The sequence below is a fragment of the Brevibacillus sp. 7WMA2 genome, from assembly GCF_010748895.1.
Classification (GTDB): domain Bacteria; phylum Bacillota; class Bacilli; order Brevibacillales; family Brevibacillaceae; genus Brevibacillus_B; species Brevibacillus_B halotolerans.
Map to the genome: position 1 here is coordinate 4,372,844 of NZ_CP048799.1, position 57,671 is coordinate 4,430,514.

The following is a 57,671-nucleotide window of genomic DNA, read 5'->3' on the forward strand; positions in this document are numbered from 1 at the left end:
TGACAAAGTTTAAAATCTAGGGGAACGATCTAGGAAAATACAAAATGGAGAAAGCCAGTCATTTGTAGCTATCACCCTATGAGGGTGGAGAAGTAGTAATAGATCGTTTCTAATATTTTCCCCTCTTAGTAGACAGGAAGAAGCAACACACCTTGCTGTATTGACTAGGAGGGGATTTTTTGAAGAAATAGGGAGGAAAAGAAGAAGCGAAAGTGATGTATCAATAAGAATGAACTATATATATCTGTGTCTTTATATTCATTTCTCCCTTACAAAAGTGTAAGGTTTTTTTTGTTGACTTAAAAAACAATGTGTAACTATAATTATTACAACCTTAAGGGAATTAGATGAAAATTTGACTAGATCTAGCAAAAAAATAATGAATGGAGAAGATGCAACTATGAAAAAGCTAGTTTTAACAGGCGTATTAAGTGTCGGAACTTTATTGGGGGCGAACCTTCCAGGGTTAGAGGTTATAACAGCGAGTGCAGCTATCCCTTCGAGTCTTTCTATTGCAGAAGGTAATTCACAACAAACTCTTTTCGAACAGCAAAGGCAGAAATATACAGGAATTGTTACTGAAAAAACAAATCAGGGGCTTACAATCTTTACTGAAAATGTGCCTGCTAATGTGCTTACAAATATAAATATAGGCGATTCAGTTGATATATATTCTTCATATAGTTCTAAAGGTGCTGAGAAAGAAGCGGAAGACTTTATAATCGGAACGGTCATAGATTCAGATAGTGATTATGGTTATGCTACAGTGGAATACAAAAGCAACGAAGGAAAAACGGAGACAGTAGATGTTCTCTTTACGGAAGCTCACTCCTATAAAGCCGGGGATAAAGTGAAAGTAACGAATAAGTCAAAATGGGAGCATAAAAAAATTGGACCAAATAATGCAATGTTTGCTTCGGGAGATTCTATTTCTAAAGTTGCTGAGAAGGAAGGAGAAGACTTTATAATTGGTTCGATCACAGAATCAGACAGTGATTATGTTATTGTTGAGTACAAAAGCAACGAAGGAAAAACAGAAAATGTAGATGTTCTTCTTCCAAAAGGTCATTTCTTTAAAGTAGGAGATAAAGTAAAAGTAACAAATAAGGAAAAATGGGAGCATAAAAAAATCGGGTTGCATCATGTGAAATTTGCTTCCGAAAACTCTATTTTCAAAGTTACGGAGAATGACTCCGAAGACCCTATTTCTAAAGGTGCTGAGAAAGAAGCGGAAGACTTTATAATCGGAACGGTCATAGATTCAGATAGTGATTATGGTTATGCTACAGTGGAATACAAAAGCAACGAAGGAAAAACGGAGACAGTAGATGTTCTCTTTACGGAAGCTCACTCCTATAAAGCCGGGGATAAAGTGAAAGTAACGAATAAGTCAAAATGGGAGCATAAAAAAATTGGACCAAATAATGCAATGTTTGCTTCAGGAGACTCTATTTCTAAAGTTGCTGAGAAGGAAGGAGAAGACTTTATAATTGGTTCGATCACAGAATCAGACAGTGATTATGTTATTGTTGAGTACAAAAGCAACGAAGGAAAAACAGAAAATGTAGATGTTCTTCTTCCAAAAGGTCATTTCTTTAAAGTAGGAGATAAAGTAAAAGTAACAAATAAGGAAAAATGGGAGCATAAAAAAATCGGGTTGCATCATGTGAAATTTGCTTCCGAAAACTCTATTTTCAAAGTTACGGAGAATGAATAATAAAAAGAATTAAACTACCTACATAAATTAAGAGCCACAAAACACTATTAGGTTGTTTGTGACAGTATGGTAGTAGTTGCTGTGGCAGGGCTGTAGGTATGCATATACGATGAAAAGCATCTCATTGAGGTGCTTTTCTTTTTTAAGTTACTTATTTTTACAATTATTATATAATAATCAAGGATTAAAATGGGGGTTATTGGTAGATGCAAACTAGTCCTCAAAGCAGATCATAGCTACTTTTTTATATGTAGCTATGAAAATTAATTGATAGGAGAATACAAGATGGAATGGATGTTTTTCTTGCTTTTGATTCTGATTATAGGTGTTGCAATATTTCTGAAATTCGGGGGTTTTCTCAAAAAATCCCCAAATACGAGACAAATAACGAATGATATTGATCCATTGTCTATCGATATCCATGATATAGATAACATGCTGGATGGCTCAGAATTTGAGATCTATTTGTATAGACTGTTTCATGCATTAGGCTATAAAGAGGTGTATAAAACAGTCGGGAGCAGAGACTTTGGGGCTGACTTAGTATTTACAGATCGCTCTGGGGTTCGCAATGTTGTGCAAGCGAAACGTTATAAGATTGATAATGTAGTAGGAATTAGTGGTGTGCAAGAGGTATATTCCTCGATGAGATTTTATAAAGCGAAGAAGTCCATTTTGATTGCAACATCTACCTATACGGATTCATGTGAGACTCTGGCAGGGATTAACCATGTAAAATTGTTAGATCGTACGGATTTAATCTCCATTATCGCAGCTTTCAAACAAGGGGATCTAGAAAAGGCAAAAAATATAATTGAAGCAGAGCCTAGAGTAATTTTGGACTCATGGACTGATTATACAGATTCAAGTCGAGAAATGAAAAAGGATAAAAGGGCGGAAAAGCTAATACGAGGAATATGATTTTGGGTTTTGTGATTCAGTAGTATCTGCATATTGACACTAGATATCGTTGTCTGATACATTTACTACGAAAATGAGAATCATTATCAAAAAACCTTGTTAGTACATATTGGGGAGAGATTCCATGTTAAGGAAAAAGTCATTCTTCTTCATTACAGCGATGCTTATCATGCTGTTGGTTCTGATGACTGCTTGTGGCAACACGAGTAGTACGACAAGCAGTAGTGCTTCTACAGCAAAGGAAAAGGAAACAACTGCTGAGGGAATGCGCAGCTTTGAAACGAAAAAGGGAGTTGTAAACATTCCTGTAAAGCCAAAACGAATCGTTACTGATTTTTACGGTGGGGAATTGCTTTCTGTAGGGGCAAATGTTGTCGGTGTTGAGCCAACTGCTTTCAAAAATCCGTTCTTAACCGATCTTCTCAAAGGGGCTACTGATATCGGAGAGCCTATTAGTACAGAGAAAACATTGCAGCTAAAGCCTGATTTGATTGTAGTTATGAAGGATGAAAACTATGAAGCATTATCCAAAATTGCTCCTACCCTGCACATCCCATATGGGACGGCCACTAGCATCTATGAAACAGTCAGATTGTTTGGTGACATTGCTGGGGAAAAGGAAAAGGCAGAGGAATTTATCGCTGCATTTGATAAAAAGGCGGCGGAGGGTCGCGAGAAGCTAAAGGGTGTTATTGACGAGAATGCTACCTTTGGACTTTATGAGCTGACCGATAAGGGAGAGCTGTGGATTTTCGGAGATAACGCTGGTCGAGGTGGACAGGCAATCTATAACGCACTGAAGCTTAAAATGCCGCATGCCAAGAATAAAGCGGAGGAACAGACGCTACAGCTATCTATGGAAATGCTACCGCAGTATGCTGCCGATTACATGTTCTTGACAACCTATGATCCTGAGAAAAAGGGAGAAGCATTAAAGCAATTAAAATCCTCAGCCGTTTGGAAAAATCTAAAAGCGTCTAAAAACAATACGTTATTCTATAACGATTTTGATACGTTTTATCGCTATGATCCAATCGCTATTACTGGACAGATAGATCTAATCGTTGACATGCTGCTGGAAAGAAGCAAGGAAACGAAAAAGTAGCGAGCGTATTATCACCCCACTTGTAGAGCTATACTCTGGTGGGGTGTTTTCTATTTTGGGAGAGTACCCTATCAAAGAAGATCAGTCATTACCGTATAAAGTTTCGAACTCTTGTCTTGTCATTCCGAAGCAAATGCCATCATAATAGGCTCCTTTTGTAAAAATGATATTTCGTAGCTGCCCTTCTTTAACGAATCCTAGTTTTTCATGCATGCAGATAGAAGGCTTATTAAACGAATAAACGGTAGTGTTCACTTTTTGATAGGACAGTTCTAGAAAGAAAAAACGCATAACCATCACGATCATTTCTGTAGCATAGCCCTTGCCTCGATGGGGATCAAAGACAGCTAAATAGTAATCGAACGTACCATTTCTCCTATCACAATCAAAGGTTTCGATTATGCCTACGACCGCGTTGGTTTGATCTATAGCAATAAACCGAAAAGCGTCTTCTTCCTCAGCTTGTTCCTCTATCCATTCCTTTCTTTTTGCTTGGGAACGAGGAAAGTGGAGTGAATTCATATTTCGTAGGATTTCATCATCTAATAAATCAAAAATACTCTCATCCTCAGGCCCCAATGCTCGTAAAGAAATCTTTTGTCCTGTCCAATAGGTGATTGCCATATTACTCCTCCAGATATGTATTTAAATCAAAGGGCAAGCTAGTGCCACGCAATGTCAGTTTATTTACTTGAATGTTCAGACATATGTTCGGGATGATTATTAAGAATGCTTCCGGGCTGGTTGTAATGACAGGCTGTTCTTGTATCCTATTTGCTATGGTGTTGCAATCTTGTGTCTTAAAGCAAATCGTGGGTGGTGCTATTGCTTGCTTAAAAATAACTTCTACCTGTGCCTGATAGATTCCTTCTGTCAGGTTGAATGGTTACGCCCGACAGCTTGAACACCAATGAATTTTAGTTTTTTTCATCGGATGTCCCGTTGAAAAGGAGACGATCAATTAATCTCTCATGAATGAGAAATTCTTTTTTGGTAAATTTTTTTTCGACAAAAAAATCAATATCTTGCTTGACAGTCGTACATATACCTTAGTATAATTCGTAGTAATTTCAAACGGAAATATATTCGGAATATTGAATGCTATGAATAGGAATAGTAAAGACATGTATTTGTGCAGAGAGCTATGGGTTGGTGCGACATAGTCAAATAACATCTTGAACTCGCCTAGGAGCAGTAAGGTGGAACGGAAGTATACTTCTTAGTAAATCTTAACGACTAACCTTCGATATCAGGTTTGTAATCAAACGATTACTACTAAGTGGATTCATTATGGAATCAATAAGAGTGGTACCGCGTTAAGTAAATGGCTTGGCGTCTCTTTATACAAAGAGATGCTGGGCCTTTTTTATTTTTATACAGGAAGAAATGGAGGTTTTTTGCTTGATCAATAATATGTTTATTCATATAAAGTAATTTAATTAGGGGGAAATGTAATGAAACAGACGGAGCAATGGACGTCGAAATTAGGATTTATCATGGCAGCAGCAGGCTCTGCGATTGGCCTTGGCGCAATATGGAAGTTCCCATATATTGCTGGAAAGAGCGGGGGAGGAGCATTCTTTTTAATCTTTATCTTGTTTACTGTATTAATAGGTCTTCCGCTATTGATAGCTGAATTTATGATAGGGCGTAGTACACAAAAACAAGCAATTCAAGCTTTTAAAAATATTGCACCAAATACAGGGTGGCACTGGATTGGACGTCTTGGGGTAGGTACTTGCTTTATTTTGCTATCATTCTACAGTGTTGTTGGCGGTTGGATATTAATCTATTTATTCAGAGGAATTACAGGACAGATTATTGCACCACAGCAAAATTATGCGGCGCTATTTACAGAAACAATTGGGAACCCAGTTTGGGCCATTGTCGGGCATTTTGCTTTTATGTTTATTACGATATTTGTTGTATCAAAAGGTGTACAAAATGGAATTGAAAAAGCAAGTAAATACATGCTACCAGCATTGTTCATTCTATTTTTGGCTCTTATTATTCGTTCATTAACACTTGATGGTGCAATGAAGGGTGTTACGTTTTTCTTACAACCTGATTTCTCAAAAATTACTTCAGAAAGTATTTTATTCGCAATGGGTCAATCATTTTTTGCGATTAGTATTGGGATTTCCATTATGATTACGTATAGCTCTTATTTAAATAAAAAAGAAAGCTTGCCACGATCAGCCATAACGATTGTTGGATTGAATTTATTTGTTTCTCTTTTTGCCGGCCTTGCTATTTTTCCAGCAGTATTTTCATTGGGAATGGAACCAACAGAGGGACCGGGATTGCTATTTATCATTTTACCATCCGTGTTTAGCCAGATTCCATTTGGAAGCTTCTTCTTAACCGTATTTCTTGCACTATTCACCTTTGCAACTTTAACATCTGCATTTTCTTTACTTGAAACAGTTGTTTCAGCGCTAGCGAATGGACAGCAAGAAAGAAGAAAAAAAATAGCATGGGTAATGGGGATTTGCATTTTCTTAGTAGGTATTCCGTCAGCACTTTCATTTGGTATATGGAGTGATATTACCATCTTTGGTAAAAACATTTTTGATGCAGTAGACTTTTTCTCACTTAATATTTTAATGCCACTTGGAGCTTTGCTAATTAGTATTTTCGTTTCGTTTAAAATGGAGAAAAAGATACTAGAAGCTGAATTCTTCGTAGGTGGAAACTACGGAAAGACCCTGTTTACTTGCTGGGCATTCTTGCTTCGATTTGTTGCTCCAATTGCGATTATTATTGTTTTTTTGAATGCGGTTGGTATTATTCAGTTTTAAGAGTTTAAATATTCAGTAAAATTCTGGCGTTATATATTTTTCTAAATCTTTCCTTAAAATAGGAGAGGGGTACAGCCAGCATTTTAAAAACACGTTAAGTAAATCATAAAACAGCAAAAAGTCGATTTCCTGTATGCTAAGGATAATCGACTTTTTGCTGTTCCTACCTTTGTAGCGGTGAACGAGATTTTTATTTGTGTCGTTATCTGCTATAAAAATAGTGTTTCCGGCATTAGGAGAAACAAAGGTTCCACTGCCTGTGATCGCATAAATTAAGTTTTTCATCTCGTAAATTTTAAAGGCCCTTGTGATGCTACTAAGGTTTATATCGAGATAATCGGCCAGTTCCCTTTGCGGGGGAAGCTTTGTATGTGGCTTAAGGTAACCATTTAAGATATTGTATTCCAATAAGCTTGCGATTGAGAGATATAATGGGGAGCTCAAATTCCTTTTATCTGGGTTCCATGACATAGGATAATTATCAAACCATGCGGTAGGCGGTGTATGCCCATTTGCAGTCAATAAAGGCGTTGAGGTTTATTTAGATCAATCACTGAAACGCTTTACAACGGTTTTTCCTGCCTGCGGTAGTGCAAATAGTGCCATTGAATTAACGATAGAAGAGTTGGAAGAGTACTCGCAATATATAGAGTGGATTGATGTATGTAAAGGGTGGGCGGATTCAAACTAGATTCGGTTTCTATGTAACATTCATAGGTCTTTTCGTGATTCTCATTACGTTTGGTCTCGTTGTGCGCAGAATCATTTATAAGAAAGATAGCGACCAAATCTGGGAAAGCGGAGATATCTGTACCGAGCTCTGCACAAGAGTACCTGAAGAACCATCCAGTTACGTTTGTTGGCATTTGGCCGAACGGTCATCAAGCTCCTGAACTTGTCTATTTGCCATTACATCCCCAGATTTTTTTATCTCAAAAAGATAATTCGTAGGACGTAAAAAAGCCCTGAAGCAGATCAGGGCTTTTTACATGCTAGATTCATTTGTTTTGTGATAATGAGCTATCTATTACTGGTTTTCATAGATTTGATACATCGACATGTTTTCATCATCCATCGCCTTGCTTACTTGGAAGGCCTCTTGAATGCTTTTCTTGTTTTGGATGATCTCGTAGAAAAATCGCGAAACAAATAGTAGCGCGGCATTTCCATCTGGATAGTTGTTTGGACCAATATACGTTTGGCATCCACAATGTAGGAATGCTTTTGCCAGTTCAGGATCACCTAAAGAACATCCGTTAGCAACAACGATTTTCCCTTCCAATCTGGCAAAACGAGAAATTTCCTCTGGTCCAAAGTTGCCCGGCACCTCATCTGCATCATACACGTCTTCTCCTAGCTCCGGCATGATGAAATTCCCTTCATCTCCATGGAAATTGAGAATAATCATGTCAGTATTGGGATATAAGTCCTCACCCGATAAGATGGCAGTGAAATCATTTGGTCTACCTATCCAATACGTAAAGACTCTTGCGCCAAAATACTCCAAAGTAGCTCGGATTGCTTGTGTATCCATATCAGAATCAGGCCCGCAGACTAAAGCAACATGCATTTCTGGTTTACTCATCATTGATTCCTCCATAATTTCATTTTCATAACGCTAAAATGAGTGGATATGGAGGTGGTGCTCGTGCTTTTTTTAAGAAATTGACAACACGTTACTTCTTATTCGGCTTCATATGAAACTCCTTTTAAAATGAATTTATTATTTTATCAAATATAGCATAATAAAGATGAATAGTGCAAATATTTGGTGTATTATTTAGTAGGTACTTAAAAAGAAATGAGGATTCTAGCTATGGATGAAAAGATACCAAAAAAGATTAGACCTTTATTACAAGAGTATAGAGACTTATTACTGTCTGAATTAACTGATGTGATAGAAGGAATTTATTTATATGGTTCGATCGCTTTGTCAGCATTTGATGAGCATAAAAGTGATATAGATTTCATGACAATTGTAAAAAGAAGATTAACGCACGAAGAGCTTGAAAGAGTAAGCAAGCTACATCATAAGCTAAAGAAGGATAATCCACTTGCCCAAAAATTGGACGGTATGTATATCAGCCTTGATGACATTGGACGAGATAATAAATCCTTACAGCCTTACCCATGCTGCGCTAGTGGAGTTTTTAAAAAAGAGGGGCACTGGGATAGCAATCATGTGACGTGGTGGACATTAAAGCATTATGGAATAACGATTGCGGGTAAAAGGATAAATGAATTAGGAATTGCTACAGAGTGGCAGGATGTTCATACGACAATGCATTATAACCTAAATGAATATTGGGCCAAAAAGGGGAAAAGCCGGATTTTTTTCTTGTTTGATGAGTGGATTGAAGACGCTGTAGTAACCTTGTGCCGCATTTATTACACCTTAAAGGATCAAGAAATTATTCCAAAGAATAAAGCAGTAGAGCATGCACTTCAAGCGCTGCCCTCTGACTGGCACCTACTTCTTAGAGAAACCTTGAGAATTCGTAACAGAAAAAATCAACCATCGTATTTTTCTTCCAGAATAAAGAGAGCGCGAGAAGCAAGGAATTTTATAGCATACATGATTACTTTTTGTAATCTGCATTTTTTTACTAATGATAGTCATTTGGAATGATAGGACGGAATAGAATATTGACAAGGATAATGATTATCACTATCATTTAATTATGGAAATATTTCCAAAAGATTAGTCGCTTCCCAGATTATGCATCATTCGCTCCGTTGGGTTTCTACCATACTTTTAAGTAATAAGTTGTCGGCTTGCTACTATGTGTTTTTCGCAACTTGCTTGTAAGCATTGGAATGGAAATTTCAGGTTGAAGGGGAAGAGAATAGATGAAAAGCACAGGAAATCAAGACTATATTCCGGCTTTAAAATTTCATTGGTTGACCCGATTGTATGACCCTTCGTTGTGGGGAATGAAGGAAATAGCCTTCAAAGGGCATCTTGTGAGTCAAGCGAATTTGATGCCAGAGCAACGCATCTTGGATTTGGCTTGCGGAACAGGTACCTTGACTCTTATGCTCAAGCAGGCACAGCCACATGCAGAAGTAATTGGACTAGATGCCGATCCTAACATACTATCCATAGCTAGAAATAAGGCAGAAGAACAACAGGTAGCTCTTACCTTTCGACAAGGAATGTCGTATGAGCTTCCCTTTGAGGATAATCACCTCGATCATGTTTTTTCTAGTCTGTTCTTCCATCATCTGTCTCGGGAGATGAAGCGTAGTACGCTGCAAGAATTATGGCGAACCCTGCATCCGGGTGGAGAAGTGCACATCATTGACTTTGGTAAGCCTCATAATGTAGTAATGAGGGCAGCGTTTTTTACCGTGCAGCTATTAGATGGCTTTGAAACTACAGCAGATCATGTTACAGACGTTCTTCCTGAACTTCTTAAAGACACCGGGTTTGAGAATGTTCGACCAATAGGTGATTTTAAGACAAGAGCAGGCTCACTTCGTGCCTACTCAGCAAGAAAACCCGCCTAAATAGGGGCGGGTTTTTTGTTTTGTTTCCAGACTTATTTTTTACAATGGAAAAAAATCCGTGAAGTGGTTGCCTTTCACCGGCAAGTGGCAGAGAAAATGTAATCAAACAGCTATCATTGTCATGTAACGGTAAACGATCTATTTCATTTTGGCAAAAAAAGAAGGGAGGGAATCGGATGAAGCAAAAAACAGGAGTTCCTCGACTGCTTGAAATCGCGGGCGAAAAGCGTGGATTATTAATCGTCTCGGCTTTGTTCTCTACAGTGAGTGCAATCAGTATGCTGGTGCCGTATGCGTCGGTTTACTTTATTTTAAAGGAATTATTGGAGTATGCTTCCAATCCTGTCTTGGCCAATGGGGATTTAATGATTCGTTGGGGTGTTATCGCCTTGCTTGGCCTTCTCGTGAGTCTAGTAACAATGTATGCAGGGGGAATGGCTTCGCATCTTGCGGCATTTCGTATTTTGTACGGTTTGCGTGTTCGTCTCGCTTCCCATATTGGAAAATTACCACTGGGCTGGTTGAGCGGAACCTCTACAGGTGCTGTCAAAAAAACGCTGGAGCAAAATGTTGAAAAGGTAGAGACATTTATCGCTCATCAGCTACCTGACTTAGTCCACGTGCTGGTTACCACGATTCTGATGATTATTGTCATGTTTTACCTCAATATTTGGCTTGCGGTTGCTTGCATGGTACCTATTTTAATTGGATTTGGTGCTCAGTTATTTCTCATGACTGGCCCCAAAATGAAAGATAGTATCAAGCTTTATTATGACTCACTGGAGAGGATGAATGGCTCCGCCGTCCAATATGTGAGAGGGATGCCAGCTATCAAGGTTTTTGGACAGACTGTGCATTCGTTCCGCAAGTTTCATGTCGATATGATTCTTTATCGTGATTATTGTGTGAATGTTACGAATCAGGTGGAAAAGGGATTTTTGATTTTCAAGGTGACACTGGGCTCTTTTGCGGCATTTTTTTTGCCAGTCGGAGTTTTTCTGCTGAGTAGTCAGCCAGAAAGCATCGCATTTGCTTCCACACTGTTGTTTTTTTTAGTGATGGCCCCTGGGATTTCTTCTTCCATGTTTAAAATAATGTATTTGACGTCAACCTTGCGGGAAATAAGTGAGGGGGTAGAGCGAATTGATCAGATAGTAGCAGAAAAGCCAATCCCAGAGCCTGAAAATCCGCAGAAACCGAGTGGGTTTGATATTCAATTTGATCATGTTTGCTTTTCGTATCCATCCAGTGAAAAATCTACTACCAGCTCTTCTGACATCTCTACTGGTGACGAAATACTCTCACAGATTTCCTTTACAGCGAAGCAGAATCAAGTGACGGCTTTAGTGGGACCCTCGGGTGCTGGTAAGTCAACGGTTGCCAATCTGGTACCGCGCTTTTGGGATGTAACGAAGGGAGCGATCAGAATTGGGGGAGTGGATATTAGAGAAATTGCAGGTAAAGACCTGATGAATACGGTGGCGTTTGTCTTTCAGGAGACCTTTTTGTTCTACGATACCGTATTTCATAATATTGCAGTCGGAAGTCCTCATGCCTCTTTAGAGCTGGTGATGGCGGCAGCCCGGGCGGCGCAGTGTCATGATTTTATCAGCAAGCTTCCCAGTGGTTACGATACCTTGATCGGAGAAGGTGGCGTGTATTTATCTGGAGGAGAAGAACAGCGTATTGCTGTGGCTAGAGCGATCCTAAAAAACGCTCCTGTGCTTGTGCTAGACGAGGCGACGGCTTTTGCTGATCCGGAGAATGAATACGAAATGCAGCTTGCTCTTAAAGAACTGATTAAGGGAAAAACGGTTATTGTTATCGCCCATCGACTGTCTACTATCCGAGATGCTGATCAAATCATCGTGCTACATGAGGGGCGTATTTCAGAACAGGGAAAACATGAGGAATTATTGGCTTCTAAAGGGTTGTACAATCGAATGTGGCGTACGTATATAGACGCAGAGCAATGGCAGATCGGAATGGATGAGGAGGGAAGCATAGGTCATGAGCATGTTGCACAACATCACAGTGGGTAATCCTAAAATGCTGATTAAACCAGTCGTCTATACCACATTGGCTAACCTCGTAGGAATTCTGCCATTTATACTATTGGTGGAAGTAGCACGTCTGATCTTCCAGCCTTTTATCAGCTCAGGTGTGGAAATGGATTTTGCAAGGCTATGGTGGGTATGCGCAGGTCTGGGGGTGTCCATGGTCTTCTTATATCTGTGTGAGCTTCCGGCATACCGAGCACAATTTCGTGGAGCTTATAACGCAGCGGTGGATGGCAGAACCAGGCTGGCAGAGCATGTAAGAAAGCTATCGCTGGGATTTTTAAACAAACGTGACCCCGGGGACCTTGCCAACATGATGATGGGAGATATCTCATTAGTAGAGCATGGAATTTCTCATGTTGTTCCACAGATGATCGGCGCACTCATTATGCCTTTTCTTGCTCTGATCGGGTTGTCTATATTAGACTGGTGCATGGCGGCGGCTATGTTTTTGGTATTTCCAATAGCGATCGCCCTAGTGCTCATGACTTCTAAATTACAACGCAAGCTTGGCAGTCAGCATATGCGAGCCAAGATAGATGCGGGTAATCGTTTGCAGGAATATTTACACGGGATTCGCGTGATTAAGGCCTATAATTTGACTGGTGAAAAATTTATACGTCTGGAGAACTCGTGTAAAGAGTTGATGAAGCGCAGTCTCCTAATCGAGGGTCTGATTGGACCGATTGTATTGAGCGCAATTGCATGCTTACGAGCAGGACTTACTGTCATGGTGATTGTAGGTGTTCATTTATTGCTTGGAGGCAGTCTTGATCTCATGACATTTGTTACTTTCTTACTTGTTGGTACACGAATTTTCGAGCCCTTAACAGTTGCGCTTATCAATTATGCGGAATTTCGTTATCACGAGCAGGCAGGGGAACGCATTGTGCAATTGTTACATGAGCCAATTATGTCTGGAGAGCTTTTGCCCCCAGAGTGCCACGATATTGAATTAAACAACGTTACCTTTGGTTATCAGGATAAAGCTGTGCTGCGTGAGGTGAGCTTACGGATGCAGGCAGGCTCTTTTACCGCATTGGTCGGACCGTCAGGAAGCGGGAAAAGTACGGTTCTTCGCTTGATTGCTCGCTTTTATGATCCTGATCAGGGGACAGTTACCCTGGGAGGCGAGGATATCCGCCGTATGAACCCTGAGGAGCTATTACGCAAGGTATCTATGGTTTTTCAGGATGTGTATCTGTTCCAAGATACCATTGCAAATAACATTAGATTTGGCAAAAGTGATGCCTCCCAGCATGAGATTGAGGAAGCGGCTAGACTCGCCTGCTGCCATGATTTTATCGCAAAGCTACCACAGGGATATGATACGTTGGTGGGAGAGGGCGGAAGTACGCTTTCAGGCGGCGAAAAGCAACGTATCTCGATTGCACGAGCTATTTTAAAAAACGCTCCCATTGTTTTATTGGATGAAGCAACTGCATCACTGGACCCTGAGAATGAGGCGGAGATTCAAAAGGCTATTGACCAGCTTGTGCGAAGGAGAACTGTCATTGCGATTGCTCATCGGCTAAAAACAGTGAAGGCAGCAAGCCAAATCGTTGTGTTGGAGAACGGACAGATCAAAGAGCAGGGGAAACATGACGAACTCCTCGCGTTAGGCGGGCTGTATGCACGCATGTGGAGATTGCAACAAGAAGCTCGTGGATGGGGCGTATCTAATTAAGTAGATTGGTTTTCTATATCGATAAATTGTAAAGAGTAAAGCCAAGGCCTGAGGCATCGTACCCTCAGGTTTTATTTTTTGTACAACATGTGCTGAAATATCATTTTATCGCATACATAAGCAGCTAGGATATGATAAACTGCTTATAAATGAGAATAATTATCATTAGATGTAGCATATATCACAACCTTTGTGTGCGCAGATAGGAGGGGAGAAAATGATTGTTCAAGCAGAAAATACAGAGCTTACAGATTTCAATGCAAATGTTCTACATCAAATCCTAGGTCATTCCTCTGTAGAGCCCTATGAGCATTGCGGCAGGGTACCGTCCCATCTTGGCGAAGGTCATTTCAGTTGCATGCAGCTTCGGGACGGTATGGAATTGCACATGAGTGATATGATTTTATATGAGAACGTTTCGTTTGATGTAGGCATTCGCTATCCGCATCTTGAGCTTGCGTTTACGCTAGATGGGGGTGGGTATTTCTCTGTTGAGGGACAAAACAAGGATATTGTAACAGAAGCAGGTAGTGCCCAACTCGTTTATTTACATGATATAAAATTTCATGCCGAGCAAATCAAAGAAAGACCAATTGTTCACATGGAGCTGCGCATGGATGCGAGGCTTTGGGGCAGCCTGTTTCCAAATATAAAGCTTGGGGATAATCAGTCCTTCCTCTATCTTCAGGATACGATTCGTCCGAAAATGCAGGTTCTACTACAGCAACTGCGCAATTGTTCTTATAGCGGGTCAGCCAAGCGCCTTTATATGGAAGGAAAAACCTTAGAGCTTTTGGCATTATTTATCTATGAAATGGAAATGGGGCAGGTCAAAGGGCGCAGTAGGTTAAAAAAAGACGATATTGATCGAATTTATTTAGCTCGGGATATTTTGGTAAAAATGCTAGGCCAGCCACCCAGCCTGCTTGCTCTATCGAAATTGATTCATCTGAATGATTACAAGCTCAAGATCGGCTTTAAAGAAGTGTTTGGTATGACTGTATTTGAATTTGTTAGACAACAACGGATGGAAAAAGCGAGAATGCTATTGGAGAATAATAAGATTAGTGTCAGCGAAGCTTCCTCGCTCGTGGGCTATCATAATTTTAGTCATTTTGCCTCTTTATTTCGCAAAACATATGGTGTTAACCCAAGTGAATATGGCAAGAATGCTTTAAAGTAAAGAGGATGTCAGAAATGCCTATCATATACAGCCGACTATAGATGAAAATGACCGCCAAGGATCAGCTAAGGCGGTCATTTTTGTGTATCCTGATACACCTAGCACATTACATGACCAGCAGATGCTTCCAAAAACTCAAGTTGCAATCATCCTTGTATTTTTTCATGTATAATAAGCGAAAGTAAGGTATGAAGGGATCAGTTATAGATTTGTCCATGCGGCAATTAGGATGAATGGCAAAATATAAATCAACTCTTTACAGAATATATGGAATGAGGAACGAGTTTTGAAGACATTTAAAAAGATGTACATTGAAATTACTAGTGTTTGCAATCTTGCCTGTAGCTTCTGTCCACAAACAGGTCGACAAGCTAGGTTTATTAAGCTAGACACGTTTACCAATATTTTGGATCAAATTAAACCACATACAAAGCACATCTATCTTCATGTGAAGGGCGAACCGCTCCTGCATCCCAAAATTGATCAATTGCTAGATGTAAGCCATGAAAAGGGATTTAAGGTCAACATTACGACAAACGGAACCCTTATTCAAAAGAATCGTGCCAAGCTACTGGGTAAGCCAGCCCTGCGTCAAATGAACTTCTCGTTGCATAGCTTTGATGGTCATGAAGGCTCTGTTGATCGTGATAAATATTTATCCAACATTCTATCCTTTGTTCGAGAGGCGGCGGAGCATAATGTAATCATATCCTTTCGTCTCTGGAATCTGGATAAAGATAACGCAACGAATCTTCAAAGAAATAGGAACAGAGAGACCTTAGAGATGCTGGAAAAAGAATTTAATCTGGACTATAAGATTGAAGAAAAAGTAATTCCGGGCAGCGGGGTTAAGATTGCTGAACGAATTTATCTCAATCAGGATCATGAATTTGAATGGCCAAGCTTACACGCGCCCGAGGATGATGGAAAAGGCTTTTGCCATGCCCTTCGTACTCAAGCAGGAATCCTCGTGGATGGAACCGTTGTGCCGTGCTGTTTGGATGGGGAAGGTGTGATTAATTTGGGCAATGTCCAAACTACACCTTTCTCTGAAATCGTAGAGAGCGAGAGAGCAAACAATCTTTTTGACGGATTCTCAAGACGCGAGGCTGTTGAGGAATTATGCAGAAAGTGTGGATATCGAAAGCGGTTTGGAGCTTAGTGTGGATTTATGGAGATTATTAACATAGAAATAACCCAAAAAGAACACCTAATTTTATAGGTGTTCTTTTTTGGGTTACATAAAATCTGTAAAATATTTAATTTTATGAAACCTTCTTTATTATATATGAGGGCATTAGTTACTAGAGAGATTAATTTAGTAAAAATAAGTTAATTTATTTTTTTATTAATTGTTAAAATTATATATATAATACAAAAAATTCAATTGTAGTAACTTGTTTTTTGAATTGCATAATGATAACATGTAGAAAAAATAGTAAATAATACCAATTATTTAAAAAATGAGAGGATAAGTCGATGGGTAAGGAATCGATTACAGTTGTGACCGGATATCATTTTTGTATAAATAAAGAACGAATGAGCTCGAATAAATGGTTTGGCAAAATAAATGATATGGTATTCACCCCAACATATACACAAAAACCGTTTAAAATTCATCAAAAATTGACACCGTTTCTTCTGCAATCCGTTGCTTACGTTGTTTCTGTATTAAAGCAGAAAAATCTTTTACCCAGGCCAGATCGAAGAGGAGTCATTATGAATGTGCCTAATGCTGTCTCTGCAGAAATTGACTCTTACCTCAATGCTTTTCATCAACCGCGCAGAAGAATTAGACCTCATCAGAGCTTAGCTATCGATTCAAGTTCTCCAACCGCACTTGTTACACTTCAATTCAATTTTAAAGGACCCTCTGCCACATTAACTGATCGGTATGGCGGCTTGAGTGGTTTAGGTTGGGCATACAATCTGTTAAGGGAGAATCGTTCTGATTTAATGATAGTAGTTGATATAGACCGAGAGTCCTCCTTAACAGATGATTTTGTTGGAAGTATCAGCGTTGCGGCGTTAATAAAGGAGTCTTCCACGGGAGAAATAGCACCAGTTGGAAAACTAACGGATTGGACATTTGAATATCCGAGAAAAGACAGTTTATACGGCAATAAACTAGAACAGGTAATGATCTGGCTGGAATCGGAAAACTCATCGCCATGGTTTGGTTATGTCGATCCTGACAACTGGGCAATTTGCTTTACGAAATCATAGGGGGGAGCACGGAATGAGAGTGGGTATCGCTGGTTTAGGTATCGTTTCTCCTTATGGATTCGGTTTTGAGCTATTTGCCAAAGGTCTGCTTGCCGGGAAAAATGCCCTTGCCTCCTTAACAAGATTTGACGCTCAAGGGTTTCGATCTCAAATAGGCGGACAAGTTGACTTTCAAAGTGATAAATTGGAAGAATCTATAGCGAAAATTTGGTTGAACAAGGCCTTACAGGAGGCAATAGAGCAAGCAGAGTACAAGCTAGAGATATGGCGTGACTGCAAAAAAGCTATTATCTTACCAGTTGTCTGCGGGGATTCTATGTCTGGATTTGGAGAAAGGGCAGAGGTATGGGTGAAAGACCCTCTAGAGTTCCTCCCTTTTGAATGGCGTGAGCAAACACCCGTACTACGTTTGTCAGCAGCATGTTCTTCTATCAGTTCTGCAATCGCAATGGCAAAAAGTCTTGTCTCACAAGGACAACTAGATATGGTAATGATTGCACGAGCAGAACTTCTTAATGAATATGAATATGCTTCGCTCGATATTGTTAAGGCTATTTCAACTGAGACAGCGCGTCCCTTTGATCAAAATCGTAGTGGGATTTTAATAGGAGAAGGGGCGGGGGTCATTTTACTTGAGTCAGAGGAATGCCTGCGAGATCGTGGGAAAAAGCCACTAGCCTGGATAGATGGAATTAGTCATATCGTTAGTGGGTATGAAACAAATATGGTTGAGCTAGATAAAGACAGTGCGATACATACGATGAGTGAGGCGTTGGAGGATGCAAAGCGTAAAAAAATCGATTGTATTCAGGCTCATGCAACAGGTACCCCTCAAGGTGATCTCGTTGAGGCAGTAGGCATTGTGGAGGCTATAGAGGAGGGGAGTATGATCCCGGTAAGCTCACATAAAGGGGCAATTGGACATTTGCTACGCTGTTCAGGAGTAATGGGATTAGCCGCAGGGGTCCTTTCTTTGCAAACGAACGTTATTCCAGCAACTCTTGGTTTGATAAATCTCGACCCGGCTTGTCCAGTTCAGGCGGTAATCGGACATAGTATGAAGGCAACAGTAGAGTCTGTGCTTATCAACAGTTTTGGTTTCTGCGGAAATTATGTATCTATGGTAGTTACCTCACCTAAATAGTGAGAGACATAAGCATGAGCAATGCATTGCGATATAAAAAATTTATAAGATAGTGTCGGAAAGTAGGATGAAATATGAGTTTGATACACGTTTCTAATCTACAGAAAGAATATGCTTATTACAGAAAGGAGGTTGGGTTGCTTAACTCTATTAAAAACCTATTCCATCGGGAAAAGCTGGTCAAGGAAGCGGTACAAAAAATTTCATTTGATATCGATGAGGGAGAGATGATGGCTTTTCTTGGACCAAATGGAGCAGGAAAAACAACAACTTTGAAAATTTTATCGGGCATCTTGCATCCTACTAGTGGAGAAGCAACTGTGATGGGGTATGTTCCATGGGAACGTAAAAAGGAATTTAAAATGAAATTTTCGATTGTTATGGGACAGAAAAGTCAGCTATGGTGGGATTTGCCCGCTAATGAATCCCTATTTTTAAATAAATTCATTTACGAAGTAGAAGATCGAGAGTATCAAAAGACGTTGGAGGAGCTAACAGAATTACTTGATGTCAAGGATATTTTAGATGTACAAGTGAGAAGGCTTTCCTTGGGAGAACGAATGAAGCTAGAATTGGTGGCCGCATTAATTCATCGACCTAAGGTTATTTTCTTGGACGAGCCTACAATTGGATTAGACCTTATCTCACAGAAGAGCATCCGTAAATTTCTGAAGTATTACAATGAAGAGACGAAGGCTACGATCATTTTGACAACACATTATATGAAAGATGTAGAAGACCTTTGCAAACGAGCTATTATTATCAATCAGGGAAAGATTGTGTATGATGGCAACTTAAATAAAGTAAACGAATTGCTGAATCAGAAGAAGCTCGTTAAAATTCAATTTTCTGCCCCTGTTCCACAATCAGCTGTAGAAGCTTACGGAATTGTGAGGGAGCACAACGAATTTGAAAGTCTTATCGAGCTTGATCGTGAATTTTTAAAGCAAAACTCCAAGCTGATATTGGAGCATTTGCCTGTAAGTGACATTAATGTAGAGGATATCCCCATCGAAGATAGCATTACGATTTTGTATAAGAAGGATGAGAAAAATGAGAAGGTTGCGCAGTTTTAGGAAATACATTCATACCTTTCAATTAGGGATACAGACAGCAGTGGAATATCGAGCTAATTTTGTGTTGGGAATTGTGGGAAGTATATTCTCCATCACCATATTAACCTACTTATGGACAGCTATTTTTGATAGCCAAAGTCCCGGGTCTACCGTTTTTGGATATACCTTTCAGGAGATGATCACTTATACACTGATTGCGGCAGTAACTGCCAAGATTATTCAAGCTGGTTTTGAGTATGATGTAGCGGAAGATATAAAGGAGGGTGGGCTTAACAAATTTATCATTAGACCGATTGGATATCTTCCTTACAAAATTTATTCGTTTCTTGGCTCTAAGCTAATTTATATTGTGGTCAGCTTTTGTTTAATCTTTCTCATTTTATTTGTCTTAAATAGACTGATCCAAGTAGAGATTAACCTCGTTAATATCGGTTATTTTCTGATTACACTCTTACTTGCTCTCGTATTAAACTTCTTTATCTTCTTTAGCATTACTACCATAGCTTTTTGGCTTGAAAATGTTTCTTATATTTTTGAAGCTCCGAAAATTTTGCTTGTAATATTAAGTGGAGGGATTTTTCCGCTAGATGTCTTCGATGATACAATTCTCTCCTTTCTAAACTATTTGCCATTTAAATATACGGTCAATTATCCAGTAGATGTGCTTATTGGGAAGTACCAGGGGATGGAACTGGTGACAGGTATGGGGCTACAAGTATTCTGGATTATCGCTTTTGCTGTTCTCTCCAAATTGTTATGGGGCATCGGTATTAAAAAATATATAGCTATAGGTGGATAAACATGGCATGGGTTAAAGAAGTAAAAAAAATGGTAAAGATATACTATCTATTTTGTAAAAACTGCTTAATGGCGCAGATGGAATATCGTTTTAATTTTTTTGTCGGAGTCATTGTGGAGAGCGGTTTTGTATTATCCAAGTTGATTTATATCTTTGTGATATACCAGTCAGGTTTGATTATTGAAGGATTAAGCAGAGACTCTATTCTATTGTTCTCAGGTACATTTATGCTGGTTACAGGGGTATATGTTAGTCTTTTTGTTGTTAATTTTTTTAAAATCTCAGAGGATTATATACACGAAGGAAAACTTGATTTATACATTACAAAACCAATATCCCTACAATTTCTTACCACAATGAGATATATAGATTTTGGCTTGGCGATTCCCAATCTGATTGTCGGAAGTGTGCTGTTGGTAATGGGATGGAGTCGATTAGGAATTGAGGTTAGCTTGGCTAATATCGCAGGCTACACCCTATTTTTAATCGGAGGAATTGTAATTAGTTACACAGTCATGTTGATTCCGCACCTCTTTTCGTTTTGGTTTATTAAAACATCCGCTGTAAATGATTTGAGCAATGATATTTGGGAATTTGGGCACATGCCAGCAAGAATCTATGGTAAAACAATCCAGACCATCGGTATTTACATTATTCCGTTATTTTTAGCAAGCAACTTTGGACCATTGTATCTCCTAAATCAATTAAGCGTGGTAAATATGATGTGGGGTATTCTTGCTCCGCTAGCATTGTTGCTTTTGACTCGATTACTGTGGAAGGTAGCGGTTCGGAATTATTCTAGTGCAAGCAGTTGAGCTTTTATAAGAGAGGTGAAAAATTAATGAAATTCTCAGTTAGCTTTTTTTCGAACGTAAATGATACTACAGCCCAAAACATGCAGGATCACTATGAATTTCTATTCGAAGTAATCCAATATGCGGAGAAGCATGACTGGTATGGTGTCTGGTTTCCTGAGAGGCATTATCATACCTTTGGTGGGTTATTTCCTAGTCCATCCGTTTTTGCAGCGGCTGTAGCAAGGGAAACAAAGAAACTTCGCATTCAAGTTGGAAGCGTCATATTGCCTCTCCATTCGCCCATTCGAATTGCAGAAGAATGGGCAATGGTGGATCAATTGTCAAAAGGGCGAGTAAGTATTTCCTTTGCTTCTGGCTGGAACCCCAACGATTTTAAAGAAAATCCAGAGCATTTCGATCAGCGGAAAATACGAATGTGGCAGGGAATAGAAAGGATTGAAAACCTTTGGAATGACAAAGAAACAGATGTAACTATATTTCCAAAACCCTATCAACAACAAATCCCGATTTATGTAACAGTAGCTTCTTCTAAAGAAACCTGTTATGAGGCTGGAAAACATGGATACCATTTGTTAACCCATTTTATTTTTAATGATATGAATGATGTAAAGCAAAAGATTGAGTTGTATCATGCTGGATTACGTGAGGGAGGTCATAGCATAGAAGACAAAGATGTAACTATCTTGCTTCACACCTATCTTGATCATGATCTTGAAATGGTAGAAAAGACTGTAAAGAATGCTTTTTTTGAGTATCAGCATGCATTCCTGTCATTGGCAGAGGTGATCCCCCATTATGAAAGTAAACGAGAAGAAGAGATTGCAAAAACAATGATGCTTAGGAAATATTCTCCTCATTATTCCTTGCTAGGTACTCCAGAGACTTGTTCGACTGTATTGAGGAAGCTAGAGGAGATCGGGGTTACGCAAGTTGCTGCTCTGATAGACTTTGGATTACAAAGACAGAAAATCATGGAGAGCTTGGAACGATTGCAGCTACTTGTAAAAGAGGAGAATGCCCAGACTATTCGATGAAAGGGAATGGAAAAAATGAAACAAGCGAAGATACGTAAAATCCTACAAGACCTGCTTGAAATCAAGGAACCTATTACTGAATGTGACGACTTAACAAAAATGGGGTTAGATTCTATGACTACAATTCGTTTAATTGTAGCACTAGAGCAAGCATTTGATCTGGAATTTAGTGAGGAAGATCTCTTGTTGGATAATTTTCGAACTGTTGAGAAAATAAGTGGTTTAATCAATGTAAGACAATCAGAGAAATTAGTTTATACAGAAAAGAGTGAGTGCTAATGAAAAAACAGTATCATGTAGCCGGAACACTTTCTCAATCGCAGGCAGAAGCGATTACTTCGAAATTGGTGTATAGTCTTGAGGGGATTTCTCATTGCTCCTTCTATCCTGAAACAAAGCAAATTGAAATTGACATCGTTGATAAAAGCAAAGAAACACAGATTGACCAGGTTATTCAGACCATGATTGAGGAGCAAAAGAGTATACGTTCTTTTCCTAATCGGATCATACGAAAGACCGATGGAGACATCACAAAAATACGAATCAATGAGGAAGAAATGCTAGCAGAGTTTTCAGAGCTTATTCGAAAGGAGTCTGCTGTTACTTTATATGAGGCATTACAACGTCTTTTTGCGGAATACGCAGAATCTAAACAAGCGAGGGCGAGAATATATTCGTCCTTAATTCCAAGACAGACAATGGAAAAATGCCAGTATGTGAAAAACTTCCCACAAAACCTTTATGTAGTTGCCGAATTTCCTCATGAGTATGAGGTGCTTAATCAGGTTGGTCAAACTGATAACTATGAAAAATATACTCGTTGCAGTGAGTATCTTCTTTCACCAGCTCTATGTTTTCATTGCTATGAGGAGTATTCTAATCAGACATTGCATGAACCATTATTACTTAGTACAGAAGGGATTTGTTTCCGTCATGAGGCACCATGGCGTTTGGGAAAACATCGACTTCATAATTTTCGAATGAGAGAGTTTGTTTTTATAGGGAATGAGTCCTTTGTCGAAGAAACAAGGTCCTTTTTTTTAGATTTAATATGGAAATTATTTGTTGATTTAGGATTTAATGGTTACATAGAGACGGCACATGATCCCTTTTATTTTCCTCATCATGCTGAGAAAAGTCAGTATCAGCTAATGGCTCACATGAAATATGAGCTAATTATCTCAACTGACATGGGGAATTTTTCAATTGCGTCATTTAATAATGTAAAAGACACGCTATGTAAAGAGTTTGGCATTACTGAACCAAATGGTTCAATATTGCATTCAGGATGTGTGGCTTTTGGGATTGATCGGTGGGTATATGCCTTACTGGCTGTATATGGTACACAGCTTCATGAATGGCCTGCTCAGATAAGAGAAATCTTGGATTTATAAATTCTTACCTTTAGATAAATAGAAGGAGGCTTATTACTAATGATTTTTGCTACAAACGAAAGAGACGTGCAATTAAAACGATTGGACAAGCTTATTTCAGGAATTCGAACGAATAAAGCAGAACTGTTAGAAATTTTAACGGAGATTGCTACTTATGATAGTGCTGAGGCTGAGATAGAATCTTCCCTCTCTACTCTACTTGGAGCTGAACAGGAAGTGGAGCGCTACAATCCTCCTCCTATTAATCGGATTGCAGTTTATCATTCATCAAACGTTTTGTTGTACTCCTATGTCTTATATGCTGCTATTCCAAGTTTATTTTGCAAGGAAATCTTGATTAGACCCTCTACAAAAGCTTTATCTACAATGGTAAAGCTTCATGATTTCATAATGAAACAGGCGGATATGCCATCCCAGCTACTTTCTATTTCTCAACGGAAATTCAGAGAACAGGCAGGACAGTCAGATGTAGTTGTCTTTACCGGGAATTATGAGAATAGTTTGAAGGTGCAAAAAACCTATCCACACTCTTTGTTCTTGTATTTTGGAGCGGGAATTAATCCATTTATCGTTGGACAAAAAGCAAATCTAGCAGATGCTTCTAAGCGAGCTGTAGCTGCACGCGTCTATAATTCGGGACAGGATTGTATGTGCCCCAACGTTTATTTTGTCCACGAGAATATTAAAGAGAATTTTCTATCTACACTGATTCAGGACATTAAAGAATTACGCATTGGTAAGCGAAATGAACCAGGCAATGTAATAGCTCCGTTATTTTATGAGGGGTTGTCAGAGCAGGCACAGGAGTATTTCACACCAATAAAAGATCGTATTGTTTACGGTGGATCGGTGGATGTGTCCAGTAATTATGTAGAGCCTACTGTTGTCGTGTCCTCTATTGAAAAAATTGGTGAGGTAATTGAGTTTTTCTGTCCGATCTTTCATGTTGTAACCTATCGAGATGAACAAGAGGTAATAGATTGGTTACATGCTCCTGAGCGTATAGAGAGTACTCTTGGTGCTTCTGTTTTTGGAATACCAGAATTAGCTGAAAAATTACGCTCTACCCACATCGTGTCAGAAAATGTAAGCCTGTACGATATTGAAAACGGAAATAGCCCGTTTGGTGGTTATGGTTTACAGGCAAATTATGTGTGTTATCAGGGCAGTTTTACTAGTCGTCCTCTTTTAATCTCTAAAGAAGTATCAGTCGCATTCAACAATAAGGAACTACATCATTCATAACTAAAGAAGGATGTGAAATAATGGAAGCAATAGAAAGTCTGACGATCTGGGATGCTTATGCAAGAGTACTTGCGGAACAGGGCATAACAAAGCTGTTTGGTATGGTGGGAGATGGTGGGGGGTTAATTGAATCCGCTTATAAAAAAGAAGGATTAGGCATTTTCACGGCACGTGACCAGCGAATAGCGGTTGGAATGGCAATGGGGCATGCTCAGGTGTCAGGGAATCCAGCCGTGCTTGTTACTAGCCCAGGACCTGGAATTGCAAACTGCATAATGGGTGTTTTAGAGGCATATTCGGCCGCTGTACCTTTAATTATTATCTCCAATGCTACTGCACGGAACATGCGCGGTGAAGGGGCATTTCAAGAAACCAATTCCATTGCCATGATGCAACCCGTGACTAAATGGTGTTATCGTGTAGAGCATCCAGAGAAAGCCATTTGGGCTTTGCGACGTGCTATTTTTCTAGCTGTTAATGGAAAACCGGGGCCAATCTATCTTGAGATTCCAGATGATCTAACATGGATGGAGCTAAGCAGTGAATCGTTCTCTGATGCTGATAAAAGAAATCTTGATGAACAAGGACCGATTTTTTCGCAGCCTGAAGAAGAGAGTATACGTAATTTATTCGCTCAACTAACGAAAGCAAAGCGTCCTATCCTCCTGTTAGGCGGGGGGTGTCAACATCGACCGTTTGTGTCTGAATTAACAATCTCTTTAGCAGAGGCACACGGATTAGCTATCTTTACTACAGCATCTGGAAGAGGAATCGTAGATGAGAGGCATCCCAATGCTTTTGGAAATGTAGGCTTGTATACGTTACCGCAAATCAAGAAGCTCCTTTTTGAGGCAGATTTGATTATAGCGATTGGAACTCAGTTAGAGGAGACAGCTTTAATGGGGTGGAAGGAGGCCTTATTACATTCATTCTTTGTACATATTGATTGCCATTATGAGTCGCTGGAACGTTCTGTTCATGCCAATTACAGGTTGCTTGGAGATGCCCAACTGTCTTTGCAACTCTTGTGGAAAATGTCATGCGGGAATCTGAATTGGATTACGACTAACAAAAATGAGTGGATAAAAAGAATGCAGGAGGTAAAAAAAGAAGCTCTGTCAGTATGGGCAGAAGTAGAAGATATAAAAGCACCTGTGAGAAGGATGCTTAAGGGAATCGAACATGAATTTGGAGAGCATGTTATCTTGGTTCAAGATAATGGGCTACATGATATGTGGGGATATTCGTATCCTGTTTATACGGTGGCTCCGCCCAGCCGTACAGTGGTTCCCGGTGAACAAACAGCCCTAGGTTTACCGATGGGGATATCCTTAGGAGCTAAGATTGCTGCTAGAAAAGCGAATGTTATTGCCTTACTTGGAGACGGTTCGTTTGAAATGGGATATTCAGCTGTGGGCAGTGCCGCTGAGCATCAATTAGGTATCACTTTTATTGTCATAAATAATGGTGGATTTTCTTGGCCAAGATTTCAGCAAAGCATGAGCGAAATAGAAATAGGCTGCTCTTTTCAAATAGAGCTAGACTATGCAGCTTTAGCTAAATCGGTTGGCGGCTATTATGCTAAACTGACTGACCCAAATGAGTACCAAAATGCATTAAAAGAAGCAAGGCTGTATACAGAACAAAATAAGATTGCTTTGCTAGAATTAATAGTTAATTGGGATCAAGATTTACCAATTACGGTGATGATGCAATATGGAGACAAAGAACAGTAAGTATGTCTCATGGGAACATTCGATTAAAAAAGGTATGTAGATGTCTAAATAAGCTAGGAGGAATCCCATGAATCTGGCTATTCCCACACACCACCCTGTCATGTATAACAAGCGAAAGGAATTTTTAGATTGCTTAGAGTATCTTATTTGTTCTTATATTCAAGGATTTGGAGTGCCGTATCACTGGCTTTTGTCCGACAGATGGGGATTTTATTATCGAAGCATTGATGATTTTACAGCAGCCAAGGAAGAGGTATTAATACCTTTTCCAGATACATTACAAAAAATTTACAAGGCAGAGTTCCTTCATTATGAAAAACGAGAGCTATTGGATGTAGTGAAGGAAACCATTAATCAAAATCGACATCTTTTCACTGTTGTGGACGGTAGATTCTTTCCATGGTATACGGATATGGAAATTTTCTCTCATTTTGTTTTAATTCAAGACTATGATCCTGTATCCAAGCTTTTTTATATAACAGATTTATGGCCGTATGAATTTTCTGACTGGTTCCCGATTGAACCTACCAAACAAGCTTATGAAGTAGAAGGCAGGTATAGCTTTACATTGACCGAACCATCCCTACAAATCAATGACGAACTGCTTCGACAGCAATTTAGGTCCGTGTGTAACAAAATTAATGGTACTGATACCGGATATGTGGGCTATCTCAGCGGACAAAAAGCACTCCTTGCGTGTCAGCAAGATATGATATTACATGGGAAAGACTTAGGAGCTCATCTGGATAAAATATTTGACATGTTAAAACGAGTAATAAACTATCGAGATGGATTTCTTGAATTCATTTTATATGCAGATCGGGATCAAACAAGCCCAGTTTACAAGGAAATAGACCCGGCACTAATTATTTTAGTAGAAGAGACGGTAAATATTTGGGCTGTCTTTCGAAATTACTTAATTAAGGCAAAGGTTACAGGAAGCACTAATTTTCAAAAACAGATTGATTGGGTGAATAAAATCATTGAAAAAGAAAAAGAAGTTTATGAAAAAATAATCAAATATTTATAAATTGATAGAAAAGTATTGAGGTGCTTGAACAATGGATATGAGAGAGGCACATATAATTGATTTGGCATCCATTTATAATACAAAAGGAGTATCAATCCAAGACCCAAAGCTGGTTGCTCAGCTGGATCATATACACAGCAGCATTCCAGGAGAGATATTTCCAAGCGATGAAGTAATTTCATACCAAGGAATCCCTTTTGCCTTTCCATTAACTGAAGCGGTTGATAACGATGTTATAAGTTGTGATGGCCAAATCGTTGAAGTAAACGCTCAAAGGTCCTTTCAAACCTTAGCTTTCCTCGGTTTTTCATTATTTGGCGATTATCAGGATAAATTTACAATTCATTATGCGGATGGGGTGGAAGAAGAAGTGCGATTTGGTTTAACTAACTGGAAACAGTATAAAACTGGAACGCCACTATTTGGAGAGCAGATAGCGATGTCTCTCCCCTATTATGTAGAGAACATGATCCTTACTGAACTCCCAAGAACCGTTTGGCTGCAAAAAGTAACTCTTCAGCATTCGGGGCACATCAAGCAAGTTATACTGCCAAGAAATCCATATTTGATTGTAATTGCTCTTACTCTGTGTAACGTATAGAGCCTACAGGTTGGAAAGGAAGCGTTACAGCAATGAAAATACCATTTCTACCAGAAAGAAAAGCTCCTTACTACTCTATTTGTCTTCATGTCATCTTGCATGAGCGATTAAGAAATGAGGGAATGACTAGTTTTCTTAGCTTACATCCTAATCTAGAGATGTATAGTGTAACCGTTTATTCTAAGAAACAAGACACAATCAACATGCAGTATGGTTTATGGGATGAATATATAGACTCTTTCCGTTTAGGTAAGCTGGGTTACGGAATCAGCCCAGAGCATATGGGTTATGAAGTAGAGAATATCTCGTTTGCTTCCTATGAGGAAGGAAAACCAGCTATTATTCGTAATATTCAAAACGGAAAACTTTCGTTGATTGGTGCTTCATATTTTCACCTGCCTTATAGCGAATTTTATCATAGTGATAAGTATCTAATAAATTACAGTAGTCTCCACCCCGGAATTACGAAGCATTGGATATCTGTATATGGGATAGATGAGCAGAAAGCACTGATCTATGATGGTGTTCCGGGAGATTACGTTGGGAGTATACAACTTCAGGACTTTGAAGCGTGCTGGCGTGGAGATCGAGCTATAAAACAATTAGAAAACAATTCGAAAGTACAGGGGAAAAAAGAGTTTCAAATGCTACAGCTATATGAAGTTTCAAAAATAGAACAAAGTGATGTTATGAAACTAATGGAGAGTGTAGCCACTACAGTTGCTTTTGAATATACTCGGGGGTTGATCATTCGAGAAAATAACGAAACACATTACTTTGGAAGAAGTGCAATTCATCAGTTAGTAGAGGATTTGGGCTCCTATTTACAGGATGATCAACTAGGCGGGGAACACCTTTCTGATTATGGTCAAGCTGTTTTGGAAATAAAACTGATGCGCTACTATTATCTGGATTTGCTTAAAGATTTGGTAATGTTATACGGTTTTGTTTATGAGGAGGACTTGGCCCAGTTTGAGAAGATTGTGAAACGATGGGAAGTCATCAACATTGGTCTGATGAAGCATATTTTACGACAGTCACCACTTAAAAAGTTTTTAAAAACAACAATTGAGTCAATAGAGCAAGTGGGGATGCAGGAGAATCAATTTTTTATTGAGTTTCTTCACAGACACTCTCATATTTCCTTAGTAGAGCCCATAAAAACAATCCAAATATGATCTCCCAGAGAAGGGAAGAAGCGGCTTGATAAATTATGAGGTTTTTGTTGGTAATACATCCTATACAGCACTTATTAAACAAGAAATACAACAGCTTACGCTTTGTATGAATCATCAGGGAGTTTCAGCAGGTAATCTGGTTGCGATTGCTATTCACGAACCCATCTCTTGGTTGGTTGCCTATTATGCCTGCAAAGAACTGGAGGCAGTTCCTGTTGTGATCGGAAAGGTGGCCGAATTAGATAAACAACTGGAGATAGTCCGAGCTGACTATGTGTGCTATACAAGCGATCATTATAAGATACAAATTGAGAGCCTATCTGTGGTAAAGGAAAGAAATATACCTAGCAATACAGGGCTCATCTGCAGAACCTCAGGCTCAACTGTAGGAATGCCTAAATATGTAGCCTGGAGTAAAGAAGGGATTACGTATCAGAAACAGGAGACGACACGAGTATTCGGATACAAAGAGGGAGAACGGCTTCTTTTTACATTGCCACTTTGGGGAGCTTATGGATTAAGTATTGTGGGAGTTTTGGAACACAACAGTATGGATTTGGTTATTCCTGCTAATTTACGTCCGCGCTCCATAATTACCGTTCTGGAAAAGCAAAACGTCTGCTGGGTAGAAAGCGCTCCTTTTTTTTATCAAACTATGCTTCCTTATCTATTAAAAGAGCAGAGAGGGATTGAAGAAATTGGAGTAAAGGGATGGGGCTGTGGAGGCGACCTGCTTACCCATACTTTTGTTCAACAATGGGTGAAAATGACAGGGGTTCCCATATTGGATGGTTATGGATTAACGGAAGCGGGTCCTAATGTATCACTGAATCGTCCTTATGATTATTGTTATGGAACCGTCGGCAAACCTCTTAGCGGAACAGAAATCAATTTTTCTGAGGATAGAGAGTTGTGGGTTCGAAGCCCTTCAGTAATGCTAGGTTATTATGCCAATGGACAAGTAGATGCTTCGATGCTTCTTAATGGATGGCTGTCTACTGGTGATATGGCAACGAGAGATGAACATGGATACGTGACTATTTTGGGAAGAAAAAAGAATATCATTATTGTCAATGGATATAATGTCAGCCCGGAATATGTGGAAAGAACGATCAGAGAACATCACGGAATAAGAGACGTAGCTGTTGTAGGGGTCCCTCATCCAACACGTGGAAATCGATTGTGTGCTTTTGTAGTGGGGGATGCTTCTCTTACAAAAAGAGATATTGACCTATTTATAAAGGATAAGGTAGACGAGCCTTCCCGACCAAGTTTTTATGAAATAATCCCCCATCTACCGGTACTTGCTAACGGAAAGACAGATCGAAATCAACTGAAAGCGATAGCTGAAGTCCGATTTGGTCAAGAAAGTTTCGTGTAGCCACCTGTAAGTAATAGGACGTCAATAAAGGAGACATGTAGTTTCAGACTATCTATCGACAAACCTCTTTTATGTTAATGACATAAAGTGGGGTTTGTTTTATTTTTCGTTTGAAAAAAGTTATATAAAGATGAAAAAATGTAATCATGGATTTATATTTTAGGATGTGGTTAGACTTTTTTGCATCTGATAATTACCTAACAAAATCCCTCGGCGCACGACAGTTTGAGCCTCGATCGATTCATATCCATGGGATTCGAAAAAGGGCTTAGCCGTAATGCTTGCATGTGTAGTGATTGTAGTAAGACCAAGTTTTTTAGCTTCTTTTTCAACACAACGTAATAATCGGGAAGCAATTCCTTGCCTCTGAAAATCCTTATGGACGTAAAGTCTATCTAAATAGCCTTGAATCGTCATATCACAAAACCCAACGATTGTACGGTTTATTTCAGCGACATATGTTCTATTAAGGCGTAGTGACTCTGGCCAACTGATCAGCTTGTTCATTTGTTCGTCCGCTGGAGCCCAAGCATTGAGCTGTTCTGGTGAGTAGTCATGTGCCGCAATAGAATGAACTGTATCATAAAAGAGTGAGACCAGATGCTCTGTATCCGATTCAGTATACATTCGAACGATCATTATCATCTTCCTTTTCATATTGTAATAAATAAGAAAACAGTATAATGCTATGGAAAAAGAAAAAGCAATCTTTTACAATCATTATATCTGATTTGATATTTGGCTGCTTCCGACTCTTATTTGACAATCTATTTTGAAAATTTTTGCATTCTCCTGTGATCAGCTTGATGTTCTGTCTGCTAGATTGGAAAAACTTGATGTGACATAGCATTATCATTCAACAGAGGGGATTCTGGATATTACATATAAAGGTGTTAATAAATGGACAGCTTTGCAGCAATGGGGGATTCAAAAGGATCAAATGGTTTGCTTTGGAAACGATCTGAATGACCTCCCGATGTTTCAATAGGTTACTACTCTGTATTGATTGGCAAGTGTGAACCTTTGCAGGCTTTTGCGCGGAGGAACATAGCATTTGATGATCAAATAGAACAAAATATGATCACTACATTACAGGAGCTATGCTTCCGATTTGCTGAAGTGAAATAGCCAAAAATACTTATACGATCAATGTAGAATTGATAGAAAGAGGTGTATTAGCTTTGCAACGATCATTAGAAGAGAGACGTGCAGGATTACGTGAAGCGGAAAGAAAAGCAGAAGAGTTATTCAAACAGGTTGAAGAGAAGGGAATATTGCACAGTGGAGTAACGGAAAAGCAGGTGAATAAAGAAATATATGAATTGGCTTTTCAAATGTATGGTATCAAAAAATATTGGCATAAACGGATTGTAAGAGCGGGTAAAAATACACTGTATCCTTACCGTGAGAATCCCCCAGACCTAACGATCTCTGAGGAGGATATTATTTTTCTTGATTTCGGCCCCATTTTTGAAGAATGGGAAGCGGATTTTGGACGGACATACGTGCTTGGAACTGATCCATATAAGCTAAAGCTACGTGATGATATCGAGAAAGCTTGGCAGGATGGGAAGGACTTTTTCCTATCAAAACCCAATATAACGGGAAGTGAGCTATTCGAATATATGTGTCGTCTCGCAGAGCAGTATGGATGGGAATATGGAGGACCGCACGCAGGTCATCTAATAGGGGAATTCCCTCATGAGCGAATTCAAGGGGATGAGGTAGAGAATTACATCCATGCTGATAATAACATTGACATGCGAGAGCCTGATAAGGATGGGAGACCGCGAGATTGGATCTTAGAGGTGCATTTTATTGATCGTGAGCGTGAAATCGGAGGGTTTTTTGAGCAGTTATTAACAGTCGAATAGCCTTGGGGGAGTTGAATTTTATAAAAAATAAGCAGGGAATCAATGAGCTTTCGATAAGAAATGAATAAAAAGAGCGTCCGCAATAAAGGAGACGCTCTTTTTTATTCATTCTTGTACTGCCGCAATCATATCAGAGCGGCAGGCCATTGTTATTAACGTATCAGCAACGAATTGATCAGCTCTGATGCCATTTTCAATAAGGCTTGCAGTTGAATCGCTAATGAACTGCTTAGCTCAGCAAACATGCTAGCGTCCATTGATACAATAATGAGCAGAAGGCAGGCGATAAATACGCCTTTTTCTACGGAGCTTCCCGTTTTAAAAGCAAGAGGCAATTTTATTCTTGCTTTACTAAAAGGATAGAACAGGGGTACACCGGCGACCGTTAATAAATCCCCTACGATATGAAAGAGATATCCAATCCACAAGCCTAAAAATACGTTCTCCTTCATAAAGAATCCAAGGGGAAATAAACAAAGCCAAAAAGGCAGAGCATGTGTCAGGCCACGGTGTCCTAATGTTTTACTCATTACCCTCGATGTTTTGGATAGTTTTTTACCTATGTAAGATTTAGGATGGTCAATATCGGGCAATAAGCTTCCCACAGCTACTCCTATTACATAGTCTGTTTGGAATGGGATATCCAAAAACTTCGCTACACATACCCCAGCCAGTGTTGAAAAAGCAATATGCGTTTTATACTTCAAGATGCTCCCCCTCTTTTTGCTGTAAACAAAGAGGGAATAATTCGTACTGCAGATGATACCGCTCTTTGAATAGCTTCTGATAAAAAAGAGAACTTTTGTTCTCTTTTTTATACTACCATATTTCTTTGCAGGTGGGCAGTCTTTCTTGAAATAATTTACTTTTTAGTGGGAAACCATACCGCTTCAAATAAAAGACGCGTAAAGGAGTAGTTTGCCAAAAAACACTGCCAGAAGAAAATGACTACATTCTCAAAATGGCGGCTTGTTTATTGACATTCTATGCCTGGAAGCGTTTGTTACTTTAAAAAGAAACTCGATTATCGCAATAATTTCAGATCAAACTCCGGAACAAGTCCTTCTTGTGCAGCGCGACTTAAAAGAGCAGTTACGGCCGCATATCCATCTTCCCCTAGATCCGCAGTAAATTTGTTTACATACAAATTAATATGAGCTTGGGTTACTGCTGGGTCCATTTCCTGAGCATGGTGCATGATATATTCTCTGGACGCTTCCGGATGTGCCCAAGCATATTCTACGGAGGCACGGGTCCAGCTAGCAATAGCATCCAAATCCAACGAGCGTCGAGCGATAATGGCACCTAGTGGAATCGGTAGTCCTGTATCCGTTTCCCACCAATTACCTAAGTCAGTCATCAAAGAAAGACCATAGGAAGGATAAGTAAAACGTGCTTCGTGGATTACTAAACCGGCATCAATTTTACCATCGCGTACAGCAGGCATAATTTCGTGGAAAGGCATTACAATAATTTCTCCTACTCCGCCGGGCACATTTTGGGCAGCCCATAGACGGAATAATAGATAAGCGGTGGAGCGTTCGCTAGGAACAGCTACGCGTTTGCCAGATAAAACGGAAGGCTCAGCTTGTTGTTGGGATGGCTGATCACTAGCAGACGAGTTTTTCGTTAAGACTAAGGGACCGCACCCTCTACCCAACGCTCCGCCACATGGCAGCAGGGCGTATTCCGACAATACCCAAGGAAGTGCAGCGTAGGAAATTTTGAGTACTTCTGGTCCAGTTAAACTAGCTGCAAGTCCATTCGTGATATCAATATCTGCATACATAACATCTAGGGCTGGAGCTTGGGGAATGAGTCCATGAACCCAAGCATGAAAAACAAATGTATCATTAGGGCAAGGGGAAAAGGCAATTTTCATCGTAACACCTCCACAAGTACTGAGCTTACTTTTTCAAGAGCTTCTAATGCTTCTTTTATACGCCAAGCAGAACGGTCGCGCGGACCTACAGGATTAGAAATAGTGCGAATTTCCAATACGGGAATCTCGAATTGCTGTGCGGCGGTTGCTACTCCATATCCCTCCATCGCTTCAGCAGTCGCTCCCACTATTCTGCTGGCTATGGCTGTGGCTGTTTCGGCACGGCCTGTTACTGTGGAAACCGTGAGAATTGAGCCCGTATGGGTAGGTAAACCGGCAATGCGCAGGGCTTCTGCTACACGCTTTGCCAGCGTAATGTCTACAGGGATTCGAGCAGAACCAAATCCTAGTTCGTCCAAGCTTAGAAATCCATCAGGGGTTTCGGCACCGAGATCGGCGGCCAAGATTTCATCTGCTACCACCACTGAAGCTATATCAGCTTTCTCTTTAAATCCACCAGCAATACCAGCGCAAATGACTACATCATATGCAGTCGCTGCCAACGTGCGTGCTGTACTAGCTGCGGCACAGACTGCACCGACCCCACCCACTAGAACGTTGAAGCCTTCTGCACCGTTTAAGCCGCGGATTACCGCTTCTTGTTCGGCTTCTACAGAGGTGACGATAAGTATACGTTTTAGTGATCGTGAGGATGGATTGTTCGAGTTTACAAATGTACCCGAAGAGATTTCTGCTTGTTTAGCTTGATTCATGTGAACAATCTCCTTTTCGTGTAAACCATAACGTGAGCTCTCGAAAGACTATATAAAACGAATCCTCTCTATAAAAAAGAAGGAAGCGGAATATAAAAGCTTCTGCCTCCAATTATACAAAGTTGAGCCGTTGAGTGAAACACTTTATAAGGCGTTCAAGTTTGAGTTATGCGTTGTCGACTACTGTTTTGGCTATCTGTATATAGATGGATGAAGACATAATAAAAAAGACTCCGATCTTATCTATCGGAGTCTCATGCACTTATCTTTTTAGCTAAAAAATACTTAAATCCCATTGCTGAGCCATTTCTTTTAGCAACAGGGAGCCAGCCACGCTATTGCCAACCTCATCAATCGAAGGACTAAAAATCCCAATTCCGCAACCATCGGCAAAAGGTAAGTCACGGGAGCGATAGCGAGGTGGTACAGCGGAGAGGATACCTCCAGAGACCCCGCTTTTCGTTGGAACGCCCACAAAGGCAGCGAATTTACCAGACGCGTTATACATTCCGCATGTCAGCATTAGGGATTTAGTGAAACGAGCTACGTCCTTAGGAAGTACTTGTTCCTGACGAATCGGGTGGTAGCCGTCTAGGGCCAGGATTAAGCCGATTAGGGCCGTATCCTTGGTCGTTACCTCAAGCGCGCACTGTTTTAAATAAACCTCCAGAGCACTCTCCACATCTCCGTCTAAGAAACCAATATCCTTCAGATAATAAGCTAAGGCGCGATTGCGGTGAGCAGTATTCCACTCTGACTGGAATACCTCTTCATTTAGTACGGGAGCGGTACCGATTAGTTGGATAAATAGCTTGTTAAGTGAATCCATTTTTTGGGTAACAGAATCACCAGCGAGCATAGATGAAACTGTAATGGCCCCCGCGTTAATCATTGGATTGTAGGGACGACCCGGTTTGCTCATTTCTAATCGAATAATCGAATTAAAAGCATCACCAGTAGGCTCTGCATCAACTCGCTGCAAAACATGCGGAATGCCATATTCCATACATACCGCGACTAGGCTGAGTACTTTAGAAATACTTTGCAATGTGAATGGAGCCTCACAATCGCCAGCGGTAATCATCGTTCCATCTGTACCTATTACAGTAACTCCTAGCTGATGAGGATTCATCTTGCCTAGGGCAGGTATATAGTCAGCACACTTCCCTTGAGAAGCTGCATCCTTAAATTGATCAATCCAATGTAACAATTGAGCAGATACTTGCTGATGCTGTTCTGTTTCTGACGGTGCCAAGATACTTGGGCTCATCTCAGATGCTCCCCTTTCATATTAAAAATAACTTGAATAACATACCAAGACAGGGGCACTGCCAGTTAGTATGACCTACATTCCCATATTCATATTAATGGTAGTGAGAATCGCCAGCTTAATGTGTCGTGGAACTCTATTTTAAAATCATAGAGGTGTAACAGCAAGTATATTTCCAAAAAAAGCTTATTTTTTTCAAGAGAGGGAGAATAGTGGAAAAAAAGAAAAAGCCACCAATTATAGGTGGCTTTATGGTTTCCATATTGTAAGCTGTCCCACATGACTTCATGTCGGTGTTTTATAACCTTATTCGAATTCTTTTTCCCTTACGACATAGTATCTGGAAAAAGATAGATATAGCATTTTTGAACCTCAAAACAACGAAAGCCCTACCTCTCTTCCGTCCTTACGGCTCCGATGACCGCGCCAGTGTGAATCGGGTAAATCAAAACGCTTGCCTGAAAATGAATTGCTTCTTTGGAAAATAGTTTTTGGACGTGAGATTTGAAAAACAGGTGAGAGTAATTCATTTCGAGGAAAAAAGAATTGGTTGGGTGAAGGTAAAAAATCATCTTAATATGAAAATCACAAGAATAATCGTAACATGTTGATAAACAAAAAGCAAATTCTATTAAAAAAATAAAAAAAATTTTAGAAATGTGTAATTTTACAAGTAACATTTATGATTTTTTGATATTATTTACTATAAGCTAATAAAGGCGATGGAGAAGCCGACCTATGATTACGGAGCTGGAGAAAAAGGATTTTCTAAAGCTTCAAGTGATTTTGAAGTGAAAAGCTAGCCTGTTTCTTTAAGCAGTGATTACAGGTAATCCTCCATATATTGTGTCTTTATTGACGATCCAGATCAACCTACTTTGTGACTGCAAGGCATTGGTGAATTTCATGTAATCGTAAGCATAGCTAATGATGTATTAGCAGTGCGAAACGATTGGATGCACAAAATCGGCTACGTTTGGACAAAAACATGAATCATTTCGCGATAGATGAAACCCAAAGCATGGCTCATTGAATGTATCGGTATCATATCAAGCTGCGTATAGAGACAACGAAACCCAAGGAGCTAGATATCTTTTAATGAAGGTATTCCCTCTAATGCGCTCTATACCAGACGAAAGCTCTTCCGTCTATCCATAAAGATTGATGATGAATTGTCTACAAGACTCCGCTCTTCTAAAACTACAGGGTTCTTGTTAAATAAGCTGAAACGGTTCTGAGATTCCCAAAAAGCCTTCATACAGATTAGGTTTGACTGGAGCATAGTTCATGACAACTGATCATGAGCAGATTGATGTCAGCATTCGTATCAGGAAAACCTCTTACTATTCAGTTTTGTATGTACGAATGATGACGCAAGAGAGACAAAAAAAGGATAAGGACAGGGAGAAAATAGAGATGAAAATATGGTTAAAGACTTTCTTGCTATCTGGGTTACTGCTGTTGCTATTCGGTTTACAGCCTTCCCAATCCCTAGCAAGTGGAAATGCAAAAATTTTACTAGATGGTTATCCACTAAGCTTTCCGGTACAGCCTCAAGTAGTAAAAGGAACGACTTTAGTGCCATTCCGAGCGATTGCAGAAGCGATGGGAATTCAGGTGCAATGGGATAATGCAACACGGACGATCGTTGCTACCAATCCAAATGGAACTGCTGGAACACAGCTTCGCCTACAAATCAACAATGCTACTGCTTATGTGAATAATCAACCAATCAAATTGGCTGTAAGCCCTACGCTTTACAAGGGGAGCGCATTAATCCCGTTGCGGGTTTTCAGTGAGCAATTTGGGGCTACGGTTAACTGGGACGGTGCTAACCAAACTGTATTATTGCAATCTCCACCAAAAGATATATATACGATGGCTTTCTATGCCATTTCTTCATTTAGTGAGCGACAACTTATCCCTTCCTTTGATGCAGTTGCCTTTGGTTGGGCAAGAATCAACGAAAATGGTGAGTTTACACTTCAAGGAAAAGATTTTTATTGGCCTAAATCAGCAGGAGATGTAACGCCAGAGGGGATTGTAAGTGAAGCAAAGGCAGGCGGAACACAGCCATACTTCATGGTTTTTGCTTCAGATCGCAAAGGTGAGCTAATGAAAATGCTTCAAACCGCGCAGCTACGTCAACAAACGATCGATGGAATTTTACAAACTGTGCGCAATCAGCCGTTTGAAGGAGTTGCCTTAGATTTTGAAGGATTGGGCTTGAGCGGAGATATCGAGCTTGAGAAACGTCTATACACGGAATTTATTGGACAGTTAGCTCCTGTGTTACATCAGGAAGGTAAAAAGCTGTCACTAATCTTGCATCCGCCAAACGGTTCCTATAAAGGCTACGATTATGCACAATTAAGTGCTATGGCAGACGATTTGATTATCATGGCGTATGACTATGGACAAAAGGGACAGCCGGAGAATTTGGACAAAGTAAATGAGGCTATCCAGCTTGCGTTAAAGCAAGTGCCAAAAGAGAAGCTGATCCTAGGTATCTCTATGGGCAGTGAAAATGCTGGCACCATTAACAGTAAAATTGGTCTAGCTAAACGATACGGTTTAAAAGGTGTTTCTCTATGGCGATTAGGGCTAATTGGAGAGCCTACTTATTTAGAAATGAAAAAGGCTGTAGCGATGTAACGGTACATCCTTTTATCACATGGCATATATAATCACTAAATCCATCCCTCACATTGAAGGGATGGATTTTTTTATGTCTCTATTAACCTTAAGTGTTATACAGCCTAGCTTTCGATGTGGTTATGGATACAATATTCATCTTGGAGAGCATTTCTTTGCCAACTACGATTGCATCATGCTTGATGTTTGTGAAATACGTATAGGCGAGCATTGTATGCTGGGACCAAGTGTTCATATTTATACGGCTATGCATCCTCTCCATCCTTTAGAGCGGGCAAGTAATTTGGAATATGGGAAACCAGTTGTCATTGGCAATCATGTATGGATTGGTGGGGGTGGCTATCATTAATCCAGAGGTTAGGATTGGAAATAATGTAGTTATCGCTTCAGGAGCTGTCGTAACGAAAAACGTGCCGGATAACGTTGTCGTAGGAGGAAACCCAGCTGTGATTAGTAAAGAGATTGTACTTTAAAAATTACAGGATAGAAATTAAATTACCTCATTACGATTTGCTACAGAGTTAAATACATAAGGGAAGAAGCGTCTAAATGATGAATTTGGACGCTTCTTTTTTTGGCTAAAGGGTGATGAACATACCGTTACATGTACAACAAAAGAGGCACATTTTTCTAAAAATAGTTTATTTACACCATACCCTTTTTAATAATTTGAATACTGTAAAGGAGAAAGGAAGGTGTTATTGCGTTGGATAATCGTTTTGAAATTGACAAGATTTACGACAGCATTATTCAATCGGAGTTAGATCTTTATTTAAGAAAAGATCCACTGTTTGCGCATAGACATTGTAGCCACAGTTCTTCTACCACTTGCAGATCTACGTTTATTACCTTTATTGAATGTCCGACCGGAGCAACTGGAGCAACCGGAGCAACTGGAGCAACCGGAGCAACTGGAGCAACCGGAGCAACCGGAGCAACTGGAGCAACCGGAGCAACTGGAGCAACTGGAGCGACCGGAGCAACTGGAGCAACTGGAGCGACCGGCCCAACAGGTCCGACCGGCCCAGGAAGCGGTCCAATACCCATACCACTAGGACTAATTCCTACATTTATTTCAATATTAAATGGGTTAATTACCGCAGTACCAGCCGTCTTTGCAAATCCTAGTCCAGCAAATATTGAAACACTGAAAATACTATTGCAGGAGTTAAGTATATTTGGAGCTCAGGCTGGTCTTAGCCCTGGCCAATTGTCAGAATTAAATTCTATTATTAACGGTTTACTAACTATATTAGATACGCAGCCGTTTAACCCAAGTGCTTTTGTAACTGAATTCCAATCCTTACTCAATACGCTACAAGAATTTACTTTACTTTTCCAAATTGACCCAGGCACATTACAAATTCTTTTAAGTTTATTGCAACAGCTTCAAAGCATTCTAACTAGCCTTACTCCAGTAGGAGCAACGGGAGCGACTGGAGCAACCGGAGCGACTGGAGCGACTGGAGCAACCGGAGCAACCGGAGCAACCGGAGCAACCGGAGCAACGGGAGCAACCGGAGCGACCGGAGCGACCGGAGCGACTGGAGCAACCGGAGCAACCGGAGCAACCGGAGCGACAGGGGAAACGGGAGCGACCGGCCCAACCGGCCCGACCGGAGCAACGGGAGCAACGGGAGCAACGGGAGCAACGGGAGCGACCGGAGCAACGGGAGCGACCGGAGCAACCGGAGCGACTGGAGCAACGGGAGCAACCGGAGCGACCGGGGAAACGGGAGCGACCGGCCCAACCGGAGCAACCGGAGCAACCGGAGCAACCGGAGCAACGGGAGCGACCGGAGCGACTGGAGCAACCGGAGCAACGGGAGCAACGGGAGCGACTGGAGCAACCGGCCCAACCGGAGCAACGGGAGCGACCGGAGCGACCGGAGCAACCGGAGCAACCGGAGCGACCGGAGCAACGGGAGCGACCGGGGCAACCGGGGCAACGGGAGCGACCGGGGCAACCGGGGCAACCGGAGCAACGGGAGCGACTGGAGCGACCGGAGCGACTGGAGCGACCGGAGCGACTGGAGCGACCGGAGCAACCGGAGCAACCGGCCCAACAGGTCCAACCGGCCCAACAGGTCCAACCGGAGCTCTTGCTACGAGTACTTTTGCCTTTGCAGCGAATTTAACTGGTGGACTTATCGCTGTATTGATAGGTGGTACACTTGTTCCATTCCCTAATGCTCAGGATATTGGACCAGGCATTACAGTCAATGCAACCAGCGATACCTTTACAGTAGCAGCGACCGGTAACTATTTTATTGCTTATACTATTAACCTTTCTGTTTCCCTTCTTGTAAGCTCGCGTATTTTAGTAAATGGTGTTCCAGTACCGGGTAGTGTCGTTTCACCAATAGTTGGTGTAACAGCATTCGAAGCACAGGTAATCGTTCCTGTACCGGCTGGAGCAACCATTCAGGTACAACTATTTGGTGTAGCAGCGATAGCCACTTTAGCCGCCACTATACCAACAAGTATCACGATTATTCGTTTAAGCTAAATCAGGATCAATATGTTAAAAAAGCTGCTCTTCTGAAATAGGAGAGCAGCTTTTTTTTTAGACATACCTTCATGTGAATAATGCTTAATGAACAGTTACGAATTTCCTATAAATTTCATGTTGCCATTTTGTCCAAAAATAGGAAATAATAAGTATATACCACATACCATATACCTCTTTTGTTTTTACTCCTAATATCTTACTATCAACAGCTTCTCAACGTGTAAAGCCAACCAAGAAAGAGTATGCCACATAGCTATATTTTTATGAATAGATATCATCCTAAATTTTTAAAGAAGTCCTCTAATGTTTATAAATAAACTAATTGTTATTTTTATCATGTCATTTTTATTAGAATTTATCTATATTATATCTGCATAAATAAATATATGATTATTTACACATATAATTGTATGGGAGAGTTGAATATCCTGAATAATTATAATATAGTGCCAATTATAATAAGTAGATATATAAGTATTGATGAGGTGTCTTTGCTTGATTTTGCTATGTATTACATAAGGAATGGAAACTATTGAAAAGAGGTGACAGGCTATGTTTCAATTAGAAACAAACAGAATGATCTTGCGAAAAATGAAGTTGTCAGATGTGGAAAAATTACGCAGGATATTTACTGACCCTATTGCTATGCAGTTCTATCCATCTACGAAAAATGAAGAAGAGACGGTTGCATGGATCAAGTGGAATCAGGGGAATTATGAAAAATACGGAATAGGATTTTGGATTGCTGAGAATAAACAGGATGGGGAATTTATAGGGCAATGCGGCTTGGTACCTCAAGAAATTAATCTTCAACAAGAAATTGAAATTGGTTATTTGATTGTCCGTAAATATTGGGGACAAGGATTAGCTACAGAATGTGCGGTTGCTTGTAGAGAATATAGTTTCCATAAGCTTGGCCATGACCGTTTGATTTCACTTATTGATAAAAGGAACGTAGCGTCCAGACGTGTTGCGGAGAATGTCGGTATGACATGGAAAAAAGAAATTAGTAAATGGAATAAAACGATACAATTATACAGCATAACCAAATAACGGATATGCCCAGAAGGAGAAAGTCATTGTTAGCATCAATTTTCTTATTTATCACAGCCGGTCTAGCTGAGATTGGTGGCGGCTATCTGGTTTGGCTATGGTTACGAGAGGCAAAACCAGCCTGGTATGGTCTTGTAGGGAGCATCATTCTTATCGCTTATGGGATTATTCCAACTTTGCAGAGATTTCCTACATTTGGACGAGTATATGCAGCTTATGGAGGAGTATTTATTATCCTAGCGATTATTTGGGGGTGGTTAGTAGATAAAAAGACCCCAGATATGTATGACTGGCTAGGAGCAGCGATTTGTATAGTTGGTGTGGGTGTTATTTTGTGGGCGCCTAGATCATAGGGGCATGGTTTCTATCTTAATGTAAAGATAGAGACCATGCTTATTTATGTGGCATTTTTAAAAAAAATATGGTAAAGTTTAAATCCTACTTTACATATAGGAATTAATGTATTATAACTTGAATATGCTTTAGTTACCTTCATGAGAATTTATCAGACAGAACGGAGGGAATCCATTGTCAACAGTTTGGATTTTACTTAATATTGCTATCATGTTACTCATTATTTTTGGACTATATACCATGCAAAAGAAACATATCTCCTTTTCGAAGCGTGTGTTTACCGCACTGGCTGTTGGGATTGTCTTCGGAGTGGGCTTACAGCTTACCTATGGGGCAAAAACAGACATTATAAAGGATTCGATAGAATGGTTTAACATTGTAGGTAAAGGCTACATTAAGCTTTTACAGATGATTGTAATGCCACTGGTATTTATCTCCATTTTAGCTGCTTTTACAAAGGTTAAGCTAACGAATAATATTGGAAAAATTAGTTCCTTAATTATTGGTATCCTAATTGCAACCACTGCAGTATCTGCCGCTATTGGGATTGGAACAACACTCGCCTTTCATTTAGAAGCTGTTCAAATTCAGCAAGGCGACCAGGAAACAAATCGAGCTGCTCAACTAGAAAAGACGTTTGGTCAAATTCAAGATTTATCTCTTCCTCAGAAAATCGTGGAATTATTACCGGCCAACCCGTTTCTTGATCTAACAGGCCAACGTTCTACTTCTACGATTGCAGTTGTTATTTTTGCTGCCTTGCTTGGCATGGCGTTCTTAGGTGTAAAGGGGAAACAACCGGAACACGCTGCATTCTTTGCCAAAATTGTCGATACATTTTATACGATAATTATGCGGGTAGTGAGCATTATTTTACGCTTAACTCCTTATGGGGTACTAGCTCTCATGACCAAAGTAACGGCTACTAGCGATTATTTAGCAATTCTTAAATTAGGAAAGTTTGTGCTTGCTTCCTATGTCGCGATTCTCATTATGTTTGCTATCCATCTGATTTTACTTGCTGTTACTGGACTTAACCCTATTTCTTATTTGAAAAAGACGTTTCCTGTTTTAACTTTTGCATTCACTTCACGTTCAAGTGCAGGAGCATTGCCTTTAAACGTAGAAACGCAGCGTGATAAATTGGGAGTACCGGAAGGCATAGCTAACTTTGCTGGATCTTTTGGTTTATCCATTGGTCAAAACGGTTGCGCAGGTATTTATCCAGCCATGTTAGCTGTGATGATTGCCCCTACAATTGGGATTGATCCATTGACGCCTTCTTTCATCGTATCTCTTATTGCTGTCGTTGCGATTAGTTCCTTTGGAGTTGCAGGCGTAGGTGGTGGAGCCACTTTTGCTGCTCTTCTGGTCCTCTCTACAATGAACATGCCAATTGCATTAGCTGGTTTGTTAATTTCTGTAGAGCCATTAATTGATATGGGACGTACAGCTCTAAACGTGAGCGGCAGTATGGTAGCCGGTGTGATCACTAGCCGTGTAACGAAAGAGTTAGACACCAATATTTACAATGAACAAACGCAAAAACATGTAGAAGCGTAAGACAATCGGATTGTTTACTTACAGTCTTTTCGCTTTGCTTCTTTTTCAAGTGTCGTCCCGAAACAATTCCTTTGTTCGTGGCGGCACTTTTTTTGTAAGGTTGACAAGCCAGTAACATCTCACTATAATTCTGAACAATAAGTATTGGAATGTTATGAAAAAATATGCATGAAGCCGTGAAGAGGAAGAGTAAAAGAAAGCTCTAGTGTCAGAGAGCCGTCTCAATGTGCTGCGAAGATGGTCGCTATCTTTCCTTGAAAATCACCTCAGAGCTTTGTTGTGGAACAGATCAGTGCAGAGCAGAAGCAGGGGGAGAGTCAGAGCTTACCGAAACTCTCAATCTCTGCGATCATTAGTACATGACAACGAATTGTCCACGTTATCGGACTAAGTCTATTTGAACCTTCTTGAACGTATGTGGTGTATGGATCGCTTTACATGCGAGTCATGAAGGAAGGGGGAATTAGACTTGTGGAGTCCGTTTTTGTGAAGAAACGGAGAATGCTCAGTGGTATCGCGACTCTCGCCTAAGCAATGGAAGTAAAATTCTTTCATGCTGGGCGAGTTTTTTGTTATCGAAAAAAATAGAGAGGCGGAGAAACTGATGAATGTAACAACCAGCAAGCTAACTATAGAAGATATTCTGGTGGCGAGTCATCTATTGCGAGAAGTTATTGTCAAAACACCGCTACAGTACAATGCCGTTTTGTCAGATAAATACCAATGCAATGTATTCTTAAAGCGGGAGGACTTACAGGTTGTTCGTTCCTTTAAATTGCGCGGTGCTTATTATCTCATGCGTACATTATCGGATGAGCAAATGAAACGTGGTGTCGTTTGTGCTTCCGCAGGTAATCATGCACAGGGGGTTGCTTATTCCTGTAAAGCTTTAGGAGCTCGCGGTACGATCTTTATGCCCAGCACAACACCTCGTCAAAAGGTGTCTCAGGTGAAGTTATTCGGCGGCGATCAGGTTGAGATTGTATTAGTGGGTGATACCTTCGATGATTCTTTTTCTGAGGCGATCAAATATGGTAAGGAACATGACATGACGTTCATTCATCCATTTGACCATGAAAAAATTATTGCGGGTCAAGGCACGGTAGGCATGGAAATCCTAAATGATATGACAGAAGCGTTGGATTACCTGTTTGTAGGTATCGGAGGAGGAGGCCTGGCGGCAGGTGTTGGAACTTGTGTCAAGGGGATTAGCCCTCTAACCGATGTCATTGGAGTAGAGCCCCAAGGAGCGGCTTCTATGAAGCAGTCCTTTAGAGAGAATCAAGTGATCGCTTTGCAAGAGATTGATACATTTGTGGATGGGGCTGCGGTTAAGCAGGTAGGGCAGCTCTCATACGAGCTATGTAAAGAGGTGCTTGACGATATTGTCACGGTACCAGAGGGAAAGGTATGCAGTACAATTCTTGATTTATATAATCAAAATGCAATTGTAGCTGAGCCTGCCGGGGCACTTACCATCGCGGCACTGGATGAGTACAAGCATAAAATTAAAGGGAAAAATGTGGTTTGTATCGTTAGTGGAGGAAATAACGATATTGATCGCATGCAAGATATTAAGGAACGGTCTTTAATCTATGAGGGACTAAAGCATTACTTCATCATTAACTTTCCTCAGCGTGCGGGGGCCTTGCGGGAGTTTCTTGATGAGGTGCTAGGGCCTACAGATGATATTACTAGATTCGAATATACCAAGAAAAATAATAAGGATAACGGACCTGCATTAGTTGGCATTGAATTAAAGCAAAAGGATGATTATGAGGCATTAATGGAACGAATGAAGCAAAAGAACTTCCCTTTCATGGAAATCAATCATCATCCTACTTTGTTTAACCTACTCATTTAGTAGAAATGGGTGCAGAATTTTCTTATTAGAAAGAAAAATGAGCCCCCGACATAACATCAGAGGGCCGCTTCTATTAGGGAGCTAGATGATGTGGTACGTTTTATTATCCTCTGGAGATCCATTACTCATGGGCTTTCTTTTAATCCGCAGGAAGTAATAGAGTAAACAGAATAGAGCGAACACTCCGCCGCAATATAAGGCAATCCGCTGATCTTTATCAAAGGCTAGGCTGATAAGTACAACTAGGTTGAGTGTCAAACTAATTAAGGGCAGGATTGGATAAAACGGAGTCCGGAATTTGAGATCTTTTAGCTTCCCACCATTTTTTAGATAATGCTTACGGAATGCTAATTGAGAGGCAGAAATTGAAATCCAGCCTACCTGTGCTCCTAATCCTGCAAGGGAGATCAACCAGAGATATACGGTATTTTCAGCATACACGCTGGAAAGCAAGGATAGCAGGGAAATGGAAAATGTGAGTAATAGGGCGTTCATGGGGACGCCTTTTTTGTTTACTTTACCGAGTGTTGGACTGGCCATTTCTGTTTTAGATAAAGACCACAGCATTCGAGTGGCCGCATATAAACCGGAATTAGCTACAGATAGTAATGCTGTTAGGATAACAAAATTCATAATATCGGCGGCATATGGGATACCAATTTTGTCGAACACCATGACGAATGGGCTTTCAATCACTCCTGCTTGTTGATGGGGAATCAGGCCGGCTAAAATCGTGATTGCCAGCACAAAAAAGATGAGTGTTCGCCAAACGGTAGCTCGAATTGATTTTGGAATGTTTTGCTCTGGATTGTCACTTTCACCAGCAGCAATGCCAATGAGCTCGGTTCCCTGAAAGGAGAAATTCACCGTAATCATCGTAAGCAACAGACCAGTAATTCCATTAGGCAGCCAGGAGGTTTCGGCAAAATTGCTTAGCATGGGAGCAGCTTCGTCACCTCGGAAGGGAATGATACCAAACATTGCACCACCGCCGAGCACGATAAAGGCTAAAATAGCCGCTACCTTGAAACTGGAGAACCAGAATTCAGTCTCACCAAAAGCTTTAGCTGACAGGGCATTAAGTAAAAAGAGGATGACGCCAAAAATAGCGCACCACATCCAGACGGGTGAATCTGGAAACCAACGTTGCATGAGTAGACCAGAAGATAAAAGCTCCAGAGCTACTGTTACAGCCCAGCCCAACCAGTATATCCATCCAATAGTAAAACCCATTGCTGGACTAATAAATTTAGTTGTATACGTCTGGAACGAGCCAGATACAGGCATAGCAACCGATAATTCACCGAGGCAGAGCATGGTGAGATACATGATAAACCCACCTACAAGGTAGGAAATGATGGCTCCGATCGGACCTGCTTGGCTAATGGTATAGCCGGAGCCTAGAAAGAGTCCTGTGCCAATAATTCCGCCGAGTGAGATCATAAATAAGTGTCTACTTTTCAGCGTGCGTTGCAATTCATGAGAGGAACGTTGTGTGGACATGTCCTTCTCTCCTTTCTATGATCTCACAGTGAGATGTATGCGTTTACAGAGAAAATATTATGCAACATTCGTACCAATTCAAATTTTCCGAATTATAAAGATAAATAAAAAGGGGTGCAAAAAAAATTGTCGGTTTTTGTTTGAAAAACTTTGCTGCCAATTTTTTTTGCATGTTGATACTTATTGATTTTCTTGTTGTAAACGGCGTAAGCGATATTGCAAACTTTGTCGACTCATCCCTATATGTTCTGCGGTATGGGATATATTTCCTGCAAACTGATCTAATTTTTTTTGAAGATAGATCGCTTCAAAGGATTGTAGCACTTCTTTTAGTGATAAAGAATCCTGCTGTAAGAGGTGTAGGGTATCTTTCATATAAGACTCGTGCAAAATTGGTTGAGTATTGGTGGTTCCTGTCGAATAGGCTCTACTAGATGGAATAGATGACAAAGGGGCTTCTCTATGATCTATCCCCTTTTGTTCCTGACCCTCGAAGGCTGGCGAAGAAGGAATGGATGTTGATCCAGGTAGTTTACGCCGAATATGGTGGAGAGGTAGATGGTCAAGTGCAATGCTGGTTTCATCGGTTAGCATTAAATTCATCGCACCTTCAATGAAGTGTTCTAATTCACGAACATTTCCAGGCCAATCATAATCTCCAAAAAAACGTTGTACGTCTTCGGTTATACCTACTACATCCATTTGAAACAGGCGGTTATATTTTTCGATGAAATGAGTAACTAAAGGAGGAATATCCTCACGACGTTCACGCAGCGGCGGAATGAGCAGGGTGACCACACCTAGACGATAATATAAATCCTTGCGCAATTTGTTTGCTGAGATTGCTTCGATTGGGTCCTCATTAATAGCGGCGATAATGCGTACATTAATGGTACGATCCTTGGTATCACCGATGCGTCGGATGGTTTTCTCCTGCAAGGCGCGCAACAATTTGGCTTGAAGGGATAGGTTAAGCGAATTTAGTTCATCTAAAAACAGGGTTCCACCTTCTGCTTGCTCAAATAAACCAGGTCTTTCTATGGCTCCCGTAAAGGCACCCTTTGTTGTGCCGAATAATAGTCCCTCGATTAAGCTGTCAGGGAGAGCTGCACAATTTTGCGAAATAAAAGGGGACTTGGCTCGCATGCTTGCATTATGAATGCTTTGCACAAACAACTCTTTGCCAGTTCCAGTTTCTCCGACAATCAGAACGGAGGAGGAGGTGCGTGCTACTCGATTTGCATGTTCAATCATTTCACGAATGGCAGGACTATTTCCAATAATGCTGGCAAAGGTATAACGAGTGTTACCCATCTCTTTTTTTACAAAATAATTTTCACGTATCATCCGCTCCATTTTGGTTACATCATTAGCGATTTCCACTGCTCCAATATTTTTTCCATGTTGCTGCAAGGGGAGAGTGTTGCTAATGGTAGTAATCTCTTGTCCCTTTCCGTTTAAATAGGTTTGTCTGATTTGGCGCAGGCTCTCTCCCTTATGTAGAGCTTGAAGTAAGGTGCTTTCCTGATCAGGGGAAAATTGAAAAACGTCTAGCAGCTTTTTGCCAAGAACATCTTCTTTTTGCATGCCTTCTAGTTCTGCCATTTTACGATTATATAAAATAGAGGTGCCATCCGCGTCGATCACGTGCACACCTTCATTCATTTCGTCTAAAATATGAGCAACCATTGCAAGAAAGGTTGTTCCGTCCATCAACCGAGAAGTGGACATAGCAGCTCACCTCAATTCGTCATTTTATCAATTTGGTGTAGTCATTCTAACATAGATAGAGGGAGGTGCAAAATATTTTTGCTAGGGAAGACCTTTTGCAATTGTTTGTGCAAATTTTTTTTGCGTAGTAAGCTCATTTCGTGCAAGAAACGCTTGGTTTTTTACAATTTTTTGCTGGCATAGAAAATGCATAAAACTATAAGCAGACAGATATAGGGAGGTTTATTTATGACAACGACAAAACAAATTATTGATCAGACAGAACGGTTCGGAGCACATAATTATCATCCATTGCCGATTGTTATTTCCAAAGCAGAGGGCGTCTGGGTAGAAGACCCTGAGGGCACTCGCTATTTAGATATGTTAAGTGCCTATTCTGCCTTGAATCAAGGACATCGCCACCCAAAAATCATTCAAGCGCTGAAGGATCAAGCGGATAGAGTAACCTTAACCTCGCGAGCCTTTTACAACGATCAGCTTGGTCATTTTTATGAAAAAGTGGCTACCTTGACAGGCAAAGATATGGTCATACCAATGAATTCGGGAGCAGAAGCGGTGGAAACAGCAGTTAAAGCAGTACGTCGTTGGGCGTATGATAGTAAAAAAGTGCCGGCTAATCAAGCGGAAATTATTGTGTGTGAAGGGAACTTCCATGGACGCACAGTAACCATTACCTCCTTCTCCTCCGCAGATGAATATAAACGTGGATTTGGACCATTTACCCCTGGCTTCAAGGTTATTCCGTACGGTGACAGCAAGGCATTAGCAGAAGCGATTACTCCTAATACGGCCGCTTTTTTAGTAGAGCCGATTCAAGGAGAAGCTGGGATTGTCATCCCAGAGGAGGGCTTTTTACGTGAAGCGCGACGTCTCTGTGACGAGCATAATGTTTTGCTGCTAGCAGATGAAATCCAAACTGGCTTTGGACGTACAGGAAAAATGTTTGCCACAGATTGGGAAGGTATAAAAGCAGATATGTACATTATGGGTAAAGCGTTAGGCGGCGGAGTTTTCCCAATCTCTGCTGTAGCCGCTGACAGCGAGGTATTAGGCGTATTCGAACCAGGCTCCCACGGGTCTACCTTTGGTGGAAATCCACTAGGCTGTGCAGTAGCAGTGGCCGCGCTGGAAGTATTGGAAGAAGAAGGATTAGTGGAACGCTCCCTAGAGCTTGGCGCTTATTTTATGGAAAAAATAAAAGAGATCAAGAGCCCGCATATGAAAGAGATTCGCGGTAAAGGCTTGTTTATCGGATTAGAGCTGGATACACCAGCACGTCCGTATTGTGAAAGCTTAAAAGCATTAGGCTTGCTGTGTAAGGAAACGCATGATACGACGATTCGTTTTGCACCGCCGCTTGTTATCACGAAAGAAGAGCTGGATTGGGCGATTGAACGAATTAAGCAAGTATTGGCGTAAAGCGAAAGAAGAGCTAGTTACTTATAAGGAAAAGAGCCAGAATGTCTGGCTCTTTCTATTTTTTCTAACCTATTTCTACTTTTTATCCGTGAGATTTACTTCCCAATTGACATTTCTATATTCCTTTTTAGCAAAGTGATATTTGATAGTCAGCTCTTTTGGCATTGTAGTTAGCTCGTGAATAGGTAACGTGTTATCAGACGATAGATAGGATTGGATAGGATGTACCGATTTCATCGATTGCTCTTTGCATCGATGTATTCACTACGTTCTTGCCTAAAAAATTACGAAATAGATTGTTGTATGCTATCATAGCGTTGAGACTTTTGTGAGCGGAGGGATAGATATGACGTTACGTATGACAGATGGAGCAACATTGGCAAACGGAGTAGTAAAGCCGTGGCTAGGGCTTGGAGTCTATAAGGCAGAAGACGGCGCTGAGGTGGAGCAAGCCATTCATATGGCGCTGGAGGCTGGCTATCGAAGCATCGATACAGCGGCTATTTATGAAAATGAAGCTGGAGTCGGCAAAGCGATCCGAGATAGTAAAATTCCACGTGACGAGATTTTTGTCACGACAAAGGTGTGGAACACGGAGCAAGGCTATGAGTCAACCTTACAAGCCTTTGATGCTAGTCTTCAAAAATTAGGCTTGGATTATATTGATTTATATTTGGTGCATTGGCCGGTTCCTGGTAAATATAAAGAGACGTGGAGAGCGTTGGAGACTCTTTATAAAAAAGGGCTTGTCCGTTCGATTGGTGTAAGTAATTTTCATATTCATCATTTGGAAGATTTGTTGTCAGTATGTGAAGTGAAACCGATGCTGAACCAGATAGAGATGCATCCCTATTTAATACAGAAGGAATTGCGTCAGTACTGCGAGCAGAACGGAATTTATGTAGAGGCTTGGCGTCCTCTGATGCGAGGTAATCTGGAGGTTCCTCTGCTGCAGGAAATGGCAGAGCGCTATCAGAAAACTCCTGCTCAAATCGTGTTACGCTGGGATTTACAGCATAATGTTCTGGTTATACCTAAATCTGTGAAAAAAGAACGGATTATTGAGAATGCGGGTCTGTTTGATTTTGAGCTTACGGATGCAGACATGGCGCTGTTAGACGGATTGAATCGAGATCAACGTTTCGGCCCCGATCCCGATCACTTTGATTATGAATAGATAAAAAAGAAAAAACATTTCACGTGTCCATGAAGTAGGAACGTGGAATGTTTTTTGTTTACAGTATCATTTGATCAAAACGATAGCTGTGAACGAGCTGGGCAGGCAGAATTTTTATGTCATAGACTTCTGTGAATGGTAGCTCGATCTCATCGACCTGGATTAAAGATTTTTTATCAATGATCTTAATACTGGCGTTCTTTTCCGTGGTCAAATTACGCGGCTGACTAACCCCTAGCAGAATGTAATCATCTGTAAAGCAGAGCCCGCGTGGATATCCGGGATGGAGTAATGAATGAGTCTGATCATCCTCTTGTATTAAAAGACGTTGTAGTCCTGAATCGCATACATACCGACGATTCCCTTCTGCTTTCGGAGTATGGGGATGAGTCAGCTCCAACCAGAGCTTTTCCTTCGTTTCCACATCCATGATAAAGCCATTGTAAAGAGGATCGTTATAATAATCTCCGTGTTTCATTCCCTCACAAAAGGCAGATACCACCAAACGGCCATTCCAGAAATCAATACAGTTTACATGCCAAGAATCTCCTTCACCAGGAAATGACCATCGTTGCGTAATTTTCCCAGTATCCGTACAAAGCGAAACAACTTCATTTGTGCCAGTAGATACAGCATATAACACATCATCTCGTACCAGCAGATCATGGATATCGGCCAGATCATGATTAATCAACTTTTTTTGAGCACCATCAGGGTGATAGAACATGAGTAAAGCTGAATCAGCAAGGTGAAAAGAACGTATGACAGATGAGTTGTGTAGGGCAAGTCCCGTTGATGAGAAGTTATCAAATACGTGCATTACTCTGTTTTCATAACAAGCCAAACCACCACCGTTAGGGGCGCTTATTAAAAGGGCTTCAGATAAAGATAACATGTCAAATCCCCCTTTTCTACACCGGAATTTTGCTTGTAATGGACTGCCAGCTATCTTGCTCATTTTCCTTACTACTATATTCAAATATGTAGGAGCCGACACATTATTGAGACAGAAGTAAGCGGCCCGTCAAACCGAGTGGAACAAGCTTAACAATGGTACAAGCAACTGTGCATAATGTAATAAAAAAAGAGGGAGAGAGTGAGGAAGTGGGTAATCAACCGACTGATCATACGCAACAGATTGTGTGGCAAACGTCAACAGTAACACAACAGGAACGCTTTGGACTAAACGGCCATAAAAGCTGTGTGCTATGGCTAACTGGATTATCCGGATCAGGGAAGTCAACGATTGCATTTGCTGTTGAGCGGGCACTGTTGGCTCAAAAAATTCGCTCCTATGTGCTGGATGGCGATAATATCCGGCATGGTTTGAATAAAAATTTAGGATTTAGCAAAGAAGATCGGCAAGAAAATATTCGCAGGGTAGCAGAGGTAGCCAAGCTGTTTGTGGATGCGGGGCTTATGACTATCGTTTCGTTTATTTCCCCCTATGAAGAAGACCGACAAATGGCTCGAATGCTGTTTGCTGATCAGGTTTTTTATGAAATCTATATAAAGTGTCCGTTAGAGGTTTGTGAGCAAAGAGATCCGAAGGGCTTGTACAAAAAAGCGAGAACGGGAGAAATAAGCCAGTTTACAGGAATTAGTGCGCCCTATGAGCCGCCGGTTAATCCTGATTTCATTTTAGAAACCGCTCATTGTTCAATTGAAGAAGCTGTAGAAGCGATTCTTGTATTGGTTAAGAAACAAGGGGAAATATAAACTGTTTATGGTCTTACCAATAGCAAAACAATGGAGAGCAAGAAATAAAGGATGTGTGAAAGAAACTAGATTTGGCTGAATCCAAGAGAAATAGACCAATAAGAAGGCTTGTAGGGGTCATAGATGGAATATAACAAGTCTTTCGGATTAGACAAGGTAGGAATGTGGTGTTCCTATCTTGTTTTATTTTTATTACATGTGAATAATGTAAAGAGTTTACAAATGGCTGCATTACTACATAAAACAAGGATAAACAAAAGCTACAAAGGTTCTAAAGTGAACAATAACCAAAATACGCTCAGTGGCTTTTGGTTTAAGAAAAGACATAGAGATGGCTCCTTTAGTAATCGTAAATGGTTTGCTTTATTAAATCTATTAGGATCAACTAAGTAAAAATTTGTAATTTATAAAACAACCTTATACTTTCTATCAAAACAGCGTATAATGGAGAAGTCTGTTTACCGCAACCAGACAACCAGAAGAATTCCATGCCTTGGTGCATGGGAGAGGTTCGCGAACTCCCTCTATAAAAAACTACCTGGGGACAAGTTTCATATGAAAGTTCAAGAACGCTCTTTCTTCGTAGACCCTTGAAGACAACGATTCTTCAAGAACACGAAAGGGATGAAGCGAGATGAAAAAAGACAAAGCGGTGGTTGTATTTAGTGGTGGCCAAGATAGCACAACGTGTTTGTTTTGGGCATTAAAACAGTTTGGTGAGGTGGAAGTAGTCACTTTTGATTACGGCCAGCGTCACAAGCAAGAAATTGAATGTGCGCAGCGAATTGCCAAGGAACAAGGTGTAGGGCAGACGATTATGGATATGAGTCTGTTAAACCAATTGGCTCCTAATGCGTTGACACGCGATGATGTCGCGATTGAACAAGTAGAAGGTGAAATCCCCAATACATTTGTGGATGGACGCAATCTGCTCTTTTTGTCGTTTGCAGCGGTCTACGCTAAGCAAATTGGCGCTCGACATATCATCACGGGTGTTTGTGAAACCGATTTTAGCGGGTATCCAGATTGTCGAGATTCCTTTATCAAATCACTCAATGTCACGTTGCAGTTAGCGATGGATTATCCATTTGTGATCCATACACCACTTATGTGGCTAAACAAAGCGCAGACGTGGAAGCTATCCGATGAACTGGGTGCGTTTGAGTATATCCGTGAAAAAACCTTGACCTGCTACAACGGAGTGATTGGCGATGGATGTGGGGAATGCCCTGCCTGCCAGTTGCGTGCCGCAGGCCTGGAAGCATACGAAGAGGAGCGAGCGAACAATGGGAAACTTCTATGATTTTCGCATTGTCGAACGCTTGCAGCGATATGAACAGGATATCCAGAAAAAAGAGCTGCGTTATCATCAAAAGCGAGTGCTGGTAAGTAAAGAATTCACTTTTGATGCCGCTCATCATCTGCATGCTTACGAAGGGAAATGTAAGAATTTACATGGACACACCTATAAGGTTGTGTTTGGCATTAGTGGTCGTCCCAATGAAATTGGGATTACCGTAGACTTCGGGGACATTAAAACGATCTGGAAGGAACAGATCGAGGTTTATTTAGATCATCGTTATTTAAATGAAACGTTACCACCAATGAATACAACAGCAGAAAATATGGTAGCGTGGATTTTTGAAAAAATGGAAGAGTCGCTTACCAATAGCTCTATTTATCTCGAACAGGATGTACGTGTGGAATTTGTACGGCTATTCGAGACACCGACTAGCTACGCCGAAATGCGCCGGGAGTGGATGTATCATGAGTAGCATTCCTGTGCTAGAAATTTTTGGCCCGACAATCCAAGGAGAAGGAATGGTTATTGGGCAAAAAACCATGTTTGTACGTACGGCTGGCTGCGATTATCGGTGCAGTTGGTGTGATTCTGCTTTTACATGGGATGGCTCGGCTAAAGAGCAAATCAGCATGATGACAGCGGAGGAAATTTGGAATCAGCTACAGGAGCTTGGCAAAGACTGCTTCTCGCATGTCACGATCTCAGGGGGCAATCCGCTATTGCTGGCCCCGCTTGGAGAACTAGTCCAGTTGCTACATTCTCATAACATTCGCATTGGTGTGGAAACCCAGGGGAGCAGATGGCAGGAATGGTTAGCTGAAGTGGATGATGTCACCTTATCCCCGAAACCGCCTAGCTCCGGGATGACGACAAATATAGACCGACTGGATGAAATAGTTGCCAAGCTTACTGACAACCCTCTTCAATCAACTGATCAACAGGTTAGCATGAAGGTGGTTGTATTTGACGATGAGGATTTCCAGTATGCAAAAGAATTACATCAGCGTTATCCGCAGGTGCCGTTTTATTTGCAAGTAGGGAATCCTGAATTGGCTGATATTGAAGGTGAACGAGAAGACTTGCGTGATCGGTTACTACAATCATTGGAATGGTTAGTGGACAAGGTAGCCATGAGCAAAGAGTTTAACAATGCCAAAGTTCTACCGCAGCTACACACCCTGCTGTGGGGCAATAAACGAGGCGTGTAATATCGTCTGACCGAAATGTGCCTTGCAGATGTGAGAAAAAGAGCTAAAGGAGTTTCATAAAGATGACCCATAATAATCAATCTACAAACCCGCAATTAAAAGATTTAACGCTGCTTGGCAATCAACAGACAGCGTATCATTATGAATATAATCCAAATGTTTTAGAAGCATTTGACAATAAACACCCATATCGCGATTATTGGGTAAAATTTAATTGCCCCGAATTCACCAGCCTCTGTCCAATGACAGGTCAGCCAGATTTTGCAACCATTTATATTAGTTATATACCTGATAAGAAAATGGTTGAAAGCAAATCCTTAAAACTGTATCTATTTAGTTTCCGCAATCATGGTGATTTCCATGAGGATTGCATGAATATTATTATGAACGATTTAATCAAGCTAATGGACCCAAAATATATTGAGGTATGGGGGAAATTCACTCCACGCGGAGGTATTTCGATTGATCCCTATTGCAATTACGGGAAGCCAGGCACTAAATTTGAAGAGATGGCAGAGCATCGCATGATGAATCATGACATGTATCCGGAGAAAGTGGATAATCGATAGAATGAGCATTATATAGCAAAAGAGGCGGTCTTCATCCCGATTTTGATCGGAGATGGGCCGCCTCTTTTAACAATTCGACTATCCTAGGGTAATCTGCTCTCTCTCTAGCTTTTTACGATACACTATTCTTGAGATTCCAATGCTTAATTCGTATAACCCAATCAGCGGTACAAGTACCAAAATGTCCGATATGATGTCGGGTGGAGTTACCGAGATAGAAATGATGGATAGTAGAAAATAAGCGGGCTTGCGTAATTTTGCTAACCGATGCGGATTCACAATACCCAAATGACTGAGAAATAAAACCACCAGTGGAAGCTCGAATAATACCGAGAAGGGTAGGCAAAAAGCGAGCATAAAGCTGAAATAGTCGCTAGCCGTAATTAAGAGCTGAAAGTTATTGTTGGACAATCCAAGCACGAATTGATACACCATAGGGAACAAGATAAAATAGGCAAACATTGCCCCGCTGATAAACAACAGAAACAGAGCGGGAATATACATCAATGTTACCTGACGTTCTTTAGTGGTTAAAGCTGGAGAAACAAAGCCCCATATCTGAAAAGCTGCAATCGGAATCGTAATCGCGACGGCGGCCCATGCAGATAGCCTCATATAAATGGTTAGTACATCGGTAGGGCCTAAGATGGTCAGCT

Annotated in this window: 50 protein-coding genes, 5 pseudogenes and 1 other annotated feature (2 of these 56 running past the window's edge); of the genes and pseudogenes, 43 read left to right on the plus strand and 12 right to left on the minus strand. The window is 40.6% G+C overall.

What is annotated here, in order from left to right; genetic code table 11:
* The 4 genes from GOP56_RS18795 to GOP56_RS18810 all read left to right on the plus strand — a co-directional run.
* Nucleotides 1-20 carry the end of a methyl-accepting chemotaxis protein gene (locus GOP56_RS18795; protein ID WP_254068460.1) on the plus strand. The gene continues 1,951 nt to the left of window position 1, outside the view, so the window shows 20 of its 1,971 coding nt (coding positions 1,952-1,971); its start codon lies beyond the left edge, outside the window; the stop codon is at nucleotides 18-20.
* 359 nt (nucleotides 21-379) lie between these two features.
* Nucleotides 380-1,717 carry a hypothetical protein gene (locus GOP56_RS18800; protein ID WP_254068462.1) on the plus strand — a complete coding sequence of 446 codons (1,338 nt, stop codon included), beginning with the start codon at nucleotides 380-382 and terminating at the stop codon, nucleotides 1,715-1,717.
* A 285-nt stretch (nucleotides 1,718-2,002) separates the two neighbouring features.
* Entirely contained in the window at nucleotides 2,003-2,638 is a 636-nt protein-coding gene (locus GOP56_RS18805) for a restriction endonuclease (RefSeq protein WP_163246278.1), read from the plus strand.
* A gap of 124 nt (nucleotides 2,639-2,762) precedes the next feature.
* Nucleotides 2,763-3,743 (plus strand): ABC transporter substrate-binding protein, encoded by a 981-nt coding sequence (locus tag GOP56_RS18810; protein ID WP_163246279.1) that lies wholly within the window; start codon nucleotides 2,763-2,765, stop codon nucleotides 3,741-3,743.
* An 81-nt stretch (nucleotides 3,744-3,824) separates the two neighbouring features.
* Here the strand turns inward: GOP56_RS18810 and GOP56_RS18815 are convergent, their stop codons facing one another.
* Nucleotides 3,825-4,367, minus strand: coding sequence for a GNAT family N-acetyltransferase (locus tag GOP56_RS18815; RefSeq protein ID WP_022586331.1), 543 nt, complete (start codon nucleotides 4,365-4,367; stop codon nucleotides 3,825-3,827).
* Nucleotides 4,368-4,837: 470 nt separating this feature from the next.
* Nucleotides 4,838-5,086: a binding site (T-box leader), on the plus strand.
* Nucleotides 5,087-5,197: 111 nt separating this feature from the next.
* On the opposite strand from GOP56_RS18815, the gene GOP56_RS18820 reads away from it, so the two are divergent.
* A complete protein-coding gene (locus tag GOP56_RS18820; protein ID WP_163246280.1) occupies nucleotides 5,198-6,544 on the plus strand; it encodes a sodium-dependent transporter in 1,347 nt (448 codons plus the stop codon).
* A 195-nt stretch (nucleotides 6,545-6,739) separates the two neighbouring features.
* On the opposite strand, the pseudogene GOP56_RS24030 reads toward GOP56_RS18820, so the two are convergent.
* Nucleotides 6,740-7,015: pseudogene (locus tag GOP56_RS24030) on the minus strand (GntR family transcriptional regulator); the annotation flags it as partial.
* Nucleotides 7,016-7,022: 7 nt separating this feature from the next.
* Here GOP56_RS24030 and GOP56_RS18830 point away from each other — a divergent pair.
* Nucleotides 7,023-7,235: pseudogene (locus GOP56_RS18830) on the plus strand (YbaK/EbsC family protein); the annotation flags it as partial.
* Nucleotides 7,236-7,571: 336 nt separating this feature from the next.
* Here the strand turns inward: GOP56_RS18830 and GOP56_RS18835 are convergent.
* Complete coding sequence (locus GOP56_RS18835; protein ID WP_163246881.1) at nucleotides 7,572-8,129, minus strand: delta-aminolevulinic acid dehydratase; 558 nt, start codon at nucleotides 8,127-8,129, stop codon at nucleotides 7,572-7,574.
* 231 nt (nucleotides 8,130-8,360) lie between these two features.
* On the opposite strand from GOP56_RS18835, the gene GOP56_RS18840 reads away from it, so the two are divergent.
* The 20 genes from GOP56_RS18840 (at nucleotide 8,361) to GOP56_RS18935 (ending at nucleotide 30,646) form a co-directional block, all read left to right on the plus strand.
* Nucleotides 8,361-9,173, plus strand: a complete 813-nt coding sequence (locus GOP56_RS18840) for a nucleotidyltransferase domain-containing protein (protein ID WP_163246282.1) — start codon at nucleotides 8,361-8,363, stop codon at nucleotides 9,171-9,173.
* 221 nt (nucleotides 9,174-9,394) lie between these two features.
* Nucleotides 9,395-10,054 (plus strand): class I SAM-dependent methyltransferase, encoded by a 660-nt coding sequence (locus tag GOP56_RS18845; protein WP_163246283.1) that lies wholly within the window; start codon nucleotides 9,395-9,397, stop codon nucleotides 10,052-10,054.
* Between the two features lie 176 nt (nucleotides 10,055-10,230).
* On the plus strand, nucleotides 10,231-12,096 hold the full coding sequence (locus GOP56_RS18850; RefSeq protein ID WP_163246284.1) for an ABC transporter ATP-binding protein: 1,866 nt from the start codon (nucleotides 10,231-10,233) through the stop codon (nucleotides 12,094-12,096).
* A complete protein-coding gene (locus GOP56_RS18855) occupies nucleotides 12,065-13,801 on the plus strand; it encodes an ABC transporter ATP-binding protein (protein ID WP_163246285.1) in 1,737 nt (578 codons plus the stop codon). The genes GOP56_RS18850 and GOP56_RS18855 overlap by 32 nt, the downstream gene beginning before the upstream one ends.
* A 217-nt stretch (nucleotides 13,802-14,018) precedes the next feature.
* Entirely contained in the window at nucleotides 14,019-14,984 is a 966-nt protein-coding gene (locus GOP56_RS18860) for an AraC family transcriptional regulator (RefSeq protein ID WP_163246286.1), read from the plus strand.
* Between the two features lie 286 nt (nucleotides 14,985-15,270).
* Entirely contained in the window at nucleotides 15,271-16,146 is an 876-nt protein-coding gene (locus tag GOP56_RS18865) for a radical SAM/SPASM domain-containing protein (RefSeq protein ID WP_003335577.1), read from the plus strand.
* A gap of 317 nt (nucleotides 16,147-16,463) precedes the next feature.
* The gene (locus tag GOP56_RS18870; protein ID WP_022585830.1) at nucleotides 16,464-17,210 is read left to right on the plus strand and encodes a beta-ketoacyl-[acyl-carrier-protein] synthase family protein; all 747 of its coding nucleotides are present in this window, start codon (nucleotides 16,464-16,466) and stop codon (nucleotides 17,208-17,210) included.
* 13 nt (nucleotides 17,211-17,223) lie between these two features.
* Complete coding sequence (locus GOP56_RS18875) at nucleotides 17,224-18,354, plus strand: beta-ketoacyl synthase N-terminal-like domain-containing protein (protein ID WP_121473402.1); 1,131 nt, start codon at nucleotides 17,224-17,226, stop codon at nucleotides 18,352-18,354.
* Nucleotides 18,355-18,428: 74 nt separating this feature from the next.
* Nucleotides 18,429-19,430 (plus strand): ABC transporter ATP-binding protein, encoded by a 1,002-nt coding sequence (locus GOP56_RS18880; protein WP_035319093.1) that lies wholly within the window; start codon nucleotides 18,429-18,431, stop codon nucleotides 19,428-19,430.
* Complete coding sequence (locus GOP56_RS18885; protein WP_163246287.1) at nucleotides 19,408-20,229, plus strand: ABC transporter permease; 822 nt, start codon at nucleotides 19,408-19,410, stop codon at nucleotides 20,227-20,229. Before GOP56_RS18880 ends, GOP56_RS18885 begins: the two co-directional genes overlap by 23 nt.
* A gap of 2 nt (nucleotides 20,230-20,231) precedes the next feature.
* Nucleotides 20,232-21,044 carry an ABC transporter permease gene (locus tag GOP56_RS18890; protein ID WP_121473404.1) on the plus strand — a complete coding sequence of 271 codons (813 nt, stop codon included), beginning with the start codon at nucleotides 20,232-20,234 and terminating at the stop codon, nucleotides 21,042-21,044.
* A gap of 26 nt (nucleotides 21,045-21,070) precedes the next feature.
* On the plus strand, nucleotides 21,071-22,081 hold the full coding sequence (locus GOP56_RS18895; RefSeq protein WP_163246288.1) for a MupA/Atu3671 family FMN-dependent luciferase-like monooxygenase: 1,011 nt from the start codon (nucleotides 21,071-21,073) through the stop codon (nucleotides 22,079-22,081).
* Nucleotides 22,082-22,096: 15 nt separating this feature from the next.
* Nucleotides 22,097-22,360, plus strand: coding sequence for an acyl carrier protein (locus GOP56_RS18900; RefSeq protein WP_003335569.1), 264 nt, complete (start codon nucleotides 22,097-22,099; stop codon nucleotides 22,358-22,360).
* A complete protein-coding gene (locus GOP56_RS18905; RefSeq protein ID WP_163246289.1) occupies nucleotides 22,360-23,475 on the plus strand; it encodes an aminoacyl--tRNA ligase-related protein in 1,116 nt (371 codons plus the stop codon). The genes GOP56_RS18900 and GOP56_RS18905 overlap by 1 nt, the downstream gene beginning before the upstream one ends.
* Before the next feature lie 39 nt (nucleotides 23,476-23,514).
* Nucleotides 23,515-24,720 (plus strand): aldehyde dehydrogenase family protein, encoded by a 1,206-nt coding sequence (locus GOP56_RS18910; RefSeq protein WP_163246290.1) that lies wholly within the window; start codon nucleotides 23,515-23,517, stop codon nucleotides 24,718-24,720.
* 20 nt (nucleotides 24,721-24,740) lie between these two features.
* Nucleotides 24,741-26,456 (plus strand): thiamine pyrophosphate-binding protein, encoded by a 1,716-nt coding sequence (locus GOP56_RS18915; RefSeq protein ID WP_163246291.1) that lies wholly within the window; start codon nucleotides 24,741-24,743, stop codon nucleotides 26,454-26,456.
* Between the two features lie 67 nt (nucleotides 26,457-26,523).
* Nucleotides 26,524-27,486 (plus strand): hypothetical protein, encoded by a 963-nt coding sequence (locus tag GOP56_RS18920; RefSeq protein ID WP_163246292.1) that lies wholly within the window; start codon nucleotides 26,524-26,526, stop codon nucleotides 27,484-27,486.
* Nucleotides 27,487-27,517: 31 nt separating this feature from the next.
* On the plus strand, nucleotides 27,518-28,087 hold the full coding sequence (locus GOP56_RS18925) for a hypothetical protein (RefSeq protein WP_003335564.1): 570 nt from the start codon (nucleotides 27,518-27,520) through the stop codon (nucleotides 28,085-28,087).
* A gap of 32 nt (nucleotides 28,088-28,119) precedes the next feature.
* Entirely contained in the window at nucleotides 28,120-29,265 is a 1,146-nt protein-coding gene (locus GOP56_RS18930) for a cysteine peptidase family C39 domain-containing protein (RefSeq protein ID WP_163246293.1), read from the plus strand.
* 25 nt (nucleotides 29,266-29,290) lie between these two features.
* The gene (locus GOP56_RS18935; protein ID WP_163246294.1) at nucleotides 29,291-30,646 is read left to right on the plus strand and encodes a class I adenylate-forming enzyme family protein; all 1,356 of its coding nucleotides are present in this window, start codon (nucleotides 29,291-29,293) and stop codon (nucleotides 30,644-30,646) included.
* A gap of 159 nt (nucleotides 30,647-30,805) precedes the next feature.
* On the opposite strand, the gene GOP56_RS18940 is transcribed toward GOP56_RS18935, so the two are convergent.
* A complete protein-coding gene (locus tag GOP56_RS18940) occupies nucleotides 30,806-31,285 on the minus strand; it encodes a GNAT family N-acetyltransferase (protein WP_163246295.1) in 480 nt (159 codons plus the stop codon).
* 271 nt (nucleotides 31,286-31,556) lie between these two features.
* Here GOP56_RS18940 and GOP56_RS24440 point away from each other — a divergent pair, with 271 nt between their 5' ends.
* Nucleotides 31,557-31,634, plus strand: coding sequence for an HAD hydrolase family protein (locus tag GOP56_RS24440; protein WP_371808000.1), 78 nt, complete (start codon nucleotides 31,557-31,559; stop codon nucleotides 31,632-31,634).
* A gap of 193 nt (nucleotides 31,635-31,827) precedes the next feature.
* On the plus strand, nucleotides 31,828-32,520 hold the full coding sequence (locus GOP56_RS18950) for a M24 family metallopeptidase (RefSeq protein WP_163246296.1): 693 nt from the start codon (nucleotides 31,828-31,830) through the stop codon (nucleotides 32,518-32,520).
* A 152-nt stretch (nucleotides 32,521-32,672) separates the two neighbouring features.
* On the opposite strand, the gene GOP56_RS18955 is transcribed toward GOP56_RS18950, so the two are convergent.
* The 4 genes from GOP56_RS18955 to GOP56_RS18970 form a co-directional block, all read right to left on the minus strand.
* Nucleotides 32,673-33,227 carry a metal-dependent hydrolase gene (locus GOP56_RS18955; RefSeq protein WP_163246297.1) on the minus strand — a complete coding sequence of 185 codons (555 nt, stop codon included), beginning with the start codon at nucleotides 33,225-33,227 and terminating at the stop codon, nucleotides 32,673-32,675.
* 317 nt (nucleotides 33,228-33,544) lie between these two features.
* The gene (locus GOP56_RS18960) at nucleotides 33,545-34,402 is read right to left on the minus strand and encodes a 1,4-dihydroxy-6-naphtoate synthase (protein WP_163246298.1); all 858 of its coding nucleotides are present in this window, start codon (nucleotides 34,400-34,402) and stop codon (nucleotides 33,545-33,547) included.
* Nucleotides 34,399-35,115 (minus strand): futalosine hydrolase, encoded by a 717-nt coding sequence (locus GOP56_RS18965; protein WP_003345069.1) that lies wholly within the window; start codon nucleotides 35,113-35,115, stop codon nucleotides 34,399-34,401. Before GOP56_RS18965 ends, GOP56_RS18960 begins: the two co-directional genes overlap by 4 nt.
* A gap of 274 nt (nucleotides 35,116-35,389) precedes the next feature.
* A complete protein-coding gene (locus tag GOP56_RS18970; RefSeq protein ID WP_031309526.1) occupies nucleotides 35,390-36,373 on the minus strand; it encodes a glutaminase in 984 nt (327 codons plus the stop codon).
* A 1,428-nt stretch (nucleotides 36,374-37,801) separates the two neighbouring features.
* Here GOP56_RS18970 and GOP56_RS18975 point away from each other — a divergent pair.
* The 8 genes and pseudogenes from GOP56_RS18975 to ilvA all read left to right on the plus strand — a co-directional run bounded on the left by GOP56_RS18975 (nucleotide 37,802) and on the right by ilvA (nucleotide 46,386).
* Nucleotides 37,802-39,040 (plus strand): stalk domain-containing protein, encoded by a 1,239-nt coding sequence (locus GOP56_RS18975; RefSeq protein ID WP_121473416.1) that lies wholly within the window; start codon nucleotides 37,802-37,804, stop codon nucleotides 39,038-39,040.
* A gap of 97 nt (nucleotides 39,041-39,137) precedes the next feature.
* Nucleotides 39,138-39,513, plus strand: a pseudogene (locus GOP56_RS24035) (sugar O-acetyltransferase); the annotation flags it as partial.
* 233 nt (nucleotides 39,514-39,746) lie between these two features.
* Nucleotides 39,747-40,388: pseudogene (locus GOP56_RS24040) on the plus strand (collagen-like repeat preface domain-containing protein); the annotation flags it as partial.
* A 72-nt stretch (nucleotides 40,389-40,460) separates the two neighbouring features.
* A pseudogene (locus GOP56_RS24045) lies at nucleotides 40,461-41,549 on the plus strand (collagen-like repeat preface domain-containing protein); the annotation flags it as partial.
* 555 nt (nucleotides 41,550-42,104) lie between these two features.
* Nucleotides 42,105-42,605 (plus strand): GNAT family N-acetyltransferase, encoded by a 501-nt coding sequence (locus GOP56_RS18990; protein ID WP_163246300.1) that lies wholly within the window; start codon nucleotides 42,105-42,107, stop codon nucleotides 42,603-42,605.
* A 26-nt stretch (nucleotides 42,606-42,631) separates the two neighbouring features.
* Nucleotides 42,632-42,958 carry a YnfA family protein gene (locus GOP56_RS18995; RefSeq protein ID WP_022586303.1) on the plus strand — a complete coding sequence of 109 codons (327 nt, stop codon included), beginning with the start codon at nucleotides 42,632-42,634 and terminating at the stop codon, nucleotides 42,956-42,958.
* A 175-nt stretch (nucleotides 42,959-43,133) separates the two neighbouring features.
* The gene (locus GOP56_RS19000) at nucleotides 43,134-44,522 is read left to right on the plus strand and encodes an L-cystine transporter (protein ID WP_003345049.1); all 1,389 of its coding nucleotides are present in this window, start codon (nucleotides 43,134-43,136) and stop codon (nucleotides 44,520-44,522) included.
* Between the two features lie 604 nt (nucleotides 44,523-45,126).
* Nucleotides 45,127-46,386, plus strand: a complete 1,260-nt coding sequence (ilvA, locus tag GOP56_RS19005; RefSeq protein WP_003335545.1) for a threonine ammonia-lyase IlvA — start codon at nucleotides 45,127-45,129, stop codon at nucleotides 46,384-46,386.
* 81 nt (nucleotides 46,387-46,467) lie between these two features.
* Here the strand turns inward: ilvA and GOP56_RS19010 are convergent, their stop codons facing one another.
* Nucleotides 46,468-47,889: an amino acid permease gene (locus GOP56_RS19010; RefSeq protein ID WP_121473419.1), complete on the minus strand. Its 1,422-nt coding sequence runs from the start codon at nucleotides 47,887-47,889 to the stop codon at nucleotides 46,468-46,470.
* Nucleotides 47,890-48,069: 180 nt separating this feature from the next.
* The gene (locus GOP56_RS19015) at nucleotides 48,070-49,620 is read right to left on the minus strand and encodes a sigma-54 interaction domain-containing protein (RefSeq protein ID WP_163246301.1); all 1,551 of its coding nucleotides are present in this window, start codon (nucleotides 49,618-49,620) and stop codon (nucleotides 48,070-48,072) included.
* A gap of 228 nt (nucleotides 49,621-49,848) precedes the next feature.
* Between GOP56_RS19015 and GOP56_RS19020 the strand changes: the two genes are divergently transcribed.
* Together GOP56_RS19020 and GOP56_RS19025 are read left to right on the plus strand one after the other, a co-directional pair.
* Complete coding sequence (locus GOP56_RS19020; protein ID WP_163246302.1) at nucleotides 49,849-51,039, plus strand: ornithine--oxo-acid transaminase; 1,191 nt, start codon at nucleotides 49,849-49,851, stop codon at nucleotides 51,037-51,039.
* A gap of 346 nt (nucleotides 51,040-51,385) precedes the next feature.
* Nucleotides 51,386-52,216 (plus strand): aldo/keto reductase, encoded by an 831-nt coding sequence (locus GOP56_RS19025; RefSeq protein ID WP_101667399.1) that lies wholly within the window; start codon nucleotides 51,386-51,388, stop codon nucleotides 52,214-52,216.
* A gap of 58 nt (nucleotides 52,217-52,274) precedes the next feature.
* On the opposite strand, the gene GOP56_RS19030 is transcribed toward GOP56_RS19025, so the two are convergent.
* Nucleotides 52,275-53,111 (minus strand): DUF4915 domain-containing protein, encoded by an 837-nt coding sequence (locus GOP56_RS19030; protein WP_163246303.1) that lies wholly within the window; start codon nucleotides 53,109-53,111, stop codon nucleotides 52,275-52,277.
* A 155-nt stretch (nucleotides 53,112-53,266) separates the two neighbouring features.
* Here GOP56_RS19030 and cysC point away from each other — a divergent pair, with 155 nt between their 5' ends.
* The 5 genes from cysC to queF all read left to right on the plus strand — a co-directional run bounded on the left by cysC (nucleotide 53,267) and on the right by queF (nucleotide 57,015).
* Nucleotides 53,267-53,935 carry an adenylyl-sulfate kinase gene (cysC, locus tag GOP56_RS19035; RefSeq protein ID WP_163246304.1) on the plus strand — a complete coding sequence of 223 codons (669 nt, stop codon included), beginning with the start codon at nucleotides 53,267-53,269 and terminating at the stop codon, nucleotides 53,933-53,935.
* Nucleotides 53,936-54,569: 634 nt separating this feature from the next.
* On the plus strand, nucleotides 54,570-55,238 hold the full coding sequence (queC, locus tag GOP56_RS19040) for a 7-cyano-7-deazaguanine synthase QueC (protein ID WP_003335536.1): 669 nt from the start codon (nucleotides 54,570-54,572) through the stop codon (nucleotides 55,236-55,238).
* Nucleotides 55,222-55,710, plus strand: coding sequence for a 6-carboxytetrahydropterin synthase QueD (gene queD / locus GOP56_RS19045; protein ID WP_003345030.1), 489 nt, complete (start codon nucleotides 55,222-55,224; stop codon nucleotides 55,708-55,710). Before queC ends, queD begins: the two co-directional genes overlap by 17 nt.
* On the plus strand, nucleotides 55,703-56,446 hold the full coding sequence (queE, locus tag GOP56_RS19050) for a 7-carboxy-7-deazaguanine synthase QueE (protein ID WP_174250689.1): 744 nt from the start codon (nucleotides 55,703-55,705) through the stop codon (nucleotides 56,444-56,446). Before queD ends, queE begins: the two co-directional genes overlap by 8 nt.
* 62 nt (nucleotides 56,447-56,508) lie before the next feature.
* Nucleotides 56,509-57,015 carry a preQ(1) synthase gene (queF, locus tag GOP56_RS19055; RefSeq protein ID WP_003345027.1) on the plus strand — a complete coding sequence of 169 codons (507 nt, stop codon included), beginning with the start codon at nucleotides 56,509-56,511 and terminating at the stop codon, nucleotides 57,013-57,015.
* Nucleotides 57,016-57,093: 78 nt separating this feature from the next.
* Here queF and tatC read toward each other — a convergent pair whose 3' ends face one another.
* Nucleotides 57,094-57,671: the 3' portion of a twin-arginine translocase subunit TatC gene (gene tatC, locus GOP56_RS19060; protein WP_003345025.1), read on the minus strand. It continues 157 nt past the right edge of the window; only the last 578 of its 735 coding nucleotides appear in the window; its start codon lies off the right edge, out of view; it ends in the stop codon at nucleotides 57,094-57,096.

What these genes read in the sequence shown, in the direction of transcription:
- GOP56_RS18800 (WP_254068462.1), top strand. Translation starts at nt 380, where the DNA reads ATGAATGGAGAAGATGCAACTATGAAAAAGCTAGTTTTAACAGGCGTA.
- GOP56_RS18805 (WP_163246278.1), top strand. Translation starts at nt 2,003, where the DNA reads ATGGAATGGATGTTTTTCTTGCTTTTGATTCTGATTATAGGTGTTGCA.
- GOP56_RS18810 (WP_163246279.1), top strand. Translation starts at nt 2,763, where the DNA reads ATGTTAAGGAAAAAGTCATTCTTCTTCATTACAGCGATGCTTATCATG.
- GOP56_RS18815 (WP_022586331.1), bottom strand. Translation starts at nt 4,367, where the DNA reads ATGGCAATCACCTATTGGACAGGACAAAAGATTTCTTTACGAGCATTG.
- GOP56_RS18820 (WP_163246280.1), top strand. Translation starts at nt 5,198, where the DNA reads ATGAAACAGACGGAGCAATGGACGTCGAAATTAGGATTTATCATGGCA.
- GOP56_RS18835 (WP_163246881.1), bottom strand. Translation starts at nt 8,129, where the DNA reads ATGAGTAAACCAGAAATGCATGTTGCTTTAGTCTGCGGGCCTGATTCT.
- GOP56_RS18840 (WP_163246282.1), top strand. Translation starts at nt 8,361, where the DNA reads ATGGATGAAAAGATACCAAAAAAGATTAGACCTTTATTACAAGAGTAT.
- GOP56_RS18845 (WP_163246283.1), top strand. Translation starts at nt 9,395, where the DNA reads ATGAAAAGCACAGGAAATCAAGACTATATTCCGGCTTTAAAATTTCAT.
- GOP56_RS18850 (WP_163246284.1), top strand. Translation starts at nt 10,231, where the DNA reads ATGAAGCAAAAAACAGGAGTTCCTCGACTGCTTGAAATCGCGGGCGAA.
- GOP56_RS18855 (WP_163246285.1), top strand. Translation starts at nt 12,065, where the DNA reads ATGAGCATGTTGCACAACATCACAGTGGGTAATCCTAAAATGCTGATT.
- GOP56_RS18860 (WP_163246286.1), top strand. Translation starts at nt 14,019, where the DNA reads ATGATTGTTCAAGCAGAAAATACAGAGCTTACAGATTTCAATGCAAAT.
- GOP56_RS18870 (WP_022585830.1), top strand. Translation starts at nt 16,464, where the DNA reads ATGGGTAAGGAATCGATTACAGTTGTGACCGGATATCATTTTTGTATA.
- GOP56_RS18875 (WP_121473402.1), top strand. Translation starts at nt 17,224, where the DNA reads ATGAGAGTGGGTATCGCTGGTTTAGGTATCGTTTCTCCTTATGGATTC.
- GOP56_RS18880 (WP_035319093.1), top strand. Translation starts at nt 18,429, where the DNA reads ATGAGTTTGATACACGTTTCTAATCTACAGAAAGAATATGCTTATTAC.
- GOP56_RS18885 (WP_163246287.1), top strand. Translation starts at nt 19,408, where the DNA reads ATGAGAAGGTTGCGCAGTTTTAGGAAATACATTCATACCTTTCAATTA.
- GOP56_RS18890 (WP_121473404.1), top strand. Translation starts at nt 20,232, where the DNA reads ATGGCATGGGTTAAAGAAGTAAAAAAAATGGTAAAGATATACTATCTA.
- GOP56_RS18895 (WP_163246288.1), top strand. Translation starts at nt 21,071, where the DNA reads ATGAAATTCTCAGTTAGCTTTTTTTCGAACGTAAATGATACTACAGCC.
- GOP56_RS18900 (WP_003335569.1), top strand. Translation starts at nt 22,097, where the DNA reads ATGAAACAAGCGAAGATACGTAAAATCCTACAAGACCTGCTTGAAATC.
- GOP56_RS18905 (WP_163246289.1), top strand. Translation starts at nt 22,360, where the DNA reads ATGAAAAAACAGTATCATGTAGCCGGAACACTTTCTCAATCGCAGGCA.
- GOP56_RS18910 (WP_163246290.1), top strand. Translation starts at nt 23,515, where the DNA reads ATGATTTTTGCTACAAACGAAAGAGACGTGCAATTAAAACGATTGGAC.
- GOP56_RS18915 (WP_163246291.1), top strand. Translation starts at nt 24,741, where the DNA reads ATGGAAGCAATAGAAAGTCTGACGATCTGGGATGCTTATGCAAGAGTA.
- GOP56_RS18920 (WP_163246292.1), top strand. Translation starts at nt 26,524, where the DNA reads ATGAATCTGGCTATTCCCACACACCACCCTGTCATGTATAACAAGCGA.
- GOP56_RS18925 (WP_003335564.1), top strand. Translation starts at nt 27,518, where the DNA reads ATGGATATGAGAGAGGCACATATAATTGATTTGGCATCCATTTATAAT.
- GOP56_RS18930 (WP_163246293.1), top strand. Translation starts at nt 28,120, where the DNA reads ATGAAAATACCATTTCTACCAGAAAGAAAAGCTCCTTACTACTCTATT.
- GOP56_RS18940 (WP_163246295.1), bottom strand. Translation starts at nt 31,285, where the DNA reads ATGATCGTTCGAATGTATACTGAATCGGATACAGAGCATCTGGTCTCA.
- GOP56_RS18960 (WP_163246298.1), bottom strand. Translation starts at nt 34,402, where the DNA reads ATGAAAATTGCCTTTTCCCCTTGCCCTAATGATACATTTGTTTTTCAT.
- GOP56_RS18965 (WP_003345069.1), bottom strand. Translation starts at nt 35,115, where the DNA reads ATGAATCAAGCTAAACAAGCAGAAATCTCTTCGGGTACATTTGTAAAC.
- GOP56_RS18975 (WP_121473416.1), top strand. Translation starts at nt 37,802, where the DNA reads ATGAAAATATGGTTAAAGACTTTCTTGCTATCTGGGTTACTGCTGTTG.
- GOP56_RS18990 (WP_163246300.1), top strand. Translation starts at nt 42,105, where the DNA reads ATGTTTCAATTAGAAACAAACAGAATGATCTTGCGAAAAATGAAGTTG.
- ilvA (WP_003335545.1), top strand. Translation starts at nt 45,127, where the DNA reads ATGAATGTAACAACCAGCAAGCTAACTATAGAAGATATTCTGGTGGCG.
- GOP56_RS19010 (WP_121473419.1), bottom strand. Translation starts at nt 47,889, where the DNA reads ATGTCCACACAACGTTCCTCTCATGAATTGCAACGCACGCTGAAAAGT.
- GOP56_RS19015 (WP_163246301.1), bottom strand. Translation starts at nt 49,620, where the DNA reads ATGTCCACTTCTCGGTTGATGGACGGAACAACCTTTCTTGCAATGGTT.
- GOP56_RS19020 (WP_163246302.1), top strand. Translation starts at nt 49,849, where the DNA reads ATGACAACGACAAAACAAATTATTGATCAGACAGAACGGTTCGGAGCA.
- GOP56_RS19025 (WP_101667399.1), top strand. Translation starts at nt 51,386, where the DNA reads ATGACGTTACGTATGACAGATGGAGCAACATTGGCAAACGGAGTAGTA.
- GOP56_RS19030 (WP_163246303.1), bottom strand. Translation starts at nt 53,111, where the DNA reads ATGTTATCTTTATCTGAAGCCCTTTTAATAAGCGCCCCTAACGGTGGT.
- cysC (WP_163246304.1), top strand. Translation starts at nt 53,267, where the DNA reads ATGGTACAAGCAACTGTGCATAATGTAATAAAAAAAGAGGGAGAGAGT.
- queC (WP_003335536.1), top strand. Translation starts at nt 54,570, where the DNA reads ATGAAAAAAGACAAAGCGGTGGTTGTATTTAGTGGTGGCCAAGATAGC.
- queD (WP_003345030.1), top strand. Translation starts at nt 55,222, where the DNA reads ATGGGAAACTTCTATGATTTTCGCATTGTCGAACGCTTGCAGCGATAT.
- queE (WP_174250689.1), top strand. Translation starts at nt 55,703, where the DNA reads ATGAGTAGCATTCCTGTGCTAGAAATTTTTGGCCCGACAATCCAAGGA.
- queF (WP_003345027.1), top strand. Translation starts at nt 56,509, where the DNA reads ATGACCCATAATAATCAATCTACAAACCCGCAATTAAAAGATTTAACG.